At 32.4% G+C, this 57,671-nt stretch carries 54 protein-coding genes and 1 CRISPR repeat array (2 of these 55 cut by a window edge); of the genes, 29 read left to right on the plus strand and 25 right to left on the minus strand.

Annotation, left to right across the window (positions count from 1 at the left end; genetic code table 11):
- Positions 1-1,003, plus strand: partial view of a hypothetical protein gene (locus tag ACY3JM_RS01825; RefSeq protein ID WP_463111562.1) — the 3' portion only. Its footprint begins 59 nt before the window's first position; only the last 1,003 of its 1,062 coding nucleotides appear in the window; the start codon falls outside the window, past its left edge; its stop codon occupies positions 1,001-1,003.
- On the opposite strand, the gene ACY3JM_RS01830 is transcribed toward ACY3JM_RS01825, so the two are convergent.
- From ACY3JM_RS01830 to ACY3JM_RS01855, 6 genes are all read right to left on the minus strand, one after another.
- Positions 979-3,417, minus strand: coding sequence for a glycoside hydrolase family 2 TIM barrel-domain containing protein (locus ACY3JM_RS01830; protein ID WP_463111563.1), 2,439 nt, complete (start codon positions 3,415-3,417; stop codon positions 979-981). The two genes, ACY3JM_RS01825 and ACY3JM_RS01830, sit on opposite strands and share 25 nt — an antisense overlap.
- A 21-nt stretch (positions 3,418-3,438) precedes the next feature.
- Positions 3,439-4,416: an ABC transporter ATP-binding protein gene (locus ACY3JM_RS01835; protein ID WP_463083090.1), complete on the minus strand. Its 978-nt coding sequence runs from the start codon at positions 4,414-4,416 to the stop codon at positions 3,439-3,441.
- Between the two features lie 2 nt (positions 4,417-4,418).
- The gene (locus tag ACY3JM_RS01840) at positions 4,419-5,381 is read right to left on the minus strand and encodes an ABC transporter ATP-binding protein (protein WP_463111564.1); all 963 of its coding nucleotides are present in this window, start codon (positions 5,379-5,381) and stop codon (positions 4,419-4,421) included.
- 41 nt (positions 5,382-5,422) lie between these two features.
- Positions 5,423-6,307, minus strand: a complete 885-nt coding sequence (locus ACY3JM_RS01845) for an ABC transporter permease (RefSeq protein ID WP_463083092.1) — start codon at positions 6,305-6,307, stop codon at positions 5,423-5,425.
- A gap of 22 nt (positions 6,308-6,329) precedes the next feature.
- Positions 6,330-7,334: an ABC transporter permease gene (locus ACY3JM_RS01850; protein WP_463083093.1), complete on the minus strand. Its 1,005-nt coding sequence runs from the start codon at positions 7,332-7,334 to the stop codon at positions 6,330-6,332.
- 69 nt (positions 7,335-7,403) lie between these two features.
- On the minus strand, positions 7,404-9,287 hold the full coding sequence (locus ACY3JM_RS01855; RefSeq protein WP_463111792.1) for an ABC transporter substrate-binding protein: 1,884 nt from the start codon (positions 9,285-9,287) through the stop codon (positions 7,404-7,406).
- Between the two features lie 279 nt (positions 9,288-9,566).
- Here ACY3JM_RS01855 and ACY3JM_RS01860 point away from each other — a divergent pair, with 279 nt between their 5' ends.
- Both ACY3JM_RS01860 and ACY3JM_RS01865 read left to right on the plus strand, forming a co-directional pair.
- Positions 9,567-10,763: a prolyl oligopeptidase family serine peptidase gene (locus ACY3JM_RS01860; protein ID WP_463083094.1), complete on the plus strand. Its 1,197-nt coding sequence runs from the start codon at positions 9,567-9,569 to the stop codon at positions 10,761-10,763.
- Between the two features lie 12 nt (positions 10,764-10,775).
- Positions 10,776-12,059 carry an apiosidase-like domain-containing protein gene (locus ACY3JM_RS01865; RefSeq protein WP_463111565.1) on the plus strand — a complete coding sequence of 428 codons (1,284 nt, stop codon included), beginning with the start codon at positions 10,776-10,778 and terminating at the stop codon, positions 12,057-12,059.
- Between the two features lie 45 nt (positions 12,060-12,104).
- Here the strand turns inward: ACY3JM_RS01865 and ACY3JM_RS01870 are convergent, their stop codons facing one another.
- From ACY3JM_RS01870 to ACY3JM_RS01880, 3 genes are read right to left on the minus strand one after another with little or no spacing between them, the layout of a single operon-like run.
- A complete protein-coding gene (locus ACY3JM_RS01870) occupies positions 12,105-13,007 on the minus strand; it encodes a nucleoside hydrolase (RefSeq protein WP_463083096.1) in 903 nt (300 codons plus the stop codon).
- Between the two features lie 34 nt (positions 13,008-13,041).
- Positions 13,042-13,227, minus strand: coding sequence for a hypothetical protein (locus ACY3JM_RS01875; RefSeq protein ID WP_463083097.1), 186 nt, complete (start codon positions 13,225-13,227; stop codon positions 13,042-13,044).
- Between the two features lie 44 nt (positions 13,228-13,271).
- Positions 13,272-13,703 (minus strand): iron-containing alcohol dehydrogenase, encoded by a 432-nt coding sequence (locus tag ACY3JM_RS01880; protein ID WP_463083609.1) that lies wholly within the window; start codon positions 13,701-13,703, stop codon positions 13,272-13,274.
- A 254-nt stretch (positions 13,704-13,957) separates the two neighbouring features.
- Between ACY3JM_RS01880 and ACY3JM_RS01885 the strand changes: the two genes are divergently transcribed.
- The 9 genes from ACY3JM_RS01885 (at position 13,958) to ACY3JM_RS01925 (ending at position 23,941) form a co-directional block, all read left to right on the plus strand.
- Positions 13,958-14,944, plus strand: a complete 987-nt coding sequence (locus tag ACY3JM_RS01885; RefSeq protein ID WP_463083098.1) for an SIS domain-containing protein — start codon at positions 13,958-13,960, stop codon at positions 14,942-14,944.
- A gap of 13 nt (positions 14,945-14,957) precedes the next feature.
- Complete coding sequence (locus ACY3JM_RS01890) at positions 14,958-16,220, plus strand: ABC transporter substrate-binding protein (protein ID WP_463083099.1); 1,263 nt, start codon at positions 14,958-14,960, stop codon at positions 16,218-16,220.
- Positions 16,221-16,231: 11 nt separating this feature from the next.
- A complete protein-coding gene (locus ACY3JM_RS01895; protein WP_463083100.1) occupies positions 16,232-17,125 on the plus strand; it encodes a carbohydrate ABC transporter permease in 894 nt (297 codons plus the stop codon).
- Between the two features lie 5 nt (positions 17,126-17,130).
- Entirely contained in the window at positions 17,131-17,958 is an 828-nt protein-coding gene (locus tag ACY3JM_RS01900) for a carbohydrate ABC transporter permease (protein ID WP_463083101.1), read from the plus strand.
- A gap of 22 nt (positions 17,959-17,980) precedes the next feature.
- On the plus strand, positions 17,981-19,249 hold the full coding sequence (locus ACY3JM_RS01905) for an ABC transporter substrate-binding protein (protein ID WP_463111566.1): 1,269 nt from the start codon (positions 17,981-17,983) through the stop codon (positions 19,247-19,249).
- 69 nt (positions 19,250-19,318) lie between these two features.
- Positions 19,319-20,077, plus strand: a complete 759-nt coding sequence (locus ACY3JM_RS01910; RefSeq protein ID WP_463083103.1) for a sugar-binding protein — start codon at positions 19,319-19,321, stop codon at positions 20,075-20,077.
- A gap of 70 nt (positions 20,078-20,147) precedes the next feature.
- Positions 20,148-21,710: an endo alpha-1,4 polygalactosaminidase gene (locus ACY3JM_RS01915; RefSeq protein WP_463083104.1), complete on the plus strand. Its 1,563-nt coding sequence runs from the start codon at positions 20,148-20,150 to the stop codon at positions 21,708-21,710.
- Between the two features lie 16 nt (positions 21,711-21,726).
- Positions 21,727-22,692, plus strand: coding sequence for an N-acetylglucosamine kinase (locus ACY3JM_RS01920; RefSeq protein ID WP_463111567.1), 966 nt, complete (start codon positions 21,727-21,729; stop codon positions 22,690-22,692).
- The gene (locus ACY3JM_RS01925) at positions 22,685-23,941 is read left to right on the plus strand and encodes a Gfo/Idh/MocA family protein (RefSeq protein WP_463111568.1); all 1,257 of its coding nucleotides are present in this window, start codon (positions 22,685-22,687) and stop codon (positions 23,939-23,941) included. The genes ACY3JM_RS01920 and ACY3JM_RS01925 overlap by 8 nt, the downstream gene beginning before the upstream one ends.
- Here ACY3JM_RS01925 and rfbD read toward each other — a convergent pair.
- The 4 genes from rfbD to ACY3JM_RS01945 all read right to left on the minus strand — a co-directional run bounded on the left by rfbD (position 23,936) and on the right by ACY3JM_RS01945 (position 26,912).
- Entirely contained in the window at positions 23,936-24,778 is an 843-nt protein-coding gene (gene rfbD / locus ACY3JM_RS01930; protein ID WP_463111569.1) for a dTDP-4-dehydrorhamnose reductase, read from the minus strand. The genes ACY3JM_RS01925 and rfbD overlap by 6 nt on opposite strands.
- On the minus strand, positions 24,775-25,890 hold the full coding sequence (locus tag ACY3JM_RS01935) for a hypothetical protein (RefSeq protein ID WP_463111570.1): 1,116 nt from the start codon (positions 25,888-25,890) through the stop codon (positions 24,775-24,777). The genes rfbD and ACY3JM_RS01935 overlap by 4 nt, the downstream gene beginning before the upstream one ends.
- 1 nt (position 25,891) lies before the next feature.
- The gene (locus ACY3JM_RS01940) at positions 25,892-26,404 is read right to left on the minus strand and encodes a flavodoxin family protein (protein ID WP_463083109.1); all 513 of its coding nucleotides are present in this window, start codon (positions 26,402-26,404) and stop codon (positions 25,892-25,894) included.
- Between the two features lie 67 nt (positions 26,405-26,471).
- The gene (locus ACY3JM_RS01945; RefSeq protein ID WP_463083110.1) at positions 26,472-26,912 is read right to left on the minus strand and encodes a type II secretion system protein; all 441 of its coding nucleotides are present in this window, start codon (positions 26,910-26,912) and stop codon (positions 26,472-26,474) included.
- 177 nt (positions 26,913-27,089) lie between these two features.
- Between ACY3JM_RS01945 and ACY3JM_RS01950 the strand changes: the two genes are divergently transcribed.
- Positions 27,090-28,130 (plus strand): glycosyltransferase family 2 protein, encoded by a 1,041-nt coding sequence (locus ACY3JM_RS01950; protein WP_463083111.1) that lies wholly within the window; start codon positions 27,090-27,092, stop codon positions 28,128-28,130.
- Positions 28,120-28,719, plus strand: a complete 600-nt coding sequence (locus tag ACY3JM_RS01955; protein WP_463083112.1) for a glycerol-3-phosphate acyltransferase — start codon at positions 28,120-28,122, stop codon at positions 28,717-28,719. Before ACY3JM_RS01950 ends, ACY3JM_RS01955 begins: the two co-directional genes overlap by 11 nt.
- 1 nt (position 28,720) lies before the next feature.
- Here ACY3JM_RS01955 and ACY3JM_RS01960 read toward each other — a convergent pair whose 3' ends face one another.
- On the minus strand, positions 28,721-29,155 hold the full coding sequence (locus ACY3JM_RS01960; RefSeq protein WP_463083113.1) for an OsmC family protein: 435 nt from the start codon (positions 29,153-29,155) through the stop codon (positions 28,721-28,723).
- Positions 29,156-29,264: 109 nt separating this feature from the next.
- Between ACY3JM_RS01960 and ACY3JM_RS01965 the strand changes: the two genes are divergently transcribed.
- Entirely contained in the window at positions 29,265-30,929 is a 1,665-nt protein-coding gene (locus ACY3JM_RS01965; protein ID WP_463083114.1) for a lamin tail domain-containing protein, read from the plus strand.
- Positions 30,930-30,934: 5 nt separating this feature from the next.
- On the plus strand, positions 30,935-32,113 hold the full coding sequence (locus ACY3JM_RS01970; protein ID WP_463083610.1) for a class I SAM-dependent rRNA methyltransferase: 1,179 nt from the start codon (positions 30,935-30,937) through the stop codon (positions 32,111-32,113).
- Here the strand turns inward: ACY3JM_RS01970 and ACY3JM_RS01975 are convergent.
- From ACY3JM_RS01975 to ACY3JM_RS01985, 3 genes are all read right to left on the minus strand, one after another.
- On the minus strand, positions 32,108-33,289 hold the full coding sequence (locus tag ACY3JM_RS01975; RefSeq protein WP_463083115.1) for an HD domain-containing phosphohydrolase: 1,182 nt from the start codon (positions 33,287-33,289) through the stop codon (positions 32,108-32,110). The genes ACY3JM_RS01970 and ACY3JM_RS01975 overlap by 6 nt on opposite strands.
- A gap of 146 nt (positions 33,290-33,435) precedes the next feature.
- Complete coding sequence (locus tag ACY3JM_RS01980; protein WP_463083116.1) at positions 33,436-34,362, minus strand: GGDEF domain-containing protein; 927 nt, start codon at positions 34,360-34,362, stop codon at positions 33,436-33,438.
- Positions 34,359-35,921, minus strand: a complete 1,563-nt coding sequence (locus ACY3JM_RS01985) for an MBL fold metallo-hydrolase RNA specificity domain-containing protein (RefSeq protein ID WP_463111571.1) — start codon at positions 35,919-35,921, stop codon at positions 34,359-34,361. The genes ACY3JM_RS01980 and ACY3JM_RS01985 overlap by 4 nt, the downstream gene beginning before the upstream one ends.
- Before the next feature lie 58 nt (positions 35,922-35,979).
- Between ACY3JM_RS01985 and ACY3JM_RS01990 the strand changes: the two genes are divergently transcribed.
- Both ACY3JM_RS01990 and ACY3JM_RS01995 read left to right on the plus strand, forming a co-directional pair.
- Positions 35,980-36,480, plus strand: coding sequence for a nitroreductase family protein (locus ACY3JM_RS01990; RefSeq protein WP_463111572.1), 501 nt, complete (start codon positions 35,980-35,982; stop codon positions 36,478-36,480).
- The gene (locus tag ACY3JM_RS01995) at positions 36,465-37,172 is read left to right on the plus strand and encodes an RluA family pseudouridine synthase (protein WP_463083119.1); all 708 of its coding nucleotides are present in this window, start codon (positions 36,465-36,467) and stop codon (positions 37,170-37,172) included. Before ACY3JM_RS01990 ends, ACY3JM_RS01995 begins: the two co-directional genes overlap by 16 nt.
- Here ACY3JM_RS01995 and ACY3JM_RS02000 read toward each other — a convergent pair.
- The 4 genes from ACY3JM_RS02000 to ACY3JM_RS02015 all read right to left on the minus strand — a co-directional run bounded on the left by ACY3JM_RS02000 (position 37,144) and on the right by ACY3JM_RS02015 (position 41,538).
- Positions 37,144-38,415 carry a glycoside hydrolase family 1 protein gene (locus ACY3JM_RS02000; protein WP_463083120.1) on the minus strand — a complete coding sequence of 424 codons (1,272 nt, stop codon included), beginning with the start codon at positions 38,413-38,415 and terminating at the stop codon, positions 37,144-37,146. The genes ACY3JM_RS01995 and ACY3JM_RS02000 overlap by 29 nt on opposite strands.
- Before the next feature lie 47 nt (positions 38,416-38,462).
- Entirely contained in the window at positions 38,463-39,290 is an 828-nt protein-coding gene (locus ACY3JM_RS02005) for a carbohydrate ABC transporter permease (protein ID WP_463083121.1), read from the minus strand.
- 12 nt (positions 39,291-39,302) lie between these two features.
- The gene (locus tag ACY3JM_RS02010; RefSeq protein WP_463083122.1) at positions 39,303-40,181 is read right to left on the minus strand and encodes a carbohydrate ABC transporter permease; all 879 of its coding nucleotides are present in this window, start codon (positions 40,179-40,181) and stop codon (positions 39,303-39,305) included.
- 91 nt (positions 40,182-40,272) lie between these two features.
- Positions 40,273-41,538, minus strand: coding sequence for an ABC transporter substrate-binding protein (locus tag ACY3JM_RS02015; protein ID WP_463083123.1), 1,266 nt, complete (start codon positions 41,536-41,538; stop codon positions 40,273-40,275).
- A 265-nt stretch (positions 41,539-41,803) separates the two neighbouring features.
- Here ACY3JM_RS02015 and ACY3JM_RS02020 point away from each other — a divergent pair, with 265 nt between their 5' ends.
- The 11 genes from ACY3JM_RS02020 to ACY3JM_RS02070 all read left to right on the plus strand — a co-directional run bounded on the left by ACY3JM_RS02020 (position 41,804) and on the right by ACY3JM_RS02070 (position 51,697).
- A complete protein-coding gene (locus tag ACY3JM_RS02020; RefSeq protein ID WP_463083124.1) occupies positions 41,804-42,202 on the plus strand; it encodes a VOC family protein in 399 nt (132 codons plus the stop codon).
- A gap of 2 nt (positions 42,203-42,204) precedes the next feature.
- Positions 42,205-42,609 carry a nucleoside 2-deoxyribosyltransferase gene (locus ACY3JM_RS02025; protein ID WP_463111573.1) on the plus strand — a complete coding sequence of 135 codons (405 nt, stop codon included), beginning with the start codon at positions 42,205-42,207 and terminating at the stop codon, positions 42,607-42,609.
- Position 42,610: 1 nt separating this feature from the next.
- Positions 42,611-43,387 carry a glucose-1-phosphate cytidylyltransferase gene (gene rfbF, locus ACY3JM_RS02030; RefSeq protein ID WP_463111574.1) on the plus strand — a complete coding sequence of 259 codons (777 nt, stop codon included), beginning with the start codon at positions 42,611-42,613 and terminating at the stop codon, positions 43,385-43,387.
- A complete protein-coding gene (locus tag ACY3JM_RS02035; protein ID WP_463111575.1) occupies positions 43,384-44,301 on the plus strand; it encodes an NAD-dependent epimerase/dehydratase family protein in 918 nt (305 codons plus the stop codon). The genes rfbF and ACY3JM_RS02035 overlap by 4 nt, the downstream gene beginning before the upstream one ends.
- Before the next feature lie 5 nt (positions 44,302-44,306).
- Positions 44,307-44,807 (plus strand): dTDP-4-dehydrorhamnose 3,5-epimerase family protein, encoded by a 501-nt coding sequence (locus tag ACY3JM_RS02040; RefSeq protein ID WP_463111576.1) that lies wholly within the window; start codon positions 44,307-44,309, stop codon positions 44,805-44,807.
- Positions 44,800-45,882, plus strand: coding sequence for a CDP-glucose 4,6-dehydratase (gene rfbG, locus ACY3JM_RS02045; protein WP_463111577.1), 1,083 nt, complete (start codon positions 44,800-44,802; stop codon positions 45,880-45,882). Before ACY3JM_RS02040 ends, rfbG begins: the two co-directional genes overlap by 8 nt.
- A 208-nt stretch (positions 45,883-46,090) precedes the next feature.
- Positions 46,091-47,479 carry a lipopolysaccharide biosynthesis protein RfbH gene (gene rfbH, locus ACY3JM_RS02050; protein WP_463111793.1) on the plus strand — a complete coding sequence of 463 codons (1,389 nt, stop codon included), beginning with the start codon at positions 46,091-46,093 and terminating at the stop codon, positions 47,477-47,479.
- A complete protein-coding gene (locus ACY3JM_RS02055) occupies positions 47,472-48,599 on the plus strand; it encodes a glycosyltransferase family 2 protein (RefSeq protein ID WP_463111578.1) in 1,128 nt (375 codons plus the stop codon). Before rfbH ends, ACY3JM_RS02055 begins: the two co-directional genes overlap by 8 nt.
- A 6-nt stretch (positions 48,600-48,605) precedes the next feature.
- Positions 48,606-49,619 (plus strand): glycosyltransferase family 4 protein, encoded by a 1,014-nt coding sequence (locus ACY3JM_RS02060; RefSeq protein WP_463111579.1) that lies wholly within the window; start codon positions 48,606-48,608, stop codon positions 49,617-49,619.
- On the plus strand, positions 49,609-50,598 hold the full coding sequence (locus ACY3JM_RS02065) for a glycosyltransferase family 2 protein (protein ID WP_463111580.1): 990 nt from the start codon (positions 49,609-49,611) through the stop codon (positions 50,596-50,598). The genes ACY3JM_RS02060 and ACY3JM_RS02065 overlap by 11 nt, the downstream gene beginning before the upstream one ends.
- Complete coding sequence (locus ACY3JM_RS02070; protein WP_463083134.1) at positions 50,591-51,697, plus strand: glycosyltransferase family 4 protein; 1,107 nt, start codon at positions 50,591-50,593, stop codon at positions 51,695-51,697. The genes ACY3JM_RS02065 and ACY3JM_RS02070 overlap by 8 nt, the downstream gene beginning before the upstream one ends.
- A 12-nt stretch (positions 51,698-51,709) precedes the next feature.
- On the opposite strand, the gene ACY3JM_RS02075 is transcribed toward ACY3JM_RS02070, so the two are convergent.
- From ACY3JM_RS02075 to purE, 4 genes are read right to left on the minus strand one after another with little or no spacing between them, the layout of a single operon-like run.
- A complete protein-coding gene (locus ACY3JM_RS02075) occupies positions 51,710-53,077 on the minus strand; it encodes a deoxyribodipyrimidine photo-lyase (RefSeq protein ID WP_463111581.1) in 1,368 nt (455 codons plus the stop codon).
- A gap of 7 nt (positions 53,078-53,084) precedes the next feature.
- Complete coding sequence (locus ACY3JM_RS02080) at positions 53,085-53,537, minus strand: HNH endonuclease (protein ID WP_463083136.1); 453 nt, start codon at positions 53,535-53,537, stop codon at positions 53,085-53,087.
- Between the two features lie 6 nt (positions 53,538-53,543).
- Entirely contained in the window at positions 53,544-54,815 is a 1,272-nt protein-coding gene (locus ACY3JM_RS02085) for an Nramp family divalent metal transporter (protein ID WP_463083137.1), read from the minus strand.
- Between the two features lie 2 nt (positions 54,816-54,817).
- Entirely contained in the window at positions 54,818-55,339 is a 522-nt protein-coding gene (gene purE, locus ACY3JM_RS02090) for a 5-(carboxyamino)imidazole ribonucleotide mutase (protein WP_463083138.1), read from the minus strand.
- Between the two features lie 307 nt (positions 55,340-55,646).
- Positions 55,647-57,671: a CRISPR direct-repeat array (repeat unit 30 nt; unit sequence GTTTCAATCCCTTATAGGTACGCTACAAAC) (it continues 1,949 nt past the right edge of the window).

Below are 57,671 nucleotides of genomic sequence, written 5' to 3' on the forward strand. Positions count from 1 at the left end.
TTCCTTTTCAAGTGATGCATTCTTTTCTTTTAGTAGTATATCTTTAAGTAATTTTATTAGTATTTCTGGGGATGGTATTTTAAATGGAGATATAAACACAAATCTAAAGAATCATATGTTCATGTTGTATGGGAATCAAATGAAAGTTTCTTTTAAGGGATTTGAAATAGGAGCTTTATTCTATAGTGAATACTATGGTTATATTAATAATTCCACGTTGAATTTTATAAAGGGATTGATTAATAATGATCTATCAGTAGGTGATTATGATATTTATGGAGAGATTAAAGGGTATTCTGTAGGTGGTATTTATATGAAAAGAAGGGTGGATCTTGGAGATTTTTTGGCTCTGAATTTCAGTCCTAAATTATACATAGGCCTTGATTATCAAAATGGTGTTTTGAAAGGTAATTTTTCCAGGATAGATGAGGTAACATATAGCTTTGATCTTTTACTTGATTATATTTATAACAAAAATTTACTTTATACACGTATGGATAATGCAAAGGGTAAAGGCATAGGTTATTCCTTTGATTTTGAGATTGTTTTTAGTCCCTTTGAAAATTTTTCCTTTTATATAAATATTCAAGATTTATGGGGAAAAATTTTTTGGTTCCATATTCCATATACTGAGGCTAAGACATCTACTGATAGAGAGTATGTGGATGAGAATGGCTATATTGTCTTTAGACCTTTAATAAGTGGCTATGAGGGTTGTAAAGACTTTATTCAACTTCTTCCTTTGGAATTAAATATAGGTATAGCTCATAAAGGGGAAAAGGATGAATTCGTTATGGAACTATCTTTCAAAGAAGAGTATAAATCCCTTTTTATAAGATATTATTATAGTTTGTTTTCATCAAATATTGAAAAGTTAACACAAATCAACTTTGGAAGGTTTAAAATAATGGACAACCTTTCCCCTTCAGGTTTCTATTTTCTATTTTATATAGATAATTATCAATTCTTTAATATGGTTTATGGTCTTTCCTTTTTAATGTAAATTTTTTCTTCTGAGCTTTTTAGCATGTCTCCCGATACCTTTATATAAATCTCTCCTTCTTCTTCAATACTCTTTATGACAGCCAAGGCTTTCCCTTTATATAGATATCCAAGAGAGCTTACAAAAGATCCATGGAAAAATGGATCCGAATTTCCAAGGGCTATTAATTTTCCACTTCCCTTTACTTCTACTGTTATTTTATTATCTGCATCGGGTACTTCCAAGCCTTTTTCATCCACAGCTATAATTTTTACATAGCATAGATCTCCATAAGAAATTAGTTCTTTTCTATCAGGAATAAGTATTAACTTTGAAGGATCAGAAGTAGTTTCCAATCGATCTCTACCAACCTCTTTTCCATCTTTATAAGCTATTACTTCCAATACACCAGGTTCATAAGTAATATCATAAATAGTCTTGAATTTTACTTTTTCTCCTGATAATTTTCTTCCAAGAGATTTTCCATTTAGAAAGAGTTCTACTTCATCAGCATCTGCATAAATATATATTCTTATAGGTTTTCCTTCATATCCTTTAAAGTTATAGATTCTTTCTACTGGTTCCCATGACCATGCTCTCATGTATAATTTTTTCCCGTAAAGTTCTGGAGGAAGTGCAAATATAATAGGATCTTTTCTATTTCTCCATACTATATCTCTGTAATAAGATTGGGGCCTCTTTTCTCCGCATATATCAATATCTCCACAATTTGCTAAAAACCATGGATATTTTCCTAAGAAATTATTGGCTTCTTCTCTATCTATAGATACTCTTCCGATTCCTGCCTCTCCAAGATAGTCAATGGCAGTCCATACAAAATCTCCAATAACATTTGAATTTTCTAATGTTTCTTTCCAGTTATCATACATGGTGTAAGGGAATGTCTCAGTGCCACATATTATACGATCTTTATATTTAATCCTATCGTACGCATACCTTTCAATCTTATAGTTATATCCTGCCACATCTAAGAGTTTAAAGAATCTCTTTGTTATTTCTCCCCATCTTTCTTTTGTTTCCTCATTGCCCTTCCATATACCTAAAAGGACAATATTGTCTTCCTCCATATCTTCTACATTTATACTTTCAAAAGAAAGTCCACAAAAGGCAGAAGTAACAAATCTTGTAGGATCAAGCTCTTTTACTTTTTTAGCTAATTTATCACTCCATTCATATATGCTTGAGTATCCTTCTTCTCTTTCCCAGTCTATTCCAGATCCCCATGTAACTTCATTCCCTATAGACCACATAATGATGGAGGGGTGATTGAAATCTCTTTTTATAGTGCTTTCTACCTCTTCTTCCCAGCATTTTTCAAAATATAGGTGGTAATCATAGGATTTTTTGCCGCATGTCCAAACATCAAAGAATTCGTCAATTACTAATAGTCCTAGCCTATCGCAAGCAGATAAGAAAGAGGGAGCATAGGGATTGTGGGCGAGCCTTACAGCGTTAAATCCATTATTTTTAAGAATTTCTACCTTTCTTTCTTCAGCTCTGTCATAACTTTTGCTTCCTAAAATCCCATGGTCATGATGTATACATCCACCCTTTAGTTTTATTGGTCTACCATTGAGTTTAAGCCCTTCCTCAGGAGATATACTTATACTTCTAATACCAAATTCGGTCTCAGATGTGTCAATTTCTTTATTGTTTTTTATTACTCTTGCTCTGATTTTATAGAGATAAGGATTTTCTATATCCCAAAAGATAAAATTAGAAAGTTCTATATCTGTTCTAAATTCTTTTTCTTCTTTTGAATCTAAATAAAAATCTATCTCTTTTGATTTTATTAACTCGTTATTTTTTGAGAAGATTTCAAAGACTAATTTTCCATTTTGAACTTTGTCATCGGTGTTTTTTAATATAACTTTGGGATATATAATAGCCTTTTCATTATTTAATATGTCGTATGTTATATGAAATTCCCATGGTTTTATATAGACTTTATCTCCTACATGTAGCCAAACATGTCTATAAATACCTGTTCCTGCATACCAACGAGAACTCGGTTTATGGGTATTTTCTACATGCACAATAAGGATATTCTTTTCTCCAATTTTTACATACTTAGTTATATCTACAAGGAAGCTTGTATACCCATAAAAATGTTTCTTTACTAAGAAACCATTTATAAATATTTCAGAGATTCCCATTATTCCTTCAAACTCCAAAATTATATTTTTATCTTTGTATTCTTTTCCAAAATCTAACTCTTTTTTGTAAAATAGGCTACATCCAGCGGTAAATCCTTCGTCAGGTCCTGACGGATTTTCTTCTCTTCTTTCCTTTTCAATAGCTATGTCATGGGGCAAATCTACTGGAATCCAGTTTTTTTCTCTCATAACAGAGTCAATATAGTTAAGAGGACTTTCTAAGTATTCCCATGATCTATCTATATTTATCTTTTGCATATTAATACCTCCTTTGTAAAACTAATTTGGAAAACAGGCAACTTTATGTTGAGGAGAAACTTCTATAAGTTTTGGTTCTTCTTCAGCACATTCTGGTTTTGCTTCTGGACATCTGGGATGAAAAGCACATCCTGGTGGTGGGTATATTAGTGATGGTGGACTTCCAGATATACCTTCTCTTTGTTCTTTTTCTCCTATTTTAGGGAGAGATTGTATGAGATATTTGGTGTAGGGATGGATAGGATTTTTAAATATTTCTTGAGTTGGTGCCTCTTCAATTATTTTTCCTGCATACATTATAGACATTCTTGTAGTTAGTTGAGCATGTATACCCATATCATGGGTTACTATAATAATGGTATTTTTAAATGTTTCTTGGATATCTTTGAGTAGCTGAATGACAGCTCTTTGGGCCACAACGTCTAAGGCAGTAGTTGGTTCGTCTGCTAATATCACTTGAGGATGCAGTAGGGTTGCAAGAGCGATTACAACTCTTTGACGCATTCCTCCTGAAAGTTGATGGGGATAGGCTTCTAATATTTCAGGAGATAGCCCTAAATCTTTTAAATGTTCTCTCATTAGATCAAAGTATTCTTTTATATCCTTTGCTTTTATATGACTTTCTAAAATTTCTAAAAAGGAATCTTTTACTTTTTTAACAGGGTTTAATACATGCATGGACCCTTGGGGTATATAAGAGATGAAGGACCATCTTAAATTTTTAATCTCTTTTTTGGTAAGAGAAAAAACGTCAATAAAATCTCCATTTGTTTTGTAAAATAATTTTCCATCTATAAGTTGGAGTGGAGGGTCTAAGTTAGCAAGTAATGCTTTTAAAAGAGTAGATTTTCCACAACCGCTTTCTCCTGCAATACCATATATTTCATTTTGTTTTATACTGAGGTTAACATTATTGACTGCTTTAATTACTCTCTTTTCTCCCCAATATTCCAGGATATAAAAGGCTTTTAAATTTTCAGTTTTTAATACTTCGCTCATTTTTATGCTCTCCTCCCATTATATAGGTGGCACTTAACTATCACATTATCCACCGTTACTTCTTTTGGCTCTTCTTTTTTACAAGTCTCCATTACATTTTGGCATCTTCCTGCAAATTTACAACCTGTTTTAAGGTATTCTGTATATTCAGTATCTGCAATACTTATTTTTCTTTTCCATTTTTTATCTGGATCGGCTTCAGGTATAGACTCTATGAGAAGTTGAGTATAAGGATGTTTAGGATGAATTAGTACTTTATCTACAGGTCCCATTTCTACAATATTTCCTCGAAACATTATTGCAATTCGCTCACTAACATAATAGGCAGTGGCAAGATCATGGGTTATGTATAGAACGCTTAGTCCTGTTTCTTTCTTTAATTTTGAGAAAAGATTTACTATTGACATTCTTAAGGATGCATCTACCATTGAAACTGGCTCATCTGCTATTAATATAGATGGATTGGTTAAAAGAGATCTTGCAATGGATGCTCTCTGAAGTTGTCCTCCAGAAAGTTCAGTAGGATATCTACCGTTTATTTCATCAAAAGATAGTCCTACTGCTTTTAATTTCTCATTGATTATCTCTTCCGCATGAGATTTATTTTTAGCCATTTCGTAGTTAAATACAGTCTCATAGAAAATATCATCTATAGTTAGAAGAGGATTAAAGCTTTCAAAGGGGTTCTGGAATACTGCTTGGACCTTTTTTCTAAAATCTTGAAATTTATTCTTTTGAATAGGTTTATCTTCTATAATGATATCTCCAGAAGTTGGTTCTTCAAATCCTAAAATTATTTTAGCTGTGGTAGTTTTTCCGCAACCACTTTCTCCTGCAAGGGTAAATGTTTCAGCTTTATTTATATAAAAGGATACATTATCAACTGCAGTTATTTTAACTTTTGAAAATATACTTCCTATTGAATATATCTTTTTTAGATTTTTAACCTCCAATACTTTTTCCATTTTTAATCTTCCTCCATAAATGGCGTGAGTCTAAATATTTGTTATTTTCCAAAGCCAATTCTTTGGAATCGGGCTCTTGGATCTAAATATTCACTTAAGCTTACTGATATCCAATATAAAGCAACAAAAAGAAGAATAGCAGTAACTATAGGAGTAAGAAGCCACCACCAAAGCCCCATGAATAGAGCCTGCCTATATATGGCTGTCTGGAGCATGGTACCTATGGTAGGTACTGTAGGATCTATACCAAGGCCAAGATATGCAAGAGTGATCTCCATACCAATAGCCCAAGACATATTGTTTATAAATGTGGTAAAGACTATTGGTAGTACATGGGGTAAAAGCTGTTTTCTAATAATTCTTATAGTGGGCATACCTGAGAGTACTGCTACTTTTACAAATTCTCTTTCTCTTAAACTTAAAACTTGTGATCTAATTACCCTTGCATCCCAAGCCCATGAAAAGAAAGCTAATAGTATTCCTAAATTAAAGAAGTTATTTGTCCAGTCTTTAAGAATCATAGATATGGCTATAAGAATTATTAAGAAGGGAAGTACCATGGTTGTGTCTCCTATTGTAGTTATGACTCTGTCGGTTGTCCCACCTTTGTAGCCTGCTAAAATTCCTATAATTACTGCAATTATTCTTGAGAAAAAAGCAGTAACTAATGCGATTATGAGAGAATTTTTTACAGCAAAGGTAAGTTGCCAAAATACATCTTGTCCTAACCAATTAGTACCTAAAGGATACTTAAAAGATGGTGGTAGGCCAGAAGGTACTTGATACATCCTTTGTGGATTATAAGGTGAGAAAAAGGAAAGGATAACTAAAAGAATAAATATGCAAATAATAATGAAGGCGACAACAAATCTATAGTCTTTAAAAAGATCATAAATTAAGCTTTTAACAGTATTCACTTTTTTCATCCTCCGATGAGAATTAAGTTTATTATCTATAACGCACTCTTGGATCAAAGAAAGGATAAATAAGATCTAAAAATAAAACTGATGTGGTAACTGCTACCACAGATATACACATAATTCCCATAATTAAATTATAATCAGCTCTCATTATGGCATCATATAAAATCTGCCCAATTCCTGGATAGGTGAAGACCATCTCTGTGATTAATGCCCCACTAAATATTCCTCCAAATTGTAGTCCTAATTGGGTTATCATAGGTAACATGGCATTCTTTATGATATGGCTAAAAACTATATTTTTCTCATCTACTCCTGCTGTTTTTGCATATATTACGTGATCTTCTGTCTGTATGCTTTGAACAATTAATTTCATACTTTGAAATTGCCAGGCTATTCCCACTACAAGAAGAGTTAAGGCTGGTAAAGTGGCATGTTTTATTATGTTTAAAATAGTTTGTAGGTTAAAAGACAAAGTTCTTCCTACCCCTATACCTCCCCCTAAGGGAAATATGGGGAATATATAGGAAAATAAAATAAGAAATATAAGAGCAGTTATATAATAAGGTATAGGTCTTATAATCATGATTAATATATCAATAGCTTCCATCCACTTTTTTCTAAAATATCCTACAATACCCCCTGCAATGACTGCTATTATCCAACTTAAAATGGTTGTTACAGAAAGAAGCCCTAAGGTCCATGGAAGAGCCATAGCAAGGAGTTGATTTACAGGTGTTGGGAATCGAGAAAGAGAAGGACCAAAGTTTCCACTAAAAAATCTTTTCCAAAACATTATATACTGGTCCCAAAGGGTTCCTTCCAGACCATACAATTGTTTAAGGGTTTTGATTATTTCTTCTTGTTGTTCAGGAGAAACATATACTCCAAAGGTTTGATATTGAGTAAGTTGTTGCTTAACTGGATCTACAGGAAGGAGACGTGGGAAAATGAATATTGCAGTTAAACCAAGAAAAGTTACTATTACATATTGGATTAATCTTGGTATTAAATATCTTTTTATAAAAGACATTTCTCCTTTATTCCTCCTTTTATTGAAGGTCAGGCAAGGTGTTAACCTTGCCTGACCTATAATCAATGTTTACTTTCTTCCTGTTGGTCTAATTTGATGGAGAATATATTTTAATTGAGGCCAAGTTGTGAAGTTATCACAACGTGCGTAGTCATTCTTAGGGCTTGGCCAATTGGTCCAGTAATATTCATCAAAGACAATAGCAATAGGACAATTGAAACAAGGAATAGCAACCATTTCTTCTATTTGAAGTTTTAAACCTTCAAGACCAAGCTTTTTGATAGTGGCAAGATCACTCCAGCGAGTTTTTTCAAGAGAAGAGATTATCTTATCCATTCTTGGATCGCTCCATCTGCATGCCCATCCAAGTGTGGGTTCTCCAACAGGTCTTACGTACTTACTGTTCATAGCATTGAAGCATAGATAGAGGTCAGGATGTAATCCCCAAGGTTCACCAGCAAACCCACCATGTCCTGTATTTAATACTTCAAATTGTCCATTTAAGGCAAGAGTTGCAGCTGCTGCAGATACATTAAATACAACATCAATTCCAAATTTCTTCCATTGTTCTGCAACTCCAAGAATTACAATGTTTGACATATCAGTGGGATCAGGCCCTCTTAATATGGTTATCTTCCATGGTTTTCCATCAGGTAGATGCCATTTTCCTCCTATTTTCTTGAATCCATTCTTTACTAGTAATTTCTCAGCTACTTCAGGAGCATATTTCCACCAACCGTATCCTAATGTTAGTTGTACTTCTTCCTTATTTTTAGGATCAATATCTACCTTATAGTTTTTCTTTGCCCAATCAAGGAGTCTCCAGGGAGCATCTGGATCCCATGGTTTGAATTTTTCTCCACCACCGATATCAAGGGTAAGATTCTTTAACCATGCTTCTAATGGTTTGAAGTACCAGTCGTAGAAGTTTTTACCTACCACAAGAGGAAGTCCAGGGGTCATAGCCACCATTCCGTTATATGTTGATATGGCTAATTCTACGATGTCAATTGATAAAGCAAGAGCCCATCTTACATCTTTATTATTATAAGGGAATACTAAATGGTTAAAGGCAGGTCCTCTTGTAGAGATATCTCTTGGGTCAATATATGGCCATGTATCACGATAACTTCGTGTTGTATTACTCATCTTTAGCATTGTTAGCATTTGCTCTGCGGTCCCTTGGATAGCATCGAGTTCATGTCTTAACATAGCCATATTTTGTTTTTCAGGAGGTCCATAATGGATAAATAATACATACTCTGGTTTAGGTTCTCCAAATAATTGTCCTGTGACAGTTCTTTGCCAATCTATTCTCTTTTTCCAAAGTACCCAGTAACCAGCAGGATCATGGCTTACATATACATAAGGACCTAAGCTTACTGGTGGGTTAAAATCATAGGTAAGTATGTCTTTTACTTTGCTAAATATATGCTTAGGCATGGGTCTAAGAGCTCCCCATCTTTCTAAGAAGAAGGTATGGAATCTGGCGTTTGGTTTATTAAGATCTACAACTACTGTATATCTGTCAGTAGCATAAACTCTTTTAACATCTTGCATTGCACCATGATAATCGAGTCCTTCTGTTTCTTTTACTTTTTGAATTGTAAACACTACATCATCTGCCGTAAATTCAACACCATCACTCCAGTAGATACCTTTTCTTAATTTAATAACAAGTCTTGTAAAATCTTTATTGTATATTGGACCTTCGGAAGCTAAAGCATTTATAATTCCACCCTTTACTACATCTGGGTTTAATGTCCATAACGGCTCTGTTACAAATTGGTGAAGACCACAGTTTTGGGCTCTCCATCCTGCCCACTGGTTCCAATTACCTGGTACAGGTAAAGGAGCAAAAAGAAATGGTAGAATTAAAGTTTTGTCTCTGGGTATACCTTGGGGTAGTACTTGGGCTGATGTACCAGTAAAGGAGAAAAGTACCAAGAGGATGGCTAAGACTAAAAATACTTTTTTCAAGGGTTGCACCCCCTCTTTTAAGTAAAATTTTTATTAAAAACTAAGGCACAGGTATATTATATATAATGAAAAAGTAAATATCAATAACTAATTTTTTGCTATAAGAATAAGATTATGAATAGCGTATTTCCTAAAATTAAATCGCAAGATGAATTGGAAAATCTAGATTGGAGTTAGAAAACTTTTTAATAATATTTTTTTTAATTTTATGATAAAATAGTCAGTAAATATCTATTATTGGGGGTGTAAAGAATGAGAAGTAAAATTTTTATTTTTTTACTCTTAGTTCTATTATTATTGGAGGTGAGTTTTTCTATGGATGAGGTTAAAAGTATTACTTTGGTTACCAAAGTTTTTCCTGAAGGAGAAAAGGTTTATGCTGTAGTTATTGAATATGCTTATGAAGTAGATGGGAATAGATTAGCTCCAAACATCTTTGAAGTTGAGTCAAAGATTGGTAATATGGGAAAAAGAACTGTAAAAAGGGTATATGCAAATTCAGATGGAAGATTAGTAATGAATTTTTTTGCCAATAGAGGAAGATATGTAATTATAGAGTTAGATCCCAAGGATATGAATGCTATTACAACATATTTTGATAACAATAGGTTTTTAACGGGTAGGCATAAATTAGAGTATTTAGTAACTCAGAAGACTGATATATATTCTATTGATGGTAAGAAGATTCCAACCTTTTCTTTGGAAAATACCCATGAGAAACATTTGATTATTGATGATTTTATAGCGGAATTATATCATGATAAGGAGCTAAATGTAGATCTACCATACCGTTTATTTATCCCTAAGAATACTGATTCTTCTAAAGTATATCCTCTTGTAGTCTTTCTCCATGGAGCGGGAGAAAGGGGAAATGATAATTATTTGCCTCTTGCAGGCAATAGAGGGGCTATAGTTTGGGCAGAGCCTGGACATCAAGCAGAGCATCCTTGTTTTGTACTTGCTCCTCAATGTCCTCCTTATAGTAGTTGGACAGGACTTATTACTGGTGGAAATCCTTTTAAGGCGAATAAAGAGCTTTTGGCTGTAGCAAATCTTATTAAGGATTTAATATCTAAGTATAATATTGATAAAAATAGAATATATATAACTGGACTTTCTATGGGAGGATATGGTACTTTTGCTATTCTTATGGAGCATCCCGAACTCTTTGCGGCAGCTATTCCCATATGCGGTGGGGGAGATTTAAATAGAGTAGATAGAATAAAGGATATTCCAATGTGGGTATTTCATGCGGAGGACGACCCATTAGTGCCTGTTTTCTTATCTCGTGAGATAGTAAGAAAATTGGTTGATATAGGAGGAAAGGTTAAATATACAGAATTTCCTAAGGATTATCTTGAATCTATAGGGTATCATCCTCATGCATCTTGGGTGCCTGCTTATGAGAGTGAAGAGGTAGTAGATTGGCTATTCTCTAATTCTAAATAATGGGGGTTATATATGGGGTATATAAGGATATCTGATACAAAGGATTATTTTATTAAAGATGGAAAAGTGTTTTTCTATTTTGCAGATACTTGCTGGAGTGCCTTTACGAATATCACCATAGAGGAATGGAAAGATTATTTAAATTATAGAAGATTACAAGGATTTAATACTATCCAAATTGATGTTCTTCCTCAATGGGATAGGAGTACTACCGATATTTATATGGATCCCTTTGAAGTATTTCCTAATGGAAAATGGAATTTTAATAAGATAAATGAAAAGTATTTTGAAAGAGCAAGAAACATGGTAGAGATGATGATTGAAAGAAACCTAATTCCTGCTTTAGTAATACTTTGGGCAAATTACGTACCAGATAATTGGTTATCTAAGATGTTAGCAGAAAAAGGTGTCTCTCACGTTATACCCAGGGAAAATTTAGAGGAGTATCTATATTATGTGATAAACAAGTTTAAGGATTATAATCCTATATTTATCATATCTGGTGATACTAATTTTGAAGGAGAGGGAGCAACAGAATACTATTTAAAGGCATTAGAGATGGCTAAAAAATATGCTCCAAATTCTTTAACGACATTGCATCTTTGTGGTGGTTATGCTGATGTACCAGAGGAAATAATTAATTCTCCTTACTATGATTTTTATATGTATCAATCTTGTCATTTTAAAGATAAAATGCATTGGGCATATGAAACAGCCCTTAAATTTTATAATAAAAAAGTTAAGAGGCCTATTGTTAATGGAGAGCCATGTTATGAAGGAATAGGATCTATAGGAAATTATAATGTATATGGAAGATTTACAAGGAATGATGTAAGAAAGGCTGTATGGCAAAGTCTCCTCTCTGGTGCAAAGGCTGGAGTAACATATGGAGCTCATGGTATATGGTCCTGGGAGAAAGGATTAGCTGAATATTCTCTTTCAGAATATTTACCTCCTTATTATTGGAGAAATGCCTTAGTGTTTCCCGGAGTTTATGATTTGAGTTTTGCCAAATGGGTTTTTGAAAAGTATGGATTATATGATATAGAACCAGCAAATGATTTACTCATAAATGAAACCCAAGAGATAAGAGTATCTAAAGGAAGAAACAAAATTGTAATATATAATCCATATAATTTTAATATAAGATTGAGGTTAGATGAGGATTATGAATGGGAAGGAATAGAGCTTATAGAAAGAAAATTTTTTGTGCCAGAAGTTAAAAAATCAGAAGGTGAAACAATAATTAAAATGTCTCCATTCAATGGTGATTCCTTATTAATAGGATTAAAGTAAATTGAGCCCGTAGCTCATAGGCTACGGGCTCTTTCTTCTTACTTCTTATTCCTCTCCCATTAATCTCTCTACCAAATGATCAAGGAAGGCATTTAGATCTTTCCATCTTATAGCTACTAATATTTCATCTCCCTTTTCATCTGGCACTGTATATCCATCATCAGTGACCTTTATTTTTATCGGCTCAATTTCAAGAAATTCGTGAGAATATGCTAAGTACACAGCAACGGTATCAAAAAGTGTTGATGAGTGATTTTCTGAATCAACTTTTGTCCATGTTACAAGTTTTGCCCATATTTTATAATTTTCTATTAAGGCTTTTAGAATGGGTTTTTCTGAATTATATATCTTTTTGTATCTTTCTCCATCTAAGAAAACTAAACCACATGTATCAAGAGGAGTTATGAGCTTACTTATAAAATTAGATGAGAAAACTCTTCTAAGGGAAAGGACGTCAGACTTTACATTAGCCTCTGGATCTCTCCCATCTTTACCTCCATATCCTTTATATATACTTCCATGCATTCCAACAAAATTACATTTTTTAGGTAGATCAGGGTAGATTTCTATTGCTTTTGCTATATTTGTAGCAGGCCCTATAGATACTATAGTAATAGGTTCTTCTGAATTTTTTATTAGATCAACCATAGCTTGAATACCGTCTTCATATATTTCTCCTTCGTAGGAATTTATATCAAAATCTCTTACAAAAGGTTCTTGAAAATTCAAAGAGTTTTTAGGATCTCCTATACCTATACCAATTGGTATTTTTTTTCCTGCTATTTTAAGTATTTTGGCAATAATTTTTGCCCTATAAATAGTATCTCCACTTACTGTAGTTATTAATTTAACATCCAGTTCAGGAGAGTTAATAAGCATAATAAGAGCCCATGTATCATCAATATCGGTGCCTATATCGGTATCAAGAATTACAGGAATCTTATTCATGATATAATCTCCTCCCATAAGTTTTTATCCGTTTTTATTGGTATGCTTTTCTTAATATCTCAGTAGTTTCTTCAAAGCTCAATTTATATGGATCCCTTTCAAAAAGTCCTCCCATAGTTTTTATAGCATTATCTGCTAATTTCTCAATTTCATCCCTCCTTATTCCATAGTCAGACATCTTTAAATTGCCTACTCCACATTCTTCTTGTAATTTTTTCATAGCTTTTACAAAGGCATATGGTCTTTCCTCATAGGGAAGAGAATCTATGTCAACCCCATAGCTTTCGCGAGCTGTATGTATCTTTCTATTAATTTGGAAACAAAAAGCGAATGATGTGCTTCCAAGCTCATAATTAGTCCTTCTAATATATTTACAATGAATCCTTCTAATTTTTCATTGTTCTCAACATTGCTTATAACTTTCCAGGGATCTGTTTCTGTATCAGTACCAGCTGTAGTAGTTATTGTAACTCTTTGTAGGACAGGTTTTTCTGTGTTAGGAAGAATTTTATCAAAAACCACATATTCAACTTTTAAACTCTTTAATATATCAATAAGTCTATCTAAATATCCAAGTTTTTTCATAGAGCCACCTGCAGAGATAACAATAAGGGCTTTTTCCCCTGGTAATTTTTCATTTCTTAATTTTTCTAGACTACCTGGTCCAAAAAGAATTCTTGGAGGAATATGGTAAATAAATTACAAGATTTCTTTCATTTTTTGCACCTCCTTGTTTATTTAATTATGTGATAATTATTTTTAGTAAAAATTATAAACTTAGTGTATTTTTTGTCAATCAAAGAAGAACGTTTGTGATAAATTTATTTTTTGAAAACATTGACAAACTATCAAATACTATCTATAATAATCTAAAAACAATCAATATATGGGCTATAAATGATCAAAAGTTAAAAAAGAGGTATTAATCCTCAAGATAAAGGAGGTAAAAAATGTCTTTAGTAGAAAAGGAGATAAAAGAACAAGTTGAAATTTTGCCTCTTACCCTTGAATATGTGGAGAATTACCTTGCTAAGGAAAAGATACCATCTTTTATCTTGGAAAATGATCTAATTTATTTTATAGGATGTGGTACATCCTTATATTTAAGCCTTTCTGCTAGTAGATTTTTTACATTAAAAACAGGGAAGGAGACAAAATTTCTTCCTGGGGGAGAAATATATTTTGCATACCATGAGAATATAGGAAATAAATCTTTAAAAAGATCAGCTATTTTAATATCTCGATCAGGAGAATCAACAGAAGTGATTAGAGCAGGAAAAGTTTTTAGAAAAATGAATATTCCAACCTTAGGCATAACTTTGGAACCCGAGAGTTCTTTAACAAAAATATCTGATGTAAGCATAGTACTTCCTTTTAGGGAAGATTCTATTGTGATGACAAAATCTTTCTCTGGAATTCTTTTGTCTTTAGAACTTATTGCAAGTTATATGATGGGAGAAGGTTTTAATACTTATAGAAAGCTTGTGCAAAAGACACCTGAGATTATTCAAAAAATGGAAGAGATAGCTGAAGAGAATCTAAATTTTAAACATTATGTCTTTTTGGGACTTGGAGTGGAAGAGGGAATTGCTAGAGAATCTGCCTTAAAACTGGAAGAAATGTCTCTATCAAAGGTAGAGGCTTATTCTACTTTTGAATATAGACATGGTCCTAAATCACTAGTAGAAGAGGGTTTTTTAGTATCTCTCTTTAGAAGAGGATTAAAAGAAGAAGAAGATCTTATACAAGAATTAGAATCTTATGGAGCAAAGGTTATTACTATTGGGGATAATGGAGATCACATTCCTGTATCTTATTTGCCAGAAAGCATCTTCCTTAAGGTATTATGGGGACAGATTCTTGGCTTAAAGATAGCTTATTATAAGAATATAAATGTGGAAAGTCCAAGAAATCTTTCCAAAGTAGTGAAGTTTTAAAGGGGGTTAAAGAATGAAGAGATTTATTTTTCTATTGATAACTTTGATTTTGATAGGCCTACCTTTATTTGGACAAAGTAAAATAGAGATAGTCTACATGAGGTGGGGAGATCTAAAGGAAATAGAGATAGAGAAAAAGATAGTTGAATCTTTTAACCAATCCCAGAATAAGATCTTTGTAAGATTAGAATCGACAGCATGGGGAGCTTATTGGCAACAGCTACAAAATAGGATTGCTGCAGGAAATGCTCCTGATGTAATACTCATGGATGGTGCTTATTTTATTGATTTAGCCTCGAAAGGTGTATTTTTAGATATTACTGATTGGATGAATAAAGAGATAAATCTAAAAAACTATTACTATGATCCTGAGGTATGTGAATGGAATGGTAAGAAGTATGCTATGGTAAGGGATATTACCATTGGAGGTGTAATGTATTACAACAAAGATTTATTTGACAAGTATAAGGTAAGATATCCTGATTGGACATGGAACTGGAATAAATGGTTGGATGCAGCAAAAAAGTTAACAATAGATGAGAATAAAGATGGAACTCCAGAGATTTGGGGTTTATATATACCAACATGGGGTGAAGGAGGATTGTATCCCATCATATGGAGTGCAGGGGGAGAGATATTAACAAAGGATAGGAGAGCATGTGTAATATACTCAAATCCTAAATCTTTGGAGGGATTAAAGTTCATGTATGATATAAGGTATAAATATAAGGTATGTCCATCAGAGAGTTTTATGCAAGGATTAGCAGACCCATTTATGACAGGGAATTTTGCGATGACCACAGGGATCACATCCTTTATAGTGGGGTATAAGAAATTACCTTTTAGGTGGGGGATAGCACCAATACCAAGTGGTCCAGCGGGTAGGCACATGACAGTAAACCAGTTATCCTTAGCCATATACTCGAAGTCGAAATATCCCAGGGAGGCATGGGAGTTTATAAAGTTTGCGGTAGGACCGAAAGGGCAGGAGATAATGGGTAAAGGGTATCAGGCCATACCAGCATTGAAGACAAAGACGAGGGTATATTTTGATGAGGAGAATATAAGGCCGGCGTTAAAGATATTTGAGTTATATGAGAAAGGACAATTAAAGTCATTAAATTTTACTCCATCCTGGCTTGAGTGGAACAATATGTTAGAGACCACCTTAGGATATGCATGGCAAGGGAGGGTAGATATAGAGAAAGCAGCCAAGACAGCAGAAGAAAGAGTAAACAAAATATTAAAAGAAGCTTGGGATAAGTTAAATAAGTGAGGTATTTTACAATGAAAAATACAAAAGCCTCTAAAATTGAGAATATAGTAGGTTATATATTTTTAAGCCCTTGGTTATTTGGGTTGATTTTCTTTGGCCTTGGACCATTACTTTTCTCTATATTCTTGGCTTTTGCTGAATGGGATCTTATTGTTCCTCCTAAATTTATAGGGCTTGGCAATTTTATAAATCTTCTTCAAGATGATATGTTTTGGAAATCTTTTAGGAACACATTAATTTTTAGCTTTTCTGTTCCTATAGTGACATTCCTATCTCTATTATTAGCTTATCTTATGAATAGACCAAAAGGAATATTTTCATTTTTAAGATCCATATATTTTATTCCCTCGATTACTCCTGCGGTTGCTAATACTGTTGTTTGGGTATGGCTTTTACATCCTACTGTGGGAGTGGTTAATTTTCTTCTTAAAAAATTGTTTTTAATAAATGGACCTAATTGGTTAGGAGATCCAAATTGGATTATTCCATCTTTGATAATTATATCAGTTTGGGGAGGTTTAGGATATAATATTGTTCTTTTTACAGCAGGTTTACAAGCAATTGATCCCCAGATATATGAGGCTGCAGAGATAGATGGAGCAAATCAGTGGGATATCTTTTTTAAGATTACCTTACCGCTTATATCTCCAACAACCTTTTTTGTTATTGTTACCTCCTTTATATGGGCTTTCCAAGTTTTTGATATATCCTATATTGCTACTAATGGAAGACCTGATGAACATAGCTTGACTATCGTTTATTATCTTTTCCAAAATGCATTTCAATACTTTAAAATTGGAAAAGCATCCGCTATATCATGGGTTCTTACTAATGTTATCCTTTTAGTTACCTATATAGAGTTTAAATTAGAAAAGAAATATGTCTTTTATGGTGAAGGAGATTAGAGAAAATGAAAAGATCAATGTTAGCTGATTATATAATAATGGTGATCCTGATAGCCTTAAGTATTATTATGCTTTTACCTTTTCTTTGGATGTTTTTTACCTCTTTAAAGGATTGGGGAGAAATATTTAAATTTCCTCCTACCATTTTCCCTTCTAAGGTTCGTTGGGAAAATTATAGTGAACTCTTTCAGATGGCTCCTGTATGGGCGTGGTTCAAAAACTCTATGTTTCTTTCTGTAATGTCCACTATAGGGGTATTAGTTTCTTCTTCTATTATAGCTTTTGCTTTTGCAGTTATAAACTTTAAAGGAAAGAGTTTTTGGTTCTCTCTTCTTCTTTTAACTATGATGGTTCCTTTTCATACTACAATGATTCCTCAATATATACTTTTTAGATATTTAGGTTGGATAAATACATTAAAACCATTATGGGTTCCAACTTTTACAGGAGCTCCTTATATGATATTTCTTTTGAGACAATATTATAGGAGTATACCGCAATCTTATCTAGATGCAGCTAAAATTGATGGAGCGTCCTTCTGGTACATATTTAAAAATGTATATGTTCCTCTATCTTTGCCTGTTACGGTAACTGTGGGACTTTTAACCTTTATTAATCAATGGAATTACTTTCTTGGTCCTTTGATTTATCTTAATGATGTTAACAAAATGACTTTAACTGCTGGTCTTTCCTTTCTTCAAGGACAAAGTTTTGGGTATTGGAATTATATAATGGTAGGTGCCACGATAGCTGTTGTGCCTATTTTAATCTTATTTTTATTTACTCAAAAGTTCATTATTGAGGGTATTATGCTTCAAGCTGGTATTAAATAAATGAAGGGGAGGTTAAGAAAAAATGAAAAAATTAAGGTTCTTAAGTGTGCTTCTTGTAAGTCTCCTTTTAATTATACCTTTGGAGGCTCAAAACAGAATAGAGATAGTCTACATGAGGTGGGGAGATCTAAAGGAAATAGAGATAGAGAAAAAGATAGTTGAATCTTTTAACCAATCCCAGAATAAGATCTTTGTAAGATTAGAATCGGCAGCATGGGGAGCTTATTGGCAACAGCTACAAAATAGGATTGCTGCAGGAAATGCTCCTGATGTAATACTCATGGATGGTGCTTATTTTATTGATTTAGCCTCGAAAGGTGTATTTTTAGATATTACTGATTGGATGAATAAAGAGATAAATCTAAAAAACTATTACTATGATCCTGAGGTATGTGAATGGAATGGTAAGAAGTATGCTATGGTAAGGGATATTACCATTGGAGGTGTAATGTATTACAACAAAGATTTATTTGACAAGTATAAGGTAAGATATCCTGATTGGACATGGAACTGGAATAAATGGTTGGATGCAGCAAAAAAGTTAACAATAGATGAGAATAAAGATGGAACTCCAGAGATTTGGGGTTTATATATACCAACATGGGGTGAAGGAGGATTGTATCCCATCATATGGAGTGCAGGGGGAGAGATATTAACAAAGGATAGGAGAGCATGTGTAATATACTCAAATCCTAAATCTTTGGAGGGATTAAAGTTCATGTATGATATAAGGTATAAATATAAGGTATGTCCATCAGAGAGTTTTATGCAAGGATTAGCAGACCCATTTATGACAGGGAATTTTGCGATGACCACAGGGATCACATCCTTTATAGTGGGGTATAAGAAATTACCTTTTAGGTGGGGGATAGCACCAATACCAAGTGGTCCAGCGGGTAGGCACATGACAGTAAACCAGTTATCCTTAGCCATATACTCGAAGTCGAAATATCCCAGGGAGGCATGGGAGTTTATAAAGTTTGCGGTAGGACCGAAAGGGCAGGAGATAATGGGTAAAGGGTATCAGGCCATACCAGCATTGAAGACAAAGACGAGGGTATATTTTGATGAGGAGAATATAAGGCCGGCGTTAAAGATATTTGAGTTATATGAGAAAGGACAATTAAAGTCATTAAATTTTACTCCATCCTGGCTTGAGTGGAACAATATGTTAGAGACCACCTTAGGATATGCATGGCAAGGGAGGGTAGATATAGAGAAAGCAGCCAAGACAGCAGAAGAAAGAGTAAACAAAATATTAAAAGAAGCTTGGGATAAGTTAAATAAGTAGGGGGTGATAAAAAAATATTTAAAATTTCTATTTTCAATACTATTTAAGAAATATAGGAGGTGTTTTTAAATGAAAAGGTTTTTAGTGATTTCCTTAATTCTTCTTATAGTGGTGAGTATATCCTTTGGTGAAAATATAAAATTAAGACAGGGAACATGGACCCATTATGCTCCTTATGTAACTACACCACCTAAGGTAGACGGAGATGTTTCAGTTTCTGAATATTTCTTATCTCCAAGATATTATGTGGGATTAAAGCAAGATGTAGATTATATTCCCGAAAATTGGAAAGGACCCGATGATCTATCAGTAGTATATTACATGGTATGGGATAAGAATTACCTTTATATTGGAGCTATAGTAAAGGATGAAAGTATTGTACAGCTTGCTACTGGTGAAAATATTTGGCAGGGAGACCACTTAGAGCTCTGGTTTGATACTGATCTTCAAGGAGATTTTGAAGATAAGAAAAACAATAAAGACGATTTTCAATTTGGAATAAGCCCTGGAGATTTTGATCTTTTAGATCCTGAAGTTTGGGTATGGACTCCACCTGTTCTTACAGAAGATGTTAAAAAAGTACAACTTGCTGCAAAGAAGATAGATGGAGGATATACCTTGGAATTTGCAATTCCATGGACATTATTAAAGGTAAAACCTGAGCCTAATCTTCTTATGGGATTTGCATTCTCTCCTAGCGATACTGATACTCCTGGTAAGTTAGATCAGGAAATGATGATGAGTTCTGCTCCTGGATCAAGTCCTAACTGGGGTAATCCAACTTTCTGGGGTAACTTAATTTTAGTAGATCCATTGGAAAAGTTCTAACGAAATAAATTTAATGGGGATAAGGGGGAATTCTCCTTATCCCCTTTTTATTTAAAAGAGGTGAGAATTTATGAGGAGGTTTTCAAGATTTTTTTTAGTATTATTTTTACTCCTTATTCTTTTGTATATAGAAAATGATATTTGGGCTGATAATGGTTTAAGAAAGAATCCCTTGAAGGATATAAAGAATTTTGTGTTCTTTTACGGTAAAGGCAATGTGGATAAATTAGAGAAATATGATCTTGTAGTAATACAAGATTATACCCTTACAAAGGAGGAAGTACAATATTTAAGAAGTAAGGGAATAAAGGTAGTAGTATATGTTACTATTGGTGAATCAGATGTGGATCCAAATACTATCGGTATACCCAAAAATTGTGTTCTTGGGAAAAATGAAAACTGGAACTCATGGTTTATTGATGCAAGGTGTGATTTTTGGCAAAATCTTGTATTGAATAAGATGAAAAATTTAATCAATGAAAAAGAATATGATGGCTTTTTCTTAGACACCTTAGATACAGCAGTTATTTATCCAGACACAAGACCTGGAATGGTAAACCTGGTGAAAAGGATAAGAGATACTTTTCCTAATGCTATTTTAATACAAAATAGAGGGTTTCAACTTCTTGAAAATACAGGAAAATATATAGATGCAGTTTTATGGGAAGATTTTGCTAGTGGATATAATTTTGTTTCAGGAAAATATGAGAAAAATGTCATATTAGATGCTTTAGTAAAAAGGCAAAAGGATCTTGCAGAAAAATATGGGTATATTATATTAGCTTTAGATTATAGTGAAGAAGATGATATAGATCTTATCAATTATATTAAGAATCAATGGCAAAAATACGGTATTTTAGGTGCAATTACTGATTTATACATTTCAAAAATATATGATTTAAGTAAACCTGTTAAACCAAGGGAATATACTACAGATAATATAGATCAATTAGTAATTATGGGAAAAAATGATAAGAATTATATATATGGGGATGGATGGAAAGATTTGGAAAATATTTATGGTACTTTTGCAAGAAAGTGTGAGGGGTGGAGCGCAGGAGTAATTTTGACTTTTAAAGAGAAAAAGGACTCCATATTCTATGTTACTATTTATGATGGAGGAGTACAGGATTTGGCATTAAAAATAACAACATATAATGGACAAAACTGGCCATTTATTGCCTCCATACCTGTTGGAGATAGTGAGGTCTTTAAAACTTACGAGGTAAAAATAAAGAAGGAAGAAATGTATGATAATGATCCTGATGTTCCTTTTATACAGCAAAAGTTTGGTTTTCAAGGAGCAAGAGTACTTTTTATAGGTTATCCAAATAAGCCAGAAATTCATTTTGGAAAATATGAAATCACAAAAAAGAAAGATAGAATATATTTTAGAATAGGAAATGCCGGACTCTTATCTGCAAAAAATGTGGAAGTTTGGGTTCTTGATTCTAATAATAATGTTTTGGAAAAATTCTTTGTGGATGAATTAAAACCTAATGAAGTTAAAGAGATAGAATATAAATTTCCTAAAGGGATTGATATATCCGAACTATATTTAAAGGCAGATCCTGATAATAAAATAGGTGAGATAATTGAAGAAAATAATATATTAAAGGTAAGTATAAAATAGAGGGGTAGGTTTAAGTATGTATTATCTTGGAGTTGATGGAGGAGGTACAAAAACCTTAGCTTGTATTGTAGATGATAAGGGTAAGCTTGTATTTAAAAATATTTCGGGGCCTACCAATATACTAGAAAATGGGGAAGTGATTTTTAGGAAAAACATAAGGGAACTTTTAACTCCATTATTGAGTGAAATAAAACCAGAAGAGACTATATCTTGTTTTGGACTTCCTGCGGTTGGTGAATTTAGAGATGATATAAAAATGTTAAGAAAGATAATAAAAGAAGAGGTACAAATTGAGCCTAATTTTATTGTAAATGATGTAGTAGTAGGTTGGGCTGGTGGGAATTTAGCAAGGGATGGAATCCATTTAGTGGCAGGAACAGGAACTATTGCTTACGGAAGAAAAGGAAATAGAGAAGTAAGAGTAAGTGGATGGGGAAGTATTATCGGAGATGAGGGAAGTGCCTATTATATAGGGGTAGAAACTCTGAGGGAAGTAAGTAAAGAACTTGATGGAAGGTCTAAAAAGTCATTACTTTCCATAATGCTTTTTGAAGAATTAGGTCTAAAAGATACTTTAGATTTTATCAACTTTATATATGATCCTAATAAGGATAAAAGGTCAGAGATAGCATCAGTAGCAAAGATTACCTATGAGATAGCTTTAAAAGGAGAGAAAAAGGCTATAAAAATATTTAAGGAGTCTGCAAAGGAATTAGTTTTAACAGTGGTTACAGTAAAGAAGAAGTTAAGACTTATGTATCCAGTTGTAACATATAGTGGAAGTGTAATTGAAAAGAATGAAATTATGAGGACAGAATTTATAAAGGCCCTTCATGAAGAAGGATACAAGGTAAGACCTCCCCAACTTTCTCCAGTCCTTGGAGCTATTGTTTATGCCTATGTTAACTATCATGGATATTATCCTGATAATAGTTTTATTGAGAATCTAAAGAAGATAGAAAGGAGTGAGGAAAATGGATAAGGTGAGTGTAATAATGATAGGGGCTGGAAATAGAGGCTATGAAGCCTATGGAAGGATTATTTTGAAAAGGCCTGATATAAAGGTTGTAGCGGTAGCAGAACCAAATGATATAAGAAGGGAAAGGTTTGCGAGAGAACATAATATACCAAAGGAATATCAATTTAAAAGTTGGGAAGAGGTTTTTGAGAGAGAAAAATTTGCTGATGGTGTAATAATTACTACTATGGATAGAATGCATGTAGCACCTGCAAAGAGTGCTATAAAGAAGGGATATAAAATTCTTCTTGAGAAACCAATTGGAGTAAATATGGGAGAGATCAAAGATCTTTATGGAGAGGCCAAAAAATATAATGCAAGTATAACTGTAGCTCATGTTTTAAGATATACTCCCTTTTTTCAAAAGTTGCGGGAGCTTTTGAAGAAAAAGGTAATCGGAGATCTTGTGGGTATTAATCTTGTGGAAAATATTGGCTTTTTTCATTTTGCCCATAGTTTTGTAAGGGGAAATTGGAGAAATAAAGATACATCAGCTCCTTCTATTCTTGCTAAAAGTTGTCATGATTTAGATATTCTTCTCTTTTTAGTGGGAGAAAAGGTTAAATATTTATCATCCTATGGAGAATTAGTACATTTTAGGAAGGAGAAAGCTCCTTCTGGAGCAGTAGAAAGGTGTTTAGATTGTAAGATTGATGATTGTCCTTATGATGCTAAGAAAATTTATCTTGTAGATTATACAGGTTGGCCTGTTTCTGTGATATCTGAAGATTTATCGTTAGAAGGAAGGCTTAAAGCCTTAAGAGAAGGTCCCTATGGAAGGTGTGTTTATTTCTCTGATAATAATGTGGTAGACCATCAAGTTGTTTCGTTAAAATTTGAAAATTCCATATATGCAACCTTTACCATGACAGCATTTACAGAGAAAATTACAAGAAAAATTAATATTTATTGTACTCATGGAGAGATTTATGGGGATTTAGATAATAATGTTATTGAAGTGAAATACTTTGGTAAAGGAAAAGAAATGATAAGTCTCAATTTACCTTTTAGAGATATGGTAGGGCATAGTGGTGGTGATGAGGGAATTATAGACGAGTTTGTTAAAGTACTGAAGGGAGAGGTAAAAGATACATTATCAAACATAGAAGAGTCTATTGAAAGCCATCTTATGGCTTTTTCTGCTGAAGAAGCTAGATTAAACAATAAAATTATTGATATGGATCAGGTAAGAAAAATTTTCTATGAATTATGATAAGTTATTTATTGCTTTTTTTAAGGATTCTTCATAGTAAGGCATATCATCCATATTATAAAGCTCTAAGATATAATTTCTTAATACAGAATAAAGTGGTCTTTTAGCAGGTGCTTTAAAGTTTTCTGGATTAAGTGGAATAATCTTGTCTTTTGAAAAGCCCGCTATTTCTGCTACTTTACATGCAAAGTCACATCTTGTAATGGTTCCTTTATTGACAATATGATATGTACCGAAAAGTTGGGTATAGGAAAGCTCTTTTACTTTTCTTACTAAGTCTTTTGCATAGGTACAAGATGCAAAATGATAATTACTGAGATGAACTTCTCTTCCTTCTTTTAAGGTATTATATATCTGGGTTAGAGCATTATTTCCATATTCACCGAATACATAAGAAGTTCTTATGATGAAATATTTTTTACAAAATTCTCTTGTAAAAATCTCTCCATATAATTTGGTTTTTCCGTAGGTATTTATAGGATTTGGTGGGTCAAATTCTGTGTATGGGGTATCTTTGTCTCCTGAGAAAACATAATCAGTACTTATATAAATAAAAGGTATATCTAAAAGAGCACAAGCAATGGCTAAATGTTTGGTACCTATTGCATTCACTTTCCATGCTTTTTCTTTATCTTCCTCACATATGTCTGGAGATCTTATGGCTGCAGGATGTATTACTAAGTCTGGTTTTATTTTTATAATTTTATCAATTGTATCTTTATCTTCGATGTTCATATCTTGATGACTTATAGGAATTATTTCCTCTTCCTCAAACTCTTTTGAAAAATAGCTTCCTAAAAAACCTTTACTACCTGTTATTAATACTTTTCTTTTCATACTCTTTCCCATCCAATCTTTTCCAATTTACTTATGAGATCTTCCTCATCCCCTAAGAGGATAATAAAATGATTGCCGATGGGGTTTTTTAAGAATCTTTCTTCCTTTATCCTTACAGATATTTGAGTTCTGCACATATTATTTTCCCAAGATTTTTCTACTACTTCTCCGGTAAATACAGTAAATTTATGATTTTTCCCAAGTCTTAATATGGTAATTTTGTCTGTTTTTATATGTCCTTCTATACCTACACTACTCAAGGTTTCGAAATGGGTGTTAAGATTAAAATATTCAGGAACATTTACTGCAATTGTACAGTGAGCAAAAGTATATGTATCATCATCTATCCTTGCCAAATTAGCCATGAATGGTGTTTTTCCAGTTAATTTATAGGAAAATAGCATGGTAGCAAGAGCTTCTGTATCTCCTTCACAACTTGCTATAATTCCCTCCGCATTCAGTAAAGATAAGGCAAGACATCCTGTAATTTTAAGGTTTATAGCAAGATCAAAACATCTTATTGTAAGGGCAATTAGGTCGTATTTTCGGATAATTTTCTTTAAGGCTGAATAAATTTTGGTTGCTTTTATCAGTTCTTTAAAAGATATCTTTTTTTCTTTTGATAAGTTCCATATTTTATTGGCAAGTTCTGTGTCTTCTTCCATGTTTTCTTCTACCTCGGTAAGAGAAATTTCTATGATATTTAATCCTAACTCTTTCAATATATCATAATTTCCACTTTTTATTAGCCAATCACTTGGTTTTCCTATGATCCCTATGTTTTTATTTTTTATCTCATCAAGGGTTTTTAAAATTTTCATAGTCTTTTCTTCAGGATTTGGAATTAATATGGTTTTTATTCCCTTTTCTTTGGCATATGCCTGTATCTCTAAACTTGCAGCTAAGCCGTTAAAAGTACCAAAAGGAAGTAGATAAAGGCCATCTTTTAAATAAGGTATAGACAGCTCTTCAGTTCCTCCTGTAAGTAATATTAAAGCATCAGGATTTTCACTTTCTTCTAAAGTGATATATTTTCCAAAGTATTCTTTTGCTTCTCTTAATTTATTTTCCACATCATAGGCTATTGGACTTAGTAAAAATTTAACCTTCATTTTATTTCTCCTTTCCACAACTTATCATCTTTACATATTCTGCCATCTGTTTACCAAGAAGTCTGCAAGCTTTTTGTTCTGCTTCCTTTGGATATCCAACAGAGACAGCTCCATAATGGGCTGTAACACCTGGAGCTGAGTAGTCTGGAAGTCCAAATACTAAGTATCCATAATTCATAAGAATGGTTAATATGGAATAGAGAGTAGCTTCGTTGCCTCCTCCAAGTCCTCCTGAAGAGGAAAAGGCTGCTCCAATTTTTCCTTTTACTTTTCCCCATGCTACGCTAACACTTTCATCAAAGAATTTTTTAAGTTTCCATGTAAGGGTACCACAATAAGCTGGAGATCCAACTATAATTCCATCGTAATTTAAAAGATCTTCAGGTTTTGCTTCATCTACGTGCTTTAGAGTAACCTCAACTCCTTCTACTTCTTTTACTCCTTTTTCCACTTCTTCTGCCATCTTTTTTGTATTACCAGAAACACTATCATATATGATTAATACCTTGGGCACAAAAATCCCTCCTTATATTCAAAATATCTATCTATTTAGTTATCTTACTATACTTTTGGGTTTTTAATCAACGAGAGTAATAAGTAAGGGCGTAATTTTTAGTAGGGTTATCAGACCTGTAATATATATGATGATAATTATTAGTACTTTCTATCCAGTCCCAAATAGAATCCCAGTCAGTATAATAATCCTGCCAAAAGATTACATTGTATGGTTTATTGTTATATGGGCATATTAAGGGTTCTGGAAAATATTGAGGATTATTAAAAAAATAGGTTGTAAAGGCCCAGGCATCTCCAGTAGGATCAGATCCTCCATCTGGATAGACTCCATTTTTTAAGTAATATAATTCTAAGGATGTTTTTATAATTCTCATGTTCTCAAGTTGAGCATTTCTTTTGGCTTGTTTTATGGCATCAAAATATAATGGGATCGCTATGGCAACCAAAATAGCAATGATAGAAATGGTAATTATGAGCTCCAATAAATTAAAACCCCTCGCCTTCATATTATAAATTTTATAATAATTATAAAAATATTTCAATCTCAGCCTAATCTAAGATCTTCATCTCTGGAGTTAGCATCATGGATTTTTATACGTACACACCAATGCTTGCACATTCTGAGTTTGTTTCATCATTGATATATTGTATTCTCCTTCTTTTTTGTTTATAATATTTTTGAAATGAGGGGTATACTTTATCTATTTTCATGGGGTATAGGGTGGTTGTACTATAAGGCTCTTAAATTTCTTAAGAGGGAAGGTCTGATATCAAGGGACTATAAGATCTCTGTTATCATCCCTGCAAGAAATGAAGAAAGAAATCTTCCCAAGCTTCTTTCTCTTCTTGAAAGGCAAACTTACAGACCTTATGAAATCATAGTTGTAAATGACAATTCTGAGGATAATACAGAAGAGGTAGCAAGAAGATTTAATGTAAAGGTAGTGTCTTTACATGAAGAGCCACCAGCAGGATGGGTAGGAAAGAACTGGGCAATATGGAATGGATATTTAGAATCAAAAGGTGAATTGCTTTTATTTCTTGATGCTGATGTGGAACCAAGAGAAGATTTTATAGAGGTTCTTTTAACAAGTTATGAAAAATATAAAGGATTGGTATCTTGTTGGCCATATCAAAGATTTGAAAGGTTTTATGAGCATTTGAATTTTATATTTAATCTTGGAGCAGTTATTACCATGTCTTCCTTTGGTAAGGAAGGGGCATATGGTCCGGTGATGCTTATATCCAGAGAAGATTATGAGAGAGTTGGAGGACATTTAGAGATAAGAGATAAAGTAGTGGAGGATTTTTATTTTGGAAATCTTTGTATGAAAAATGGAATAAGCGTTACAAACCTTCTTGGGGGAGATCATGTAAAATTTAGGATGTATCCTGGAGGTTTTTGGGATTTATTAGAGGGATTTACGAAGAATACTTTTCAAGCTATATATTCTTTGAGTATTAGGAAGGTTTTATATCTTTTAGCTTGGTTTTATGGAATGTTAGGAAGTTATTTTTATGATGGTATTTTTAATATTTTTTATCTGCTTTTTGTTTTTCAGCTCTACATATTTACAAAGAAATTAGGAAATTATAATATTTTAGATTCCTTTCTTTATCCTTTACATTTTCTTTTCTTTATCTTCGTACTTATCTATTCCACAGTAAGGGGATCCTTTTTAAAATCTGTTTCCTGGAAGGGGAGAAGAATAAATGTGGGATAGTTTGATGATAATTTTTCTTCAATTTCTCTCAGGATCTATGATGTATTCCTATTTTATAGCCAAGCTTCTTAATATAGATTTAACAAAGGTAAGGGATGGTAATCCAGGAGCTTACAATCTCTGGATTTCTACAAATTGGAAAATAGGAATATTGGGTGTGCTTCTTGATTATCTTAAGGGAATGTTTCCTCTTCTTTGGTTTATAAAATATAGGGATCTAAAAGATAGGTTTATAATAACAACAGCTGCTTTGGCAGGAATACTGGGTCATGTTTTCTCTCCCTTTCTTGGAGGTAAAGGGGGAAAGGCTATATCAGTTTCTTTTGGTGCTTGGACAGTAGTAACCGGTCTTCAAGGACCACTTTTTTTAGGTCTTTCCATGTTTATATTTAATCTTACAAAATGGCATGGAGCATCCCCCGAAGAGGATGCTCTCAAGGTATTTTATGGTTTTTTGTGCTTAATTCCCTTTGTAACTTATAAGGTTCTTACTGGAGATATTTATATCTTATATTTCTTTTTAGTCAATTTTATTATTATCATTTATACCCATAGAAGAGAACTTTATAAAGTTCTCGTTAGTGCATAAATTATTCTAAGGATATCTTTAGATTTACAGGATTCTTAATGATATCCGAGACAGGACATCTTCTTTCTACTTCTTTCATGAGCTCTTCAATTTTTGCCTTGTCTACGGGGGTTTCAATCTTAACCCTTACTCTTACTTCATCATATCCAGCTCTTATATTGGGATCTCCCATAAATCCTCTTGGATCAAGATCACCTTCTGTATAAATCTCTACATTCTGGAGAGGGATATTTTTCTCTTTAGCTATTACCTGAATTACAATTCCTAAGCATCCAATTAGGGCTGCTAATACTACTTCTACTGGGTTTGGAGCAGTGTCTTCACCTCCAAGAGAGGGTGGCTCATCCATGTTAATGATGAATTTATCCCTAATTTTTGCCTCTACTTTGAGGTTACCAAGCCATTTTCCCTCAGCCTTAAAAGTAACTTTTCCCATTACTATATACCTCCTTTTTAATTTTAACTTCTGTTATTCTAACATCTCCTACTAAAAAAGTAAATATTTAATAGTTTAATTCATAAAATCCTTGATATATAATATTAACATGAGAAGTAAGGGGTTGACTTTCATAGAGGTAATGGTAGCAATCTTTATCTTAGGACTTATTGTCCTATTCCTTTCAAATTTATTTACCAAAAGCCTGGATTTATTCTTTGGGAAATCAGAAGAAAATGAAATATTTTCTAATGCTCAGATAATTCTTGATAGGCTTGCCAGGGATATAAGGCAGGGAAGGGAAATCTTATATATGAGTACAAATACTCTTACTATAAATCTTAGTACAGGTGTGACTCATACATACTCCATAGTAGTAGGTGCTGATGGTAAAAAATATTTTGCCCTTGATGGACAGATTCTTGCAGGACCTATTGAGAACATAACTTTTACAGGTACAAGGCTTGATAATACTTATACTTCCAATCTTCGTGAAATAAGGTTCATTATATTTACCTTAACTATGACAAATGGAATGAAGTATTCAAGCAATGTGGGATTGAGGGCAGATTTACCAACAAATTTGGGCGGAGTTGTGATAACAGAGATAATGTATGTTCCTCCTACAAAGGATAAATTAGGGAATAATATTGTAACAGCAGATCTCCAGTTCGTTGTAATTTACAATAATACTCAAAATCCTATTGATCTAAGGGGATGGAGTATTAATGGAAATCTATTTTCAGTATCAGTAAACAATACGTGGACTTTATTTCCAGGAAAGTCTGCTGTTATAGGAACAAGGAACTCTAATTTAATCAATTCTTATTATTTCCCTTTACCAGAATATGCTATTTATATAAAGACAAATAGTTCTGGACTTGGAAATGGTGGATTAAGTTTAAATAGTGGTGGAGATACTGTTGTAATAAAAGATAGTTTTGGAAGAATTGTTGACCAAATAAGTTTTACATCTTCTTGGGGTGGTCAACCTGGAAGTACCTCAGGACGATTTAGAGTATGGTATTCCATGGTTAGAAAGTCTCTTTCTTTGCCAACACAAGATGCATCTAATTGGACAAACTCTTCTAATTTAAATTATATAACCTTCCAAGGAAATGTAGCGTATGTAGCATATTGCCTTATGCCTAAATTAGTAATATCTGAGATTATGTATTATCCTTCTCCTTGTACCATACAAAGGTGGAATACGTCAGATCAAAGAATGATGGAATATATTGAGATCCACAATCCCACGTATTCTACTATATCTGTTGAATATGTAAATTGGTTTAATAACTATGCTGTATATACTTCTTCGAATCCTATTATGAGCCTTGTAAGTGAAACATGGACTCTTATGCCTGGAGGGTATATGGTGGTTAGTGGAACTTCTGCAAATATTTTGGATTGGTATGGGTTATCTGGTATAAATTATGCTAAAGTTTCAAATAATGGATTAGGACCATCTTTTGGTGAACTACCTAACGATTCTTATACTTTAACTTTATTAGAGAATCGAAACATTAGTGATAGAGTTATTCGGGTATGTGATGTATATTACAACTCCTCGATGGGCGGTCAACCTGTTCTTGATGGTAATACAGAGAAGTATTATTCTTTGGAATTAAAGAATGTAGGGCTTTTAGGTCTTTTATATGATTCTTCCAATTTCGCATCTTCTACTAAGTTGTGTTATAGTGTCCAAGGATATGATGGAAAATATTATTATATTTATGCCACACCTGGCTCAAAAAATTCTGTATCTCCATGAAAGAGATTAAGAAGGTTATTCTTAAAAAGGGTGTTCATACAAAGATTGTAAGGGGTAATCCATGGATCTATGCCAATGAGATCTCTAAGATTTTAGGGGAGATAAATCCTGGAGATATAGTAGATATTTATGATAGCAGTAATAGCTTTATAGGTAGGGGATATATAAATCCTAATTCAAAGATAAGGGTAAGAATACTTACAAGGAAAGAAGAAGAAATAAATAGGGATTTTTTTAGAGAAAGAATTATTAGGGCATGGGAATACAGAAAAAAAGTTGTGGAAACCTCATCTTGTAGAGTGGTTTTTGCAGAGTCTGATTTTCTTCCAGGACTTATTGTAGATAAATTTGAGGATATTCTTGTTATACAGACATTAACCCTTGGTATTGATAGATTTAAGGAGATAATAGTTGAAGTATTAGATGAAATTTTTAATCCTCGGGGAATATATGAAAGAAATGATGTGCCTGTAAGAGAAATAGAGGGCCTTCCTCAAATAAAGGGTCCTATAAAGGGAGATTTTGATCCTAAGGTAATAATTAATGAAAATGAAGTAAAGATATTGGTAGATGTAGAGGATGGTCAGAAGACAGGATATTTTTTGGATCAGAGAGAAAATAGGAGGGCTTTAAAAGGTTTGGTAGATGGGGCAGAGGTTCTTGATGTATTTTGTTATACAGGGTCTTTTTCTCTTCATGCTTTAAAATATGGAGCTAAAAGAGTTTTAGCGGTAGATTCTTCCAAGATAGCTCTTGAATTAGCCAAGGAAAATGCTAAGTTAAATGGATTTTTAGATAAGATAGAATTTGTTGAGGAGAATGCCTTCCATCTTTTGAAAAATTTTCATAAAGAGGGTAGAAATTTTGATGTGGTGATTCTTGATCCTCCTGCCTTTGCAAAATCCCAGAGGAATCTTGATAATGCTTTAAGAGGGTATAAGGAGATTAATCTTAGGGCTATGAAAATAATAAGGGATGGAGGTTTTCTTATCACTTGTTCATGTTCTCAGCATGTTATACCGGAAATATTCCAAAAAGTAATTGAATCTGCAAGCTATGATGCAAACAGAATATTGCGACTTGTAGAGTTTAGATATCAGGCAAAAGATCATCCTATTCTTTTTTCCCATCCAGAATCGTTATATCTTAAATGTGGAATATACCAGGTTTTAAAAAAATTATAGTTTTATAACAGAGGAAACTTCCTCTTTATTTTCTATTATTATGGAAAAGATTTCCTTGTCTATATATTTTTCAGTAGCTAATTTCTTCATATAACTTAATACTTTATTTTCTGAAAGCCCCAATCTATAGGGTCTATTCTCTAAGAGAGCTGAATAAATATCGGATATAGTGATTATCCTTGCAGGAATTGGGATACTCTCTCCTGATACTCTAAAAGGATAACCTTTTCCATTTAATTTTTCATGGTGATATGAAGCCCATATAGTAATATCTTCGTATGGAAGTCCCTTTTTAAGGGTAAGATAGGTTTTAAAAGGATGTATTTTAATATAATCGGTATCTTTTTTAGATAATTTTTCTTGCTTTAAAAGTATGGAAGGGGGTAATGCTACCTTTCCTATGTCATGTAGATATCCTGCTATTTTTATTTTCTTAATCATTTCTGAATCATAGCCTAATTTTTCTGATAAATAGGAGGCAACATTGGTTACATTTCTTGAATGTCTAACCTGAATCTTACTTCTATAGTCTACGATTCTTGCTACAGCTTTCGAAAGTAGTAAAAGACCATCTATATCTAATTTTAAATCACAGGAGAAATCTTCAGGAGATGGGGTATCATAATTTACCTCAAACCAAAAAGATTCCTTGTTAGATAGGGATAAGAAAGCCTCCATTACATCTTTGTTAAATAATTTTTCTCCTTCTTCCTTTACCCTTTTGATAATCTTGTTTTTTTCCTTTAATATATATTTTTGCTTATTTAATTTATGATCTATAAATTCAGCAAGAAATAAGATTTGGCTCTCCATAGGTACAGGTTCTTCTTTATATATATTTCCTTTCCCAAAATCCCATGCTATATGGTGATATTTTATGATTTTGGAAATATTTTCTAAGAAGGGTATATCAGATATAAAAAGGCTTCCTTTCAAGGCATGCTCGTCTATCTCTTTGGAAGAGTTTTTAAAATTATTGTTACCATTTCCAGCATCGTGTAAAAGAGCAGATATTATTAGGTTATATTTCTCCTTTTCCGATAAATTCAGTTTATCTGCTATGAAGAAAGAAATGTTAGCTACCCGAGAGGAATGTCTCCTTTTTTCAGGTACCTGATTGTCCAAGTTTTCTGAAAAAGCAAGCAAAAATCCAAGTAACGACACTTTTTCTTCCATAATCTCCAAAATTTTAACACAATCCAAATTTTTTTGTCAAAAAAACTTTTGTTAAATTATTTAAAAATTTTTTTAAACAGGTTAAGCCTTATACTTTCTGTCTTTTTATAGATTTTACCCAAAAGGTTTGATTTTTATTTTATTTTTTAGTTAACAATAACTCTATCTTTCCCTTCTTTTTTGGCTTGATACATTAAGTTATCTGCTCTTTCTATGATTTTCTCCTTATTATCATCTTCCTTTACTAAGGTTCCTCCTATGGATACGGTGACATTTAGAATTTTTTCTTCCAAATGTATATGTGAATTTTTTACTAAGATTCTTAATTTTTCAGCAAGCTGATATAAAATATTCTTTTTTTCCAAATCAGAATATACCACAATAAATTCTTCTCCCCCATATCTTCCTACCATATCTGTAGCTCTTATATTATTTTTTAACGTTTCAGCAACGGTTTTTAATACCATATCTCCTATCTTATGTCCATAAGTATCATTAATTTTCTTAAAATCATCTATATCTATAAAAAGTACTCCAAAGCTATGATGATATTTTTGGAATTCATTTATCTTCAAATCTAAATAGTAATCTAAGAATCTTCGGTTGGGAATTTCTGTAAGTTCATCTATATAAGTTTTTCGATAAAGTTCACTTACCATTTTCTTTAAATGTAAAGTTTCGGAAGTCTCTCTGAAAATTTCAACTGCCCCTATAATTTCCCCATTCTTAGCTTTTATGGGATTTACACTTACAAGTACTGGTAATCTTACTCCGTCCTTACGATGAAGAAAAACTTGTTTTTCTACAATTTTATCTTCTTTTATAGCATAAACTAAGGGACACTCTGAAAGACATAGCTCATTTCCCTTTTCATCTATATGTCTAAGGATATTATCATGGCAGTATTTTCCTATAATTTCTTTCTTTTTGTATCCTGTAATTATTTCTGCTGATTTGTTCCAATATATGATTTTTCTATTGGTATCTACAAAATAAATACCATCAGTAATATGCTCTAACAATTTTTTGTAAAAATTTTTAGGAATAATTTTGGTTTTATACTTCTTATTCATATAATTGTTATAGTCTCTCCTTTCTTTGGGTAGATTACTTTGCAAAAATCCTTAAATTGGTCAAAAAAGTCTATATTTTTATCCCTTTCTGTGTGTATAGGTATTAAGTATTCTGGTTTCGCATAATCAACAAGCTTTATTATTCCATCACCATGAATATGTCCACTGGCATGAAAAGGAGATTCTTCTCTTTTTTCTACCAAGTTTCCCCTTATCTCTATGTGGAAGTAATTTAGCCAATTTTCTATCTTTTTTTGATCTATTTTCATCTCTTCATTAAAAGCTTCGCTGGAGGAGAATATATAAGTACCACCATGGGGTAATATATCAAGTAGAATATGAAAGTCATAGTAAGACATACAGAGGATAAAATCATCAGGATTGTTTCTTATTTCTTTTGCGGAGATACCTTTTCCTTGAATATCATGTCTATCTAAAAGGTTCTCTTCCCACGTTTCATAGGAACCTTTTGGTTTTTTGTAAAAGGTTATGTATTCATCTTCCTTAGGGTCAGGATATCCAACCAAGGATAGAGCTTCCAAGAGATATATATCCTTTAGGGTTAATACAAGTCTTTTTCCTACCTCTTTTGCTATTTCCAGAAAACTCATTAATCGATCAATATTTCTTGCTCCAAAATCAGCAATTATATATCCTTTTGAGTTTTTAACAATGTGATATATATTTTCTTTAACATCTTCTTCAGTATATAGGCGATCTACTTTTGGATGGGTACCTTCACATATTAGGACTTTTATTGGTATTTCCTTTAATTTTTCAATAAATTTTTCTGAATGATCTTTGTTTCTTCCATGTAATCTCAGATCTCCTGTATATACAACCCAGCCTATTTTTGTATTTATGGCAAAACTTACTGCTCCCGGTATAGAGTGGTCTACAGGAAAGTAAGTAATCTCAAAAGAACCTATCTTATAAGTTTCATAGTCTATTATGTTAATTGGTTTATTTTCTATATCAATGTTTCTTTTATCCTTTCTTTCAAGCTTATTCCAAAATTCTTCTATCTTAGATATTGATCCATTACCAAAGGTGATATATGGTCTTTTTATAAATTTGTTTCTTTCTGTTTTTAAGACTCCGTTTTCTTGGGTTTTTCTCCTTATTAAGCATAGATCAGATATTATTCTGCTCGTATCTTCTAAGCTTTTTATGATAAGGGATGATATAAGGGATGTAATAATAGGTATATCCTCATGGAGATAGGAAAGGTATCCTACATGATCTAAGTGGGCGTGGGATACAAGAATAGCTATAGGATTTATTTCCCGATACCATGGATGATTTTTAAAGTTTTCCCAAATTTCTGGGATTATTAAATCTTCTCTGTATACTCCTTTCAAAGGGGGTATAAGGTTTAGATGGAAAAGATCATAAATTCCTAAATAACTTCTTGGTCTTAAGAATTCATCAAAGTATTTATTCTCGTCATTGAAATTAATGCCGAAATCTAAAATAAGGGCAGATTCATCCTCTTCTAAGAGTATTTTATTTCCCCCTATACAACTTACTCCATCAAAGAAAGTAAGTTTCAAGCTCATGTTTTATTTTATCATATGATACAATAAGGGAGAAAGAAAAATTGGGAGGGATTTTATCATGCTTGAGACTATTAAAGTTATTAAATCAAGGGTAAGTGTGAGAAAATATTTAGATAAGGAAGTACCAAAGGAAATTTTAGAGGATCTTGTGGATTGTGGCAGATTGGCACCTTCTGGATATAACAGACAGCCATGGGTTTTTTTAGTAGTAACAGATAAAGCTCTTAAAGAGAAATTGGCAGATGTGACGCCATGGGGTAGGTTTTTGAAAGAGGCAGGAGCTGGAATTTTGATCTTTTGTGAAAAAGATGCAGAGACAGCATTAGAGGATGCCTGTGCAGCTGCAGAAAATATTATTATTTCTGCACAAGCATATGGATTGGGTACTTGTTGGATAAATTCGTACAAAAAAGCTCATTCTGAGGATGTTAAGAGACTTGTTAATTGTCCTGATAATCTGGAACTTATGGTTATGCTTGCAGTAGGTTATCCTGCGGAGATACCCCAAAGGCCAAAGAAAAAGGAACTCCATGAGGTTTTAAAGTGGCAGACTTTTTAAATCTTGATATATTGTTTGAAGATAATCATTTACTTGTTTTAAATAAACCTGCAGGTATCCTTGTACAAGGAGATATTACAGGAAAGAAGACTCTTTTACAAGCTGCAAAAGAATATATTAAGATTAAATATAAAAAACCTGGTAATGTCTTTTTAGCTATAGTGCATAGATTAGATAAGCCTGTGTCTGGAGTAATAGTTTTTGCCAGGAATAGCAAATCAGCGGGCAGGCTTTCAGAGGCTTTTAGAGAAAGAAAAGTAGAGAAAATATATTTAGCGTTAGTAAAGGGCATTTTTAGAGAAAAAAGTGGTATTTTAAAAGATTATATTCATTGGGAGGAACCTGAGAAAAAGGCAAAGATTGTATCAGATGGTTCCTTGGGTAAAGAGGCTCTAACATTTTATGAAGTAATAGATGAGGATAAAAATATGTCATTAGTAAAGCTTATACCTTATACAGGAAGAAAGCATCAACTAAGAGTACAGCTTTCAAAAATAGGTCATCCTATTTTGGGAGATGAAAAATATGGAGGGGGTAAAATCTTTAAAGACAAGATATTTCTTCACTGTTATAAATTAACCCTCCTCCATCCTGTAAAGAAGGAGAATATGGATTTTAAAGCTAAGTTTCCAGACTTTTGGAAAGATTTTTGGAGATATGATATTAATAAAGAGATTCCATATCCTCTGTAATTCCATTATTTTTCGCTATTTTAGAGTATAATTCTGCACTTTTTCTCCAGATTCTCTCTTTTGTATCAAAGTTTGTCTCAAAAAGCCCAAATCTTTGTTTAAACCCTTCTGCCCACTCAAAATTATCCATAAGACTCCAATGAAAATATCCCCTTACATCTACTCCTTCTTTTATTGCTTTATGTAATGCTATTAAATGGGATATTAAGTATTTTGGCCTTCTGTCATCTTGGGCATCTGAGATACCATTTTCGGTAATATAGATGGGTTTTTTTGTAAGCTCCCAAAATCTTTTAACTACTTTATAGAAGCCTTCTGGATAGATTTCCCATCCAAAATCTGATCTTTCATTATTGGTAGCTGTATTTATGGAAGGGTTAAAAAAGGTCTTAATTCCCATTAAAATTCTTGTGTAATAATTTATTCCTAAGTAGTCCAATGTATCTTTTGCATATGGGATATTTTCTTTTAAGAGAGGGGAGGAGAATTTACCAGTAATAAGGGTTTCTATGAAAACCCGATTATATATTCTGTCTGCAAAACTTGCAATTTTCCTGTCTATAAAAGATTTGGAATTCAAAGGCTCAATAAGGAGTACATTATAAGCTATACTTACTTCTGCATCTTTTCTTATATCATGGATTAATTTATAGACTTTAGCATGGGCTTTTACCATATTATTTAGTACTTTTAACATCTTTTTTAGGCTCTTTTCCTGGGGAGGAAATTCTCCATAAAGATATGCCATAAAGGCATAGGCATTGGGCTCATTTATGGTCATGTAATATTTCACAAGATCTTTAAATTCACCTACTACTTTTTCCACATATCTTAAATAATAATCAATAGTTTCTGGATTTAGCCAACCTCCTTTTTTAGCTATCCATAGGGGATTTGTAAAATGATGAAGTGTAACAAAGGGCTCTATATTTCTTTTTCTTAAAGAGATGATCATATCTTTGTATCTGTTTAATGCTTCTTCATTGAATTTTCCTTCTTCAGGCTCTATTCTACTCCATTCAATGGAAAATCTATAGGCATTATTATTTAACTTTTGTATTAGGTCAAAATCTTCTCTATATCTGTTCCAGCTATCACAAGCAGATCCTGATATCTGTCCATCTTTGACTTTTCCTTGACTTTCAAACTCCCACCAATCGTTGTAAATATTACCCCCTTCTATTTGGTGAGATGAAGTGGCAGTACCCCAATAAAAATTCTTGGGAAACTCATATTTTACCATCTTATACCTCCCCAAAAAGAAAGATATATATTAGTATATCAAATCCTTTATCTTATTCCAGCTCCTGACATAAGTCCCCTTACAATATATTCTTGTAGAAAAGTATAAATAACAACTACTGGGATAATAGTAACAAAAAGGGCTGCCATCATAGCCCCATAATTGGTTCCGTAAGCGCTGGATACCAGGGAGAGTAATACACAGATAGGTTGTTTCTCTCTTAAGGGAAGGAGAATAAGAGACATAAAGAGGTCATTGTAAGACCAAAGAAATACAAATATTCCGGCTGTGACAAGGGCAGGTATGGAGGTAGGTAATATGATTTTTAGAAAGGTTTGAAGTACAGATGCTCCATCTATATATGCTGCCTCTTCCAATTCTACTGGTATAGATTTCATAAAGCTGGTAATAGTAAGGATGGAGAAGGGGAGAAAACAAGCGGTTTGAAGAAGTATTAGGGAAAGATAACTTCCAGAAAGACGAACTGTTTTGAAAACAATAAGGGCAGGAATTACTATGGAGAAGGCAGGTACTAATTGGGCTCCTACGAGGAAGGAATTTATTAAATTTGCTCTTTTAAAGTTAAGTCTGGCAATAGCATAAGATGCAAGACTTCCTAAAAATAGTACCAGTAAAGTTGTGCTAAAAGAAATAATTGCACTATTTTTAAATCCCTTTAAGAAATTTATATTTCCGTAGTTTGAAAGTTGAAGATAATTTTCTATATGAAAACTTGTTGGAAAAGATAATGGGTTTAGCAATATTTCACTTGTGGGTTTAAAGGAATTTATCATTACCCAATATATGGGGAATAATGTGGTTAGTCCCCATAAGATTAATAATGTATATTTCAAAAGAGAATATAATTTTCTCATTTTGATTCCTCCTTAAGCCTGATATATAATTCTTTCTCTTTTGGTTATTATCTGGGCTATAAGAGAGAGAATTATACCAAGGAATATAATAACAGTACCTATAGCACTTGCATATCCTTGATTTTGTCCTGTAAAGGCCACAGTATAAAGGTAGGTACCTAAGACTTGACTTGCATCCATAGGGCCTCCTCCTGTTATCACATAGACCACATCAAAAACCTTAAATGTACCTATAATTACTAAAGAAATACATACAGCTAAGACATCCCATATAAGGGGAATAGAAATATAAAAGGCTTTTTTAAACTCACTGAATCCATCTATTTTTGCAGCATCATGAATACTTTGAGGAATTTGATATAGAGCAGATAAAATGATGACAAAATAGAAACCTACATATTGCCATATGACAGGTATAAGTACTGCCCATAAGGCAGTTTTGGGGGTAATCCATAAAACCTTTTCTTTACCTAAGAGGGAAAGTAAAGAATTAAGAAGCCCATAATCATAGCTATACATAAGATAGAATAAAAGACCTATTGCGCTTCCTGAAATTATTACTGGAAAAAGATAAATGGTTCTAAAAAATTTATATCCTCTTCTTAAAGTATCTACAATAAGGGCTAAGACAAGAGCTATTCCTATTTGAAAGACAACAGCAAAAAGGAGCAGTATAAAAGTATTTTTTATGGCTTTAATAAAGGATATATCTCTGAAAAGATACTTATAATTTTCTATTCCTATAAAAGATTTGTATTTTGAAAAATCTCTCCAATTAAATAAACTGTAATAAAAAGTAGCAAAAAGGGCATAGTATATAAATATGCCTATGATGATTAAACTTGGTAAAAGAAACCATAATTTATATTTTTTTGTATATTTCTCCTGCATATTATTACCTCCTTAAAAACAAAAATCAAAAGGGGGAGAGGGCTTTTTGTCCCCCTCCCCCCAAAAGATTTATATAAAGGGGGAGTAAGTATTACTTTTGTGCTCTTTCATGAATTTCTTTTGCTTCTTTTAGTAGATCCTTTGCTGATCTTTCTCCTGTAACTACATAGGAAAGTCCTAATCTTATCTTTGTAAAGGCTTCTGGTACAATTTGAGCATCAATTGGCATACAGATAGCTCTTGCTTTTGCCATCATATCAAATCCACTTTTTGCAGCAGGTGAAAGACCAGTAAGATTAACTTTTACTGCAGGAACTCCTGCTATGGATACAAATTTGGCTACAATCTCTGGAGATGTCATGAATTTTACAAATTCAACAGGAAGACCTTTCTTTTCTGCATTTGCCTTTTTGCTAACATACCAACCAGATCCAAAACCACCGATTATGTCAGTGGGATGAGCTTTTCCACCAGGAACTACTGGAAGAGGCATAATAACAGTATTTTCTTTATCTTTTAAGCCTCCTACACACCATGATCCATTAACCATCATACCAGCCTTCTTAGTATAGAAAAGTTCACGAGCTTGATCATCTTTTATAGTAAGTGCATCCTTAGGAAATGCTCCCAATTTATATACTTGTCTAATGTAGTTTAATCCTGTCTCCCAAGATGGATGGAATGGAGTATCGTGACCTTCTGGACCCCCAGCGGAAAGAACAAAAGTCTCAATTAAGTAATAGGATTCAAGAATTGATCCAGCAATTGGGATAATATTCTTAGACTTCAAAATGCTAATAGCTTTAGTGAATTTACTCCACTCAGTAGGGAGAGCAAGATTATATTTCTCAAAAAGATCTTTATTGACAAAAAGTCCTTCGTAGAAACCAATTGTTGGTAATGCATAGATCTTTCCATTATATTCTTTGATATCTCCTTTGTATGTTGTGAATTTTAATGCAGCTTTATTGAAATTATCGCTCCATTTTTTATCCTTTTCTATTTCTTCATCCCAAGCATATACTTTCCCAGTCTTTAATAATGGTACAGCATCAGCTCCAGTAAAGAAGAACATAACATCGGGCTCGTTATCTGTAGCAAAATCTGTTTTTACCTTTGTTCTTATAGCATCATTAGCGGTAGGAACAGCTTCATCTATAATCTCTACATTTGGATATTTCTGCTTAAAAAGAGCCATGGCTTCTTTCCAAGCAGGGGAGAAAGGATCCTCTCCTGTGAAGTATGTAACTACTCTTAATTTAACTGTACTTTGAGCAAAACTCATAAAGGTACTGAGTAATAGTAAAACCGCAATTACTAATAGAAGGGTCCTAAATTTGGGTTTTGAGAAAGACATTTAAAACACCTCCCTATAAATTAGTCAACTAAGTTGACTTTTGGGGAATTATATCATTAACTTTTTATTTAGTCAATATAGTTGACTAAATTTTTTAAAATAATATCCCTTATCCCCAAGTTAATTAAGGAATAAGGATTTACCTATACAATAAAAGGCTTGATGATACTTTTGATAAAATGTTAATATTATCCTTAGAATATGAAAGAACAAAAATAAATATTTTAATAACGCAGAAAAAAATAAAATTTGGGGGAGGTGTACTGTGAATATTAAGCTTGACCACATATCCATTATTGTAAAGGATGTAGATGAAAATATTAGATTTTATAGCGATATATTAGGTTTTAATGTAAAGTTGGATTTTTATGATGAAGGAGAAAAGGCAAGAATTATCTTCTTAAATATGGATAGTTCAATGTTGGAATTAATAGCACCAGATGACCCCCCAATTTATATGGAAAAGAAAAAATGGGAAGATAGGAAAAAGACAGGAGTAGAACATATTGCTTTTTTTGTGGATGATATAGATAAAACTTGTGAATATTTAAGATCAAAGGGCATTGAATTTGTTTTAGGACCTTTGGAATTTCCTGATGGAAAATATGCATATTTTTATGGTCCTGAGGGAATTTTGTTAGAATTAATAAGCTGGAAGATGTAAATATGAAAAAGATATATCTTGCTGTACCTATCATAAATTACTACAATAATGAACTTACGAAAAAATTGGCTAATTTAATACAAGATCTTGGCTTTGAACTTACTTCTCCTTGGGTGCTTTCAGGAGTTGATACAGATATATCTCCCCAAGATGTATTTATCAGAGATACTATGGGAGTTAAGGCCTCGGATATAATTTTGGCAGAAGTTTCCAAACCAAGCCATGGAGTAGGAATGGAGATAATGCTTGCCTATATGGAAGGGAAAAGAATAATACTTTTGGCTAAAAAGGATGTAAAACTTTCGGTCCTTTTGAAAGGAATAAAAGATGCTACTATAATAAGATATGAGGATGAGGGGGAACTTTCTGATAAATTAGGGAAAGAATTGGGGAAAGGAGAAGTTTAAGGTGAAAGTAGTGATTTTAGCTGGGGGTTTTGGGACAAGGTTAAGTGAGGAAACAGATTTAAGGCCAAAACCTATGGTTGAAATAGGTGGTAAACCTATACTTTGGCATATTATGAAAATATATTCCGCTTACGGATTTAATGATTTTATAATCTGTCTTGGATATAAGGGATATATGATTAAGGAATATTTTGCAAATTACTTTATCCACAATAGTGATATTACTATTTCTCTAAAGGAAAATACAATAGAAGTACATAATAACTATTGTGAACCTTGGAGAGTAACTCTTGTTGATACGGGATTAAATACACAGACAGGAGGAAGGATAAAAAGAGTACAAAAGTATATAGGAAATGAAACGTTTATGGCTACATATGGTGATGGGGTTGGGGATATTAACTTAAGAGAACTTTTGGATTTTCACAGAAAGCATGGTAAATATGCTACTGTTACTGCAGTACAACCTTCGGGTAGATTTGGGGCTTTAGATATCAGTGATGAAAATCTTGTGATAAGTTTTGAAGAAAAACCAAAAGGAGATAAAGCTTGGATAAATGGTGGTTTTTTTGTTTTAGAACCTGAAATTTTTGAGTATATATATAGTGATGATACTATTTGGGAGAGAGAATCTTTGGTAAAATTGGCAAGAGATGGACAGCTTGTAGCGTATAAGCATTATGGATTCTGGAAGCCTATGGATACACTAAGGGATAAAAGAGAGTTAGAGGAACTTTGGAATAGTGGTAATCCTCCATGGAAGGTGTGGACTGAATGAAGGTTTTAATTACAGGTGCCACAGGTTTTATAGGATCTCATTTGGTAGAAAATTTAATAAAAAACAATATACATGAAATATTTATATTAAAGAGAAGCACATCAGATATATGGAGAATAAAGGAGTATATAAGTAAAATAAGGGCTTTTGATATAGATAAAGAAGATATAATGGAAATAGTAAAAGATATAAAACCTGATGTGGTAATTCACTTAGCAACATACTATAGGAAATATCACAACTATAGTGATTTACCTTTTATGCTGGAATCAAATATAGGATTTCCCACTAAAATATTAGAAAGTATGGCTTCCATAGGGGTTAGGTATTTTATAAATACTGGTACATTTTTTGAAAAAGTTTATAGTTATGGTTTTCAGAATATATCGTATCCTTTTAATTTATATGCTTCCACTAAGCTGGCTTTTGAAGAAATTTTAAAATTTTATGCTTTTAATTATGGTATTAAAGCTATTACTTTGAGGATCTTTTCTCCTTATGGTTATAAAGATAATCCTAATAAGTTGATACCTTACTTAATAAAAAAGGTAATTAATGATGAGGAAATAGACATGACAGAGGGCTTTCAATCCTTAGATTTTATTTATGTTAAAGATATTGTTGAGGCATATATAAAAGCTATGAACTATATTATTAACATGAAAGGTATATATCAAAGTTTTGATATAGGAACAGGAATTACGCATACTTTACGTGAATTAATACGTCTGCTGGAAAAGATTTCTGGTAAAAAGATAAAAGTTAATTGGGGAAAAATACCTTATTCAAATAATGAGGTTTTTTATAGTAAAGCAGATATATCAAGTACTATAAATTTTTTGAAGTGGATACCTAAATACGATTTAGAAAAGGGATTAGAAGAAACTTTTGAATGTTATAGTATGGGAAGGTGAAAAAAATGGATTTTGGAGATAAGGACTTTTTAAAAATTAAAGGAGTAAAAGGTAATTACATCCAAGGAGTATATATAAAACAGTTAACTAAGATTCCGGATGAAAGAGGAGTAATATATCACATGTTAAGGGCTGATGACCCTATTTTTGAAAATTTTGGAGAGATATACTTTTCTTTAGTATATCCTGGGGTTATAAAAGGTTGGCACCTTCATAAGAAGATGATATTGAATTATGCTGTGATTCAAGGGATGATAAAACTTGTTTTATATGATGATAGAGAAGATTCCCCAACAAGAGGTAATTTGATGGAGATATTTATGGGAGAAGAAAATTATTTATTAGTAAAAATTCCTCCTATGATATGGAATGGTTTTAAAGGAATAGGTACTAAAACTGCTATAGTTGCAAATTGTGCCTCTATACCCCATGATCCAGAAGAAATAATAAGGTTAGATCCTTTTACAGATAAAATACCTTATGATTGGTCATTGAAACATGGCTAATATTTTTCAAAACTATAGAGGCAGAAAAGTATTAGTGACAGGACATACTGGGTTTAAAGGGTCTTGGCTTACACTATGGCTAAGTGAATTAGGTGCTGAGGTAATAGGTTATTCCTTAGAACCCCCTACTAATCCCTCACTATTTGAGATTTTAAATTTAAAAGAAAGAATAATTCATATTGTAGGTGACATAAGAGATGAAGAAAGTCTTAGAAAAGTATTTAGAAAATATAAGCCAGATATAGTTTTTCACTTAGCTGCCCAACCTTTAGTAAGGTATTCTTATATAGCTCCTCGTTATACTTATGAAGTAAATGTTATGGGTACAGTTAATTTATTGGAGGCTGTTAGAGATACTGATAGTGTAAAAGTTGCAATTATTGTAACAAGTGATAAATGTTATGAAAATAAAGAGTGGTTTTATGGATACAGAGAAATTGATCCTATGGGTGGATATGATCCTTATAGTTCAAGTAAAGGATGCGTTGAACTAATTGTATCAGTTTATAAGAGAAGTTTTATGGATAATTTAGGAATTGCTTTATCTTCCGTTAGAGCAGGTAATGTTATAGGGGGAGGAGATTGGCAAGAAGATAGACTAATTCCAGACTGTATAAGGGCATTGTCAAAAGGAGAAGCTATAAAGATTAGGAAACCAAAGGCAATAAGACCATGGCAATATGTTTTAGAACCTCTTTATGGATATCTTCTTTTAGGTGTTAAAATGTTAGAAAACAGAGAAAAGTTTAGTGGAGCATGGAATTTTGGACCTTCAGATACAGATATTTTAACAGTAGAGGAGGTTACGAAAAAGGTAATAGAATATTGGGGGGAAGGGGAATATGAGATTTTGGAAAAGGAAGATGATTTTCATGAGGCTACGCTTTTAAAACTTGATTGTAGTAAGGCCCACTTTTTGTTGAATTGGTATCCTGTGTATGACATAAATGAAGCATTAAAAAGGACGGTAAATTGGTATAAAAGATATTATGATGGGTATTCCCAGGATATGTATGCATATTCTCTTATGGAAATACAGAACTATATAAGAAAGAGGCAGGAAAAAGGAGAGTAAAGGAGGAGATTGTACTTTGGAAGCTGGAGATATTTGTTTTTGTAATCTTCCATTAGAAGAGACAAATAGTCAAGGAAATTATTTATTTGTTATAGATAACAAAGAAAATAATGTTTTGGGGGCTTTAATAACTATTGGCGAGAATATTGGTGGGATATGTATAAGGCAAGAGGAAATAGAAGAGAGTAGTTTACCAGGGGATTTTTGGATGAGGCTATATAGACTTTATAGTGTACCTCAAAAGTCATGTAAAAAAATAGGTAGGGTCAAAAAAGAATGCCTTGATAGGATTTTGCGAGAATTTGTAAAATATGCGGGAAATATATATTTCTCTAATTTTCACAAAAATAAGATACTCAAAACAATTCCCCCGTCGGGTAAAGTACTAGATGAAGATGATTTGGACAATCTTATAGATGCTTCCTTAGATCTGTGGTTAACAGCAGGAAGATTTGCTGATGAATTTGAAAAAGAATTTCCTAAATTTTTAGGAAGAAAATATTGTGCTTTAGTGAATTCGGGATCATCTGCTAATTTAATAGCCATATCTGCCCTTACTTCTTATAAATTAGGAGATAGGAGATTAAAGCCAGGAGATGAGGTTATTACAGTTGCAGCAGGTTTCCCAACTACTATTTCTCCAATTGTACAAAATAATCTTATACCTGTATTTTTAGACGTAGATTTAGGAACCTATAATGTAAATATTAAACAGTTAGAAAATGCAATTACGGATAGGACGAAAGCCATATTTTTGGCTCATACCTTAGGTAATCCTTTTAACTTGGATAGAGTTAAAGAAATAGCAGATAAGTACGATTTATGGATTATAGAGGATAATTGTGATTCTTTAGGATCAAAGTATAGAGGAAAGTATACTGGAACATTTGGAGATATAGCGACAGTAAGTTTTTATCCTGCCCATCATATAACAATGGGGGAAGGAGGTGCAGTTTTAACAGATGATCCTAATTTATACAGAATAATATTGTCCTATAGAGATTGGGGGAGAGATTGTTGGTGCCCACCTGGAAAAGATAATACATGTGGAAAAAGATTTAGCTGGAAACTTGGTGATCTTCCTTTGGGATATGATCATAAATATATATATTCTCATTTAGGTTATAATTTAAAAGCAACGGATTTTCAAGCAGCATTAGGATTATCCCAATTAAAGAAACTTCCTTATTTTATTGAAAAAAGAAAAGAGAATTTTAATATGTTATATGAAGGATTTAAAAAGGAGAAATTAGATGAATATTTTATACTTCCTCAATGGCTTGATCATGCAGAACCAAGTTGGTTTGGTTTTATATTAACTATAAAAGATAATGCCCCGTTTAAAAGGAAAGAATTATTGGAGTTTTTAGAAGGAAGTGGTGTAGAAACAAGATTACTTTTTGCAGGAAATATTTTACGACAGCCAGCCTTTGTATATAACGAAATTAAATACAGGGTTGTAGGAGAATTGAAGAATACAGATAAAATTATGCAGGATACATTTTGGATAGGAGTTTGGCCAGGCATAAATAGGGAGCATATAGAATATATAATAGAAAAGTTTAAGGAATTTATTAATAAAAGGGGTAATGTATAAAAATATAAAAAACAGTATTCAAGATCAGCCTAAAATCTCTATTGTCTTACTTAACTGGAATGGTTGGAGAGATGCTGTTGAATGCTTAGAATCTCTTTTCCAGTTAAATTACGATAATTATGATGTTATATTAGTAGATAATGGATCTTTTGATGATTCTGTGGAGAGAATAAAAGAGTATTGTGAGGGTAAAATAAAGGTTAATTCAAATTATTTTCATTACAATTTTGATAATAAACCTATTAAAATCTTAGAGTTTTCTGAAGAAGAAAACATAGATATAAAGGACTTAGAGGAAATTGTTGCTTTAGATTTATATAACAAAAGACTATTTTTAATAAAAACCAAAGAAAATTATGGTTTTGATAAAGGAAATAACATAGGTATTCAATTTGCAATTAGAAAGTTAGATCCAGACTATATTCTAATAATTAGTAATGATGTGGTTGTAGATAGGAATCTTTTGACAAATTTGATAAAGATAGCAGGAAAGGATGTGGGTTTAATTCAACCCAAAATTTATAATTACTATGATCTTTCGATAGATAATTTGGGTTTTTCTTGTGATGTTATAGGTAATACAAGACCTATAAAAAACTTAAAAAGGAGTAAACTTTTTTATTTAAGTGGTGCATGTCTTCTAATAAGCAAAGATTTAATTTTAGGGATTGATAAGGATGGAAAATTGTTTGATGAAAAATTATATGCATACTTTGAAGATGCAGATCTATCTTGGCAAGCAAGGTTATTAGGATATGATATTAAAGTTTGTTTAGACGCAATATGTTATCATAAGGGATCACAGACTACTAAAAAATTTAATCTCGATACATTTTATTTGGACTATAGAAATAAACTTAGAGTTTTAATTAAAAATTATTCATTAATTAATATTATTATGTTTTTATCTTTAAATGTATTAATCAAATTTCTTACTGTTTCTTTCAAGACGGCTTCTTCTTTTAATTCTGGATATTTTAAATCTTATATAAGGGCATTAGTTTGGAATATAAGAGAGTTTAGAGATACTATAAGGCAAAGAGTAGTAATACAGAGTAAAAGAAAAGTTAGGGAGAGAGAAATAATAAGGTATATGGAGATTATTCCTTTTTTTATTTAAAGAAGTATGAGTAGATACAGGAACATTTATTTTTTATTTTATGCTCCACATTCTTTCCATAAAGGTTTGGCTGATGTTGTAGGTGCTGTAGATTTAGATATATTAAGTAATAAAAATAGTACTCTTAAAAGAATCTTTTCATATTTGAATTATACTCTTAATTCATCATCAGATGATATTTTATTATGTGAAGGAACTTTTTTAATACCTTCATTATTTAAGCTTCTTTCTATCAAAAGATTTAAGAAGACTATTATTAATATTTCAGCAGACCCTAAATTATTTTATATAAAAATAAAAAGAATGAATTTTTTAGAAAGGTTTTTGCATCTATTAGCAATACCTAAGGTAGATTTGTTTATATGTATAGGTAGCATGGAAAAAGATATTTTAAAGGAAATCTACCCTAATGCTAAATATATAGTTGTATATCCTTTTATTAATGAAGAAAGATATAAATATCTTTTGAACATTCCTATTAAAAATGAATTTAATCATAATATACTATTCATAGGAAATGGTCCAGATTACTTCTATAAAGGTTTGGATCTGTTAGTAGAGGCTTTTAAAATTGCAAAAAGAGAGTTTAAAGATTCTCAGCTTTTTATCTTAGGTAATTGGGATAATAAGATAAGAGATAAATTCAGTTGTGAAGGAGTAAATTTTGTGGGTTTTTCTGATATTTATGAATACATACAAAAAACATCTCTTTATGTACATTTAGGAAGAGGAGATACTTTTCCTGTCAGTAATCTAGAAGCTCTACTGGGGGGAATTCCATGTATAATTTCAGAATATACTGGCACAAAGGAAATAATAAGAGAATTAAGAGAAGATTTTATTTTGCCTTTGGATTCAGAAAAAGTTGCTAAAAAAATTATAGAATATTTCTACTTGCCTAAGGGTGAAAAGATTATTTTATCTTCTAAAGCTAAAGAGTTAGGTAAAAATTTTAAAAAGGAAATAGTTTTAGGGGATTTTATTAAAAAGTGGAAAGGATTGGTAAGTTATGAACTATAATGATAAAGTTTATGTGAATGTCGTTTATTACTCTGGGATTGATGATACTCTAAAGTTTATTGAGAGTTTTTTATATATTTCTTATCCAAATTTTCAATTGATTATTGTTAATAACAATCCACAGTCAAATTTAGAGAATCCTATAAAAGATTGGCTGAAAAGTAAGAACATTAGATTAATTGAGGAATATGTAGTTAATGATGAAATTAAAGAGTTTAGATTAGATTCTTTTCTTTATCCTTTAGTGTATATTAAGGTTGAAAAGAATTTGGGATATGCTAATGGTGTAAACAGAGGTATTAAATATGCCTTAGAAAAAAGAGATTTTTCTTATATATGGATATTAAATAATGATATTATTGTAGATAATGACTCTTTAAGATATCTGGTAGAGTGTGCTGAAAAATATAAGAATAGTGGAAAGAAAATAGGGATTATTGGATCTAAACTTCTCTATTACTATAATCCTAACATACTTCAGGGAATAGGTGGAAAATATAATAAGTTTTTTGCATTAACAAAACATATAGGTGGTTTTGAAGAAGATAAAGGCCAATATGACAGAGATGGAATCAAGATTGATTATGTCATAGGTGCAAGTATGTTTGTTACTAAGGAGTTTTTGGAAGACGTAGGTTTAATGGACGAACAATATTTTTTATATTTTGAAGATCTGGATTGGTCAGAGAGGGCAAAAAGAAAGGGATATGAAATAATATATTGTTGGAAGAGTAAAGTATATCATAAAGAGGGAGGAAGTATTGGCTCAGATTCGAAGGGGCTTAAAAAGAGTAAATTATCTGATTTTTATGGTATTAGAAATAGAATTCTCTTTACCAAGAAATTTTATCCGTTGTATCTACCCTTAGTTTATTTAAGTTTTATTGGCATTATTTTAAATAGAATTAGAAGAAGACAAATAGATAGATTGAAATTGATAATTAGGGCTATATTAGAGAAAGATTATAGAGATGCTTAAAATTCTTATTGATGCAAGAATGATTGATTCTTCAGGTATAGGTACATATCTTCAAAACCTGATTCCTTTTTTGAAGGAAAACCTAATTTTATATCTTTTAGGAGACAAAGAAAAAATAAATAAATATATTGATATTTCTGATGTAACTGTAATTCCCATGAAATCTTCTATATATTTTCCTTGGGAGCAAGTAGAGTATATTTTAAAAGTGAAAGATGTTGATGTTTTTTGGTCCCCCCATTTTAATGTACCTATATTTCCTGTAAGGACGAAAAAAAGAATTGTTACTGTACATGATGTTTTTCATTTAGTTTTTAAGGATTTATATAATCTTTTTGAAAGAAATTATGCTAAGCTTCTTATAAACTCCGCAGTCAGATTTTCAGATTTGATAATTACAGTGTCTCAATTCTCAAAATCTGAGATATTAAAATATACAAAGGTAAAAGGAGAAAAGATAAAGGTAATATATAATGGGATAGATACAAAGAGATTTAAAGTATGTCCTAATGAGGAAAAAATAAAGATAAAGAATAAGTATAATCTACCTGATAAATTTCTATTTTTTGTGGGAAATGTAAAACCTCATAAGAATCTAAAAGGATTATTGAGAGCTTTTGAAAGGATTATAAGAGATGAAAGGGATATATTTTTGGTAATTACGGGTAAAAAAGAGGGTTTTATAAAAGGAGATAAAGAGATTTTCAAAATATTAAATAATAAATATCTCAAGGATAAGGTAATTTTTACTGGATATGTAGACAATGAAGATCTTCCTATTTTGTATAATCTTGCTGATCTTTTTGTTTTTCCATCTTTTTATGAAGGATTTGGGCTACCGCCTCTTGAGGCTATGGCTTGTGGATGTCCTTCTGTGGTTTCTAAGATTCCTCCATTGTTAGAAGTTTGTGGTGATGCGGTATATTATGTGAATCCTTATGATGTAGAAGATATAGCAGAAGGAATTATTAGGGTTTTAAAAGATCAGAATTTAAGAGAGGAAATAAAAAGGAAAGGATACGAAAGAGTAAGAAACTTTTCTTGGGAAAAGTCTGCTATGGAACATTTAAAGACAATAAAAGATGAAGTGGGTTATTAAATATAAGGGAATTTAAATATTATTTACTCTTTCTATGTATTTTTTTATGTCGAATTTTTCTTCTAATCCCCTTTTGCTCATATATCTGACCTTTCCAAAGATTTTTCTTTCTTGAAAAGGTCTATCATGGGATCCAAGACACCAAGATATACCTGAATATCCATTAGGATCTCTACCATCTAAGGAATATTTATCATTTAAATAACAAATGAAATCAAAGGCTCGCTTGGGATGTAAGGTCCATTCGATAACTTTTTTGGCCCAATACATTCTCATATAGCCATGCATTTTTCCTGTTTTCAATAATTCTTTTTGCGCTGTATTCCAATATATATCGTGGGTTTTTGCTTTCTCCAAGTCTTCCAAATTATAGATATAATCTCTTTTATCAGAGAGATGTTGCTCCAAGGTATATTTAGCCCATTCTGGAATGCCTTGATATTGGTTATAAAAAGGATTGTAGTAACAGAAATTTCTTGCAAGCTCTCTCCAGATAATTAATTCATTAAAAAAGCTTTGGACATTTTCGTCATTAAAATCATAATTTTTAAGAACTTCAAGGACAATTTTAATGGGAGATATCTGTCCAAAATGTAAATATGGACTTAGATTTGATTGATAATCATATGCGGGATTAGATCTTAATTCTTTATATTTATATAGTTTGTTTTCTATGAAATCTTTCAACCTTTTTTCTGCTTCATCGCTTCCGCTCTTAAAATATTTCTCAACTGTTGATACTGAATTGTCAATAGATAATATCTTTAATATTTCATCTACATTTTGAATTGATAAAGGATTAAAGCCAAAATCATATCCATATGATTTAACTTTTGGTGTTAACTTTTCTAAGGGTTTGAGATATATATTTAATAAATTAAAAATCTTAGGCCTTATAGTCGAAGCATAGGTTTCTTGTTTTGAAGAGGCAATTTCAATAGGTACAATTACATCACTTTCTATTTCAAATACTGAGACTTCAGAATTGTCTGCTATCTCTTTATTTATTTTTCGAGGATGCCTTAAATATCCTTTATCTAATATGACAGCCACATAATTCTGGGAGCTATTTATTACTTTCTTGTAAGGGGGGCTAATCTTTTCAATGATAAATTGAATGCCTCTTTCTTCTATATTTTTCTTTGTCTTTAATATACCTTCTAACATAAATCTGTAATATCTAATATTGGAAAACTTATACATGTCAGAAATCGGAAAATATACAACTAAAGGCTTTTTCAGTTGATTAGAAATATATACTGAAAATTCTAAACTGTGATTTTGGTCTTCTCTTTGACTTAATGACATATAATATAAGACAAATTTACCATTTTTATTTATATCTTTATTGTTAATTTTTCTTATTCTCTCTTTATCCATATTTTTATTAATCTTTCGATTTTAATATGCTTATATCTATGATCCATTCATATCTTGATCTCTCATTAAATTTTTGAATTGCTTCTTTTTTATGTTCTTCAAAAGTTGTTCTATTACAATTATTTACTTCCATAAAATGATTTATAAGATCTTCCAGTTTTATTTTACCTTCGCTTGCAAGTATAGTGGCCATTCCCCAATGTTTTATCAGATGACAATTTTCACAAAGAGCCATAAATCCCTTTAACTTTAAGATATGATTCTGGTCATCATATTCCCATACTTCGTGACAGTGGAGTTTACCTCTTTTACCACATATGCTACACTTGTAATTTGCCCTTCTAAATACTTCTTTTCTTATTCTATCCCATACTTCCTTAGGTAGATATTTTCTAAGATTTTCTCCCCAAGCACTTTCTGGGACGGGCTCTATTGTTAACTTTAAATCCTTTTTTGTCATTAATTATTAAAATAAGTTAATACCAATCAAGCTAAGAAGTAAAATAAGGTTCAAAATTGTAACTATTGTACCGATTAAAATGAGTATTGCATTATCCCACTTAGAATTCGCAAATTTACCCATCACATTTCTTGATGAGGTCAATTTTATAAGGGGAAAGATGGTAAAGGGAAGTTGAATACTTAGCATTATTTGGCTCCATATAAGTCCTTGGAATGGATCAGATATGAAGAAAAGTATAAGTAAAGCACCTATGAGGGTTATGGATATTCCTATACGAGTATGATTATCTTTTAGATCAAAAGGCTCATGGGATATTCCGGCCCATATACTTCCACCCGCCATAGCTGCTGTTATGGAGGATGAGAATCCGGAAAATAAAAGAGCTACTGCAAAAATCGTAGAAGCTAAATTTCCAAGGAGAGGTTTTAAGGTTATGTAGGCTTGGGGAAGTTCTGTAATTATGGTGTTATTCTTATAAAAGGTTTCTGCTGCAATAAGAATCATAGAGCTATTTATAGCCCATCCTACAATCATAGCTAATATGGTATCAAGGTATTCATATTTTAATTGCTTTTTTATTATATTTTCTTCTTCTAAGTTCCACTGTCTACTTTGAATTATTTCCGAATGTAAGAATAAGTTATGAGGCATAACTACAGCCCCCATAACACTCATAATTATGGGGATAGAATTAGGAGGAAAGGAAGGTACCGTCCAACCTATAACTGCACTTTTCCAATTAATTTTTACTAATGATAATTCGAATAAGAAAGAAAGACCTATAAGCGATACAAATCCTATAATATATTTCTCAAGTTTTCTATAATTATTTGATATCAACATATATATTACAAGGAGTGTCGTAAGGGTTGCACCTATATTGATTGGAAGATTGAAAAGCATATTGAGGCCTATTGCTGCCCCTAAGATTTCTGCAAGAGCGGTGGATATAGAGGCAAGCATTGCTGTAATAAGTATGAAATAACTTGTTTTCTTTGAAAAGTATTTGGCTACTGATTCAGAAAGACATAGACCAGTAGCAATCCCAAGGTGAGCTGCATTGTGTTGTAGAAATATGAGCATGATGGTAGAGAGGGTTACCATCCAAAGTAAAGTATATCCAAATTGAGAACCTGCTGACATATTAGAAGCCCAGTTTCCAGGATCAATAAAACCTACTGTTACAAGAAAGCCTGGTCCAATGTATTTTAATATCTCTAAAGCACCCAGACTGGGTTTGTGATTTCTAAATAGATCTTTTATTTTATTTAGCATGTTTAATTATTCTTCTCTAAATACTTTTTATATCCTAAACTTTCTAATTCTTTTGCTTTATTCTCTACTTCTTCTTTCATTTTTTCTTTGTATTCTTTCATTTTTTCTCTTAATTCTGGATATTTCACTCCTAATATCTCAATTGCTAAAATCCCTGCGTTCTTTGCTCCATTTATGGCAACAGTGGCTACAGGAATTCCAGAAGGCATCTGTACTATAGATAAAAGAGAATCTAAACCATTCAAAGATGAGGTCTTTATAGGAATACCAATTACGGGTAGAGGAGTAAGGGCAGCAATAACTCCTGGGAGATGAGCTGCACCTCCTGCAGCAGCAATTATTACTTCTATACCTCTTTTTTCTGCTTCTTTTGCATATTGAAAAGCTCTTTCTGGAGTTCTATGTGCAGAAAGTATAGTTATTTCGAAAGGTATTCCAAATTTTTCTAAGATCTCAGCAGTCTCTCTAACTACAGGAAGATCACTATCACTTCCCATAATAATTCCTACTAAAGGTTTATCCATGAAGTACACCTCCACAACTTTTTTAATAATAATAATAACTTATAACTATTTTTAAATGCAATATTTTTATTATTCTTTTTCTCCTCATTTTCTAATCAATCATTAATTTTCATTCTGTGTTTCTTTTTCTTACCTTCTATTTTAATTCTCTTGATTTCCTCTTCAATATTTTAACAAGCTATCATATGGAAATACTGCCCATAAAGCGAAGCTTAAATTCTTCTTTGGTCTCTTCTCGGTACTTTTTTAACCTTCTTCACAATTCAGTTTATTATATATTTTTAATACTACTTTTATAATCTTTGCGGTTTCAATCCCTTATAGGTACGCTACAAACTGGAATTGCGGTAAGGAAGGCACAAAATATGTGGTATGTTTCAATCCCTTATAGGTACGCTACAAACGGGATGAAGCAGGAGATCTTTCTGAAGAGCACAGTGGTTTCAATCCCTTATAGGTACGCTACAAACGACAACTACAAAAATGGAGCTCAAAGTACGACTGGGTGTTTCAATCCCTTATAGGTACGCTACAAACCTTGGGAGGCCGCAGAGGTCTCCCAAATCCCAGCAGGAGTTTCAATCCCTTATAGGTACGCTACAAACCAATAAGGAGGTTTTTGAAATGAGGAAGAGAGAGATTTGTTTCAATCCCTTATAGGTACGCTACAAACGCGGGAAGACTTATTTAGGTCCTATTTGGCTAGCAAAGTTTCAATCCCTTATAGGTACGCTACAAACATCTTTGCAGTTCTCCCACTCCCAGCACTGGTCGCAGTTTCAATCCCTTATAGGTACGCTACAAACTATAGGAAACATCTTTTTTTGTAGGTAGTTGACATAGTTTCAATCCCTTATAGGTACGCTACAAACAGGTTTGTTGTTTCTATCATAGGAGAGGATAGGTAGTTTCAATCCCTTATAGGTACGCTACAAACTCACCAAAACTGTACATGGACATAAGGGATCTGTACAGTTTCAATCCCTTATAGGTACGCTACAAACAAGAAGGGACTTTCTATCAACCCTAAAAGCCAAATTAGTTTCAATCCCTTATAGGTACGCTACAAACCCAATCCCATCTCATCACACAATCTTCTTGTGTGAGTTTCAATCCCTTATAGGTACGCTACAAACTGGGAAGCTTTTCTGCAAGACTGGGAAGAAACGCAGTTTCAATCCCTTATAGGTACGCTACAAACTCTTTTCATTTTTAAAAACCTCCCTTTTTCAAATTTGTTTCAATCCCTTATAGGTACGCTACAAACAAATTCGAATATGTATATTTGCGAAAGAGAGAAAAAGTTTCAATCCCTTATAGGTACGCTACAAACCTTACATATGTGAGCCAATCCCCGAAAACGGGGAATTAGTTTCAATCCCTTATAGGTACGCTACAAACCGTGTTTTCCGTTTTCGCAAAAAGAAAAAAAATAAAGTTTCAATCCCTTATAGGTACGCTACAAACTTTTTCACCTCCTTTTCTTTTATGAGAATATTTCTTGTTTCAATCCCTTATAGGTACGCTACAAACAAGAGGATACAGGTTTCAAAAAGGAGTTTCGGGAAAAGTTTCAATCCCTTATAGGTACGCTACAAACAAATCTGGAAAGAGAGCTTGCGAGAACAAGACATATGTTTCAATCCCTTATAGGTACGCTACAAACCTCTTAGAGAGAATTACAAAAAGATACAATAGTTTTTAGTTTCAATCCCTTATAGGTACGCTACAAACAAATAGAAGAGATTTCAGAGGAAGCAGGAATAGACGGTTTCAATCCCTTATAGGTACGCTACAAACCTATTGACAGAAAACAAAATTGAAGGAGGGATAGAAGTTTCAATCCCTTATAGGTACGCTACAAACTTTTACCCATATGTTATCACACCCACATTTCATATGTGTTTCAATCCCTTATAGGTACGCTACAAACCACGCCAGGACTTCTTTGTCTTCCGAGGAGGTCTCGGGGTTTCAATCCCTTATAGGTACGCTACAAACCAAGATTTCGAAAAGGAGTTTCGGGAAAATAAAAGAGTTTCAATCCCTTATAGGTACGCTACAAACTGGGAAAAGGCGGATGAGTATGTAAGGCGCTCCAAATGTTTCAATCCCTTATAGGTACGCTACAAACTTTGTTTTTAAGCCTGAATAGTAAACTTCAAATAACGTTTCAATCCCTTATAGGTACGCTACAAACCGGTTGAGCATAGACTCGCTGATCTCTTCAAAGCTTTGTTTCAATCCCTTATAGGTACGCTACAAACATCAAATGTCTCTTCTACAAAGTCTAAGAAATAGTTGTTTCAATCCCTTATAGGTACGCTACAAA

This window comes from Dictyoglomus sp. SSW (assembly GCF_055181335.1).

Excerpts from the sequence above, each read along its gene's own strand:
- ACY3JM_RS01830 (WP_463111563.1), bottom strand. The coding sequence starts at position 3,417 with ATGCAAAAGATAAATATAGATAGATCATGGGAATACTTAGAAAGTCCT.
- ACY3JM_RS01835 (WP_463083090.1), bottom strand. The coding sequence starts at position 4,416 with ATGAGCGAAGTATTAAAAACTGAAAATTTAAAAGCCTTTTATATCCTG.
- ACY3JM_RS01840 (WP_463111564.1), bottom strand. The coding sequence starts at position 5,381 with ATGGAAAAAGTATTGGAGGTTAAAAATCTAAAAAAGATATATTCAATA.
- ACY3JM_RS01845 (WP_463083092.1), bottom strand. The coding sequence starts at position 6,307 with ATGAAAAAAGTGAATACTGTTAAAAGCTTAATTTATGATCTTTTTAAA.
- ACY3JM_RS01850 (WP_463083093.1), bottom strand. The coding sequence starts at position 7,334 with ATGTCTTTTATAAAAAGATATTTAATACCAAGATTAATCCAATATGTA.
- ACY3JM_RS01860 (WP_463083094.1), top strand. The coding sequence starts at position 9,567 with ATGAGAAGTAAAATTTTTATTTTTTTACTCTTAGTTCTATTATTATTG.
- ACY3JM_RS01865 (WP_463111565.1), top strand. The coding sequence starts at position 10,776 with ATGGGGTATATAAGGATATCTGATACAAAGGATTATTTTATTAAAGAT.
- ACY3JM_RS01870 (WP_463083096.1), bottom strand. The coding sequence starts at position 13,007 with ATGAATAAGATTCCTGTAATTCTTGATACCGATATAGGCACCGATATT.
- ACY3JM_RS01875 (WP_463083097.1), bottom strand. The coding sequence starts at position 13,227 with ATGAAAAAATTACAAGAAGAATGTGGAGTAGGCAATTTAAAGATGTCT.
- ACY3JM_RS01885 (WP_463083098.1), top strand. The coding sequence starts at position 13,958 with ATGTCTTTAGTAGAAAAGGAGATAAAAGAACAAGTTGAAATTTTGCCT.
- ACY3JM_RS01890 (WP_463083099.1), top strand. The coding sequence starts at position 14,958 with ATGAAGAGATTTATTTTTCTATTGATAACTTTGATTTTGATAGGCCTA.
- ACY3JM_RS01895 (WP_463083100.1), top strand. The coding sequence starts at position 16,232 with ATGAAAAATACAAAAGCCTCTAAAATTGAGAATATAGTAGGTTATATA.
- ACY3JM_RS01900 (WP_463083101.1), top strand. The coding sequence starts at position 17,131 with ATGAAAAGATCAATGTTAGCTGATTATATAATAATGGTGATCCTGATA.
- ACY3JM_RS01905 (WP_463111566.1), top strand. The coding sequence starts at position 17,981 with ATGAAAAAATTAAGGTTCTTAAGTGTGCTTCTTGTAAGTCTCCTTTTA.
- ACY3JM_RS01910 (WP_463083103.1), top strand. The coding sequence starts at position 19,319 with ATGAAAAGGTTTTTAGTGATTTCCTTAATTCTTCTTATAGTGGTGAGT.
- ACY3JM_RS01915 (WP_463083104.1), top strand. The coding sequence starts at position 20,148 with ATGAGGAGGTTTTCAAGATTTTTTTTAGTATTATTTTTACTCCTTATT.
- ACY3JM_RS01920 (WP_463111567.1), top strand. The coding sequence starts at position 21,727 with ATGTATTATCTTGGAGTTGATGGAGGAGGTACAAAAACCTTAGCTTGT.
- ACY3JM_RS01925 (WP_463111568.1), top strand. The coding sequence starts at position 22,685 with ATGGATAAGGTGAGTGTAATAATGATAGGGGCTGGAAATAGAGGCTAT.
- rfbD (WP_463111569.1), bottom strand. The coding sequence starts at position 24,778 with ATGAAAAGAAAAGTATTAATAACAGGTAGTAAAGGTTTTTTAGGAAGC.
- ACY3JM_RS01935 (WP_463111570.1), bottom strand. The coding sequence starts at position 25,890 with ATGAAGGTTAAATTTTTACTAAGTCCAATAGCCTATGATGTGGAAAAT.
- ACY3JM_RS01945 (WP_463083110.1), bottom strand. The coding sequence starts at position 26,912 with ATGAAGGCGAGGGGTTTTAATTTATTGGAGCTCATAATTACCATTTCT.
- ACY3JM_RS01950 (WP_463083111.1), top strand. The coding sequence starts at position 27,090 with ATGAGGGGTATACTTTATCTATTTTCATGGGGTATAGGGTGGTTGTAC.
- ACY3JM_RS01955 (WP_463083112.1), top strand. The coding sequence starts at position 28,120 with ATGTGGGATAGTTTGATGATAATTTTTCTTCAATTTCTCTCAGGATCT.
- ACY3JM_RS01960 (WP_463083113.1), bottom strand. The coding sequence starts at position 29,155 with ATGGGAAAAGTTACTTTTAAGGCTGAGGGAAAATGGCTTGGTAACCTC.
- ACY3JM_RS01965 (WP_463083114.1), top strand. The coding sequence starts at position 29,265 with ATGAGAAGTAAGGGGTTGACTTTCATAGAGGTAATGGTAGCAATCTTT.
- ACY3JM_RS01975 (WP_463083115.1), bottom strand. The coding sequence starts at position 33,289 with ATGGAAGAAAAAGTGTCGTTACTTGGATTTTTGCTTGCTTTTTCAGAA.
- ACY3JM_RS01980 (WP_463083116.1), bottom strand. The coding sequence starts at position 34,362 with ATGAATAAGAAGTATAAAACCAAAATTATTCCTAAAAATTTTTACAAA.
- ACY3JM_RS01985 (WP_463111571.1), bottom strand. The coding sequence starts at position 35,921 with ATGAGCTTGAAACTTACTTTCTTTGATGGAGTAAGTTGTATAGGGGGA.
- ACY3JM_RS01990 (WP_463111572.1), top strand. The coding sequence starts at position 35,980 with ATGCTTGAGACTATTAAAGTTATTAAATCAAGGGTAAGTGTGAGAAAA.
- ACY3JM_RS02000 (WP_463083120.1), bottom strand. The coding sequence starts at position 38,415 with ATGGTAAAATATGAGTTTCCCAAGAATTTTTATTGGGGTACTGCCACT.
- ACY3JM_RS02005 (WP_463083121.1), bottom strand. The coding sequence starts at position 39,290 with ATGAGAAAATTATATTCTCTTTTGAAATATACATTATTAATCTTATGG.
- ACY3JM_RS02010 (WP_463083122.1), bottom strand. The coding sequence starts at position 40,181 with ATGCAGGAGAAATATACAAAAAAATATAAATTATGGTTTCTTTTACCA.
- ACY3JM_RS02015 (WP_463083123.1), bottom strand. The coding sequence starts at position 41,538 with ATGTCTTTCTCAAAACCCAAATTTAGGACCCTTCTATTAGTAATTGCG.
- ACY3JM_RS02025 (WP_463111573.1), top strand. The coding sequence starts at position 42,205 with ATGAAAAAGATATATCTTGCTGTACCTATCATAAATTACTACAATAAT.
- ACY3JM_RS02035 (WP_463111575.1), top strand. The coding sequence starts at position 43,384 with ATGAAGGTTTTAATTACAGGTGCCACAGGTTTTATAGGATCTCATTTG.
- ACY3JM_RS02040 (WP_463111576.1), top strand. The coding sequence starts at position 44,307 with ATGGATTTTGGAGATAAGGACTTTTTAAAAATTAAAGGAGTAAAAGGT.
- rfbG (WP_463111577.1), top strand. The coding sequence starts at position 44,800 with ATGGCTAATATTTTTCAAAACTATAGAGGCAGAAAAGTATTAGTGACA.
- rfbH (WP_463111793.1), top strand. The coding sequence starts at position 46,091 with ATGAGGCTATATAGACTTTATAGTGTACCTCAAAAGTCATGTAAAAAA.
- ACY3JM_RS02055 (WP_463111578.1), top strand. The coding sequence starts at position 47,472 with ATGTATAAAAATATAAAAAACAGTATTCAAGATCAGCCTAAAATCTCT.
- ACY3JM_RS02060 (WP_463111579.1), top strand. The coding sequence starts at position 48,606 with ATGAGTAGATACAGGAACATTTATTTTTTATTTTATGCTCCACATTCT.
- ACY3JM_RS02065 (WP_463111580.1), top strand. The coding sequence starts at position 49,609 with ATGAACTATAATGATAAAGTTTATGTGAATGTCGTTTATTACTCTGGG.
- ACY3JM_RS02070 (WP_463083134.1), top strand. The coding sequence starts at position 50,591 with ATGCTTAAAATTCTTATTGATGCAAGAATGATTGATTCTTCAGGTATA.
- ACY3JM_RS02075 (WP_463111581.1), bottom strand. The coding sequence starts at position 53,077 with ATGGATAAAGAGAGAATAAGAAAAATTAACAATAAAGATATAAATAAA.
- ACY3JM_RS02080 (WP_463083136.1), bottom strand. The coding sequence starts at position 53,537 with ATGACAAAAAAGGATTTAAAGTTAACAATAGAGCCCGTCCCAGAAAGT.
- ACY3JM_RS02085 (WP_463083137.1), bottom strand. The coding sequence starts at position 54,815 with ATGCTAAATAAAATAAAAGATCTATTTAGAAATCACAAACCCAGTCTG.
- purE (WP_463083138.1), bottom strand. The coding sequence starts at position 55,339 with ATGGATAAACCTTTAGTAGGAATTATTATGGGAAGTGATAGTGATCTT.